Annotated in this window: 23 protein-coding genes (1 of these 23 only partly in view); 11 read left to right on the forward strand and 12 right to left on the reverse strand. The window is 44.7% G+C overall.

What is annotated here, in order from left to right:
- From OCT63_RS06815 to hutC, 6 genes are all read right to left on the reverse strand, one after another.
- Positions 1-698, reverse strand: partial view of a DUF3581 domain-containing protein gene (locus OCT63_RS06815; RefSeq protein WP_269983420.1) — the 5' portion only. The gene continues 28 nt to the left of window position 1, outside the view; only the first 698 of its 726 coding nucleotides appear in the window; it begins with the start codon at positions 696-698; its stop codon lies off the left edge, out of view.
- Positions 699-914: 216 nt separating this feature from the next.
- A complete protein-coding gene (hutH, locus tag OCT63_RS06820; RefSeq protein ID WP_161672140.1) occupies positions 915-2,447 on the reverse strand; it encodes a histidine ammonia-lyase in 1,533 nt (510 codons plus the stop codon).
- A gap of 14 nt (positions 2,448-2,461) precedes the next feature.
- Complete coding sequence (gene hutU / locus OCT63_RS06825; RefSeq protein ID WP_269983421.1) at positions 2,462-4,153, reverse strand: urocanate hydratase; 1,692 nt, start codon at positions 4,151-4,153, stop codon at positions 2,462-2,464.
- 48 nt (positions 4,154-4,201) lie between these two features.
- Positions 4,202-5,266 carry a formimidoylglutamase gene (gene hutG / locus OCT63_RS06830; RefSeq protein WP_269983422.1) on the reverse strand — a complete coding sequence of 355 codons (1,065 nt, stop codon included), beginning with the start codon at positions 5,264-5,266 and terminating at the stop codon, positions 4,202-4,204.
- On the reverse strand, positions 5,253-6,503 hold the full coding sequence (gene hutI, locus OCT63_RS06835; RefSeq protein WP_269983423.1) for an imidazolonepropionase: 1,251 nt from the start codon (positions 6,501-6,503) through the stop codon (positions 5,253-5,255). The genes hutG and hutI overlap by 14 nt, the downstream gene beginning before the upstream one ends.
- A 114-nt stretch (positions 6,504-6,617) precedes the next feature.
- Complete coding sequence (gene hutC, locus OCT63_RS06840) at positions 6,618-7,331, reverse strand: histidine utilization repressor (protein ID WP_060467535.1); 714 nt, start codon at positions 7,329-7,331, stop codon at positions 6,618-6,620.
- Positions 7,332-7,512: 181 nt separating this feature from the next.
- Between hutC and OCT63_RS06845 the strand changes: the two genes are divergently transcribed.
- The gene (locus tag OCT63_RS06845; protein ID WP_269983424.1) at positions 7,513-8,256 is read left to right on the forward strand and encodes a sporulation protein; all 744 of its coding nucleotides are present in this window, start codon (positions 7,513-7,515) and stop codon (positions 8,254-8,256) included.
- Between the two features lie 79 nt (positions 8,257-8,335).
- Here OCT63_RS06845 and OCT63_RS06850 read toward each other — a convergent pair whose 3' ends face one another.
- Positions 8,336-9,322 carry a DUF3187 family protein gene (locus tag OCT63_RS06850; RefSeq protein WP_161672135.1) on the reverse strand — a complete coding sequence of 329 codons (987 nt, stop codon included), beginning with the start codon at positions 9,320-9,322 and terminating at the stop codon, positions 8,336-8,338.
- Positions 9,323-9,682: 360 nt separating this feature from the next.
- Between OCT63_RS06850 and thrS the strand changes: the two genes are divergently transcribed.
- The 5 genes from thrS (at position 9,683) to yqfB (ending at position 13,374) form a co-directional block, all read left to right on the forward strand.
- Positions 9,683-11,611 (forward strand): threonine--tRNA ligase, encoded by a 1,929-nt coding sequence (gene thrS / locus OCT63_RS06855; RefSeq protein WP_161672134.1) that lies wholly within the window; start codon positions 9,683-9,685, stop codon positions 11,609-11,611.
- Between the two features lie 2 nt (positions 11,612-11,613).
- Complete coding sequence (infC, locus tag OCT63_RS06860) at positions 11,614-12,165, forward strand: translation initiation factor IF-3 (RefSeq protein ID WP_077680304.1); 552 nt, start codon at positions 11,614-11,616, stop codon at positions 12,163-12,165.
- A 104-nt stretch (positions 12,166-12,269) separates the two neighbouring features.
- Positions 12,270-12,464: a 50S ribosomal protein L35 gene (gene rpmI / locus OCT63_RS06865; protein WP_060467537.1), complete on the forward strand. Its 195-nt coding sequence runs from the start codon at positions 12,270-12,272 to the stop codon at positions 12,462-12,464.
- 42 nt (positions 12,465-12,506) lie between these two features.
- Positions 12,507-12,860, forward strand: a complete 354-nt coding sequence (gene rplT, locus OCT63_RS06870; RefSeq protein WP_004733517.1) for a 50S ribosomal protein L20 — start codon at positions 12,507-12,509, stop codon at positions 12,858-12,860.
- Between the two features lie 196 nt (positions 12,861-13,056).
- The gene (gene yqfB / locus OCT63_RS06875) at positions 13,057-13,374 is read left to right on the forward strand and encodes a N(4)-acetylcytidine aminohydrolase (RefSeq protein ID WP_239846937.1); all 318 of its coding nucleotides are present in this window, start codon (positions 13,057-13,059) and stop codon (positions 13,372-13,374) included.
- A gap of 102 nt (positions 13,375-13,476) precedes the next feature.
- Here the strand turns inward: yqfB and OCT63_RS06880 are convergent, their stop codons facing one another.
- The 4 genes from OCT63_RS06880 to OCT63_RS06895 all read right to left on the reverse strand — a co-directional run bounded on the left by OCT63_RS06880 (position 13,477) and on the right by OCT63_RS06895 (position 18,932).
- Complete coding sequence (locus OCT63_RS06880) at positions 13,477-14,715, reverse strand: leucine-rich repeat-containing protein kinase family protein (protein ID WP_269983425.1); 1,239 nt, start codon at positions 14,713-14,715, stop codon at positions 13,477-13,479.
- A gap of 114 nt (positions 14,716-14,829) precedes the next feature.
- Entirely contained in the window at positions 14,830-16,404 is a 1,575-nt protein-coding gene (locus OCT63_RS06885; protein WP_269983426.1) for an ABC-F family ATP-binding cassette domain-containing protein, read from the reverse strand.
- A 516-nt stretch (positions 16,405-16,920) separates the two neighbouring features.
- Entirely contained in the window at positions 16,921-17,499 is a 579-nt protein-coding gene (locus OCT63_RS06890; RefSeq protein WP_269983427.1) for a TetR/AcrR family transcriptional regulator, read from the reverse strand.
- Positions 17,496-18,932, reverse strand: coding sequence for a coniferyl aldehyde dehydrogenase (locus tag OCT63_RS06895; protein WP_269983428.1), 1,437 nt, complete (start codon positions 18,930-18,932; stop codon positions 17,496-17,498). Before OCT63_RS06895 ends, OCT63_RS06890 begins: the two co-directional genes overlap by 4 nt.
- A 595-nt stretch (positions 18,933-19,527) precedes the next feature.
- On the opposite strand from OCT63_RS06895, the gene speA reads away from it, so the two are divergent.
- The 3 genes from speA to OCT63_RS06910 all read left to right on the forward strand — a co-directional run bounded on the left by speA (position 19,528) and on the right by OCT63_RS06910 (position 40,945).
- Entirely contained in the window at positions 19,528-21,435 is a 1,908-nt protein-coding gene (speA, locus tag OCT63_RS06900; RefSeq protein WP_269983429.1) for an arginine decarboxylase, read from the forward strand.
- A complete protein-coding gene (speB, locus tag OCT63_RS06905) occupies positions 21,435-22,364 on the forward strand; it encodes an agmatinase (RefSeq protein ID WP_269983430.1) in 930 nt (309 codons plus the stop codon). Before speA ends, speB begins: the two co-directional genes overlap by 1 nt.
- Positions 22,365-23,026: 662 nt before the next feature.
- On the forward strand, positions 23,027-40,945 hold the full coding sequence (locus OCT63_RS06910) for a retention module-containing protein (protein WP_269983431.1): 17,919 nt from the start codon (positions 23,027-23,029) through the stop codon (positions 40,943-40,945).
- 266 nt (positions 40,946-41,211) lie between these two features.
- On the opposite strand, the gene OCT63_RS06915 is transcribed toward OCT63_RS06910, so the two are convergent.
- Positions 41,212-41,721 carry a peptide-methionine (S)-S-oxide reductase gene (locus OCT63_RS06915; protein WP_269983432.1) on the reverse strand — a complete coding sequence of 170 codons (510 nt, stop codon included), beginning with the start codon at positions 41,719-41,721 and terminating at the stop codon, positions 41,212-41,214.
- 325 nt (positions 41,722-42,046) lie between these two features.
- On the opposite strand from OCT63_RS06915, the gene OCT63_RS06920 reads away from it, so the two are divergent.
- Together OCT63_RS06920 and OCT63_RS06925 are read left to right on the forward strand one after the other, a co-directional pair.
- Positions 42,047-43,159, forward strand: a complete 1,113-nt coding sequence (locus tag OCT63_RS06920) for a YcjF family protein (protein ID WP_269983433.1) — start codon at positions 42,047-42,049, stop codon at positions 43,157-43,159.
- Positions 43,146-44,831, forward strand: coding sequence for a GTPase family protein (locus OCT63_RS06925; protein WP_269983434.1), 1,686 nt, complete (start codon positions 43,146-43,148; stop codon positions 44,829-44,831). Before OCT63_RS06920 ends, OCT63_RS06925 begins: the two co-directional genes overlap by 14 nt.
- The last annotated feature ends 152 nt before the right edge of the window (positions 44,832-44,983 follow it).

Below are 44,983 nucleotides of genomic sequence, written 5' to 3' on the forward strand. Positions count from 1 at the left end.
AACATCTCTTTACGCTCGTTGAAGCGGTTTACTAGGTCGTCTACAGAAGCTTGGTCGTATGGCTTAAGGCCACTTGCTACCATGCGTTTTACGCCTTTACCTACCACTTCACCGTCTTCTTTAAAATCAAAGTTCAGCGTCACGATACCTCGTTTGCCTTCAACATTAAAAGTTGCACCAGAAAATTCAACTTCTGGGTTGGTTAGGTCTAGGCGAGTAAATTCAACTTCCATGCTCTCGTAAATCACAAGAGGGCGCTGGCAGTTGATCATCATTTGCTGTTCTTCCATTAGAGGCACCATGATGTGCGGGAAGTTCATGCCTGAAAACTTAACGTAGTTTGTTACCACGTGCTCGATGAATGCTTGATCGTGACTCTTTTTACCTTCACATGACATGTGGAGGTATTCTTTGCCTTTTTCGTCAACTAATGAGCTTTCTCTATCACATTTTTTGTCAACGCTTAGCGCAATACCATTACCAACCATGCCTGAAAAATCAAAACGCATTTTTTGGCTAATGCCTTCTTTTTGCAGAAGTACTGCAAACAAAAGATCACCAGGTACGCAAAAGCGTTTATTGTCTTCATCGTGAATTGGGTTGAAGTCAGCAGCTACTTTTTTTGCAAAGTGGCTAGCTTGTTCACGAGTGAATTGAAATTCATTGTCTTCAGTAGAAAAGTAAGGTGTCAGAAACATAGTATCGCTATTAGTCATCAAATCTGGTGTGGATTATAGCTAACTAACTTCTCTCTAATGGTCTATCCAGTTAACTTTGTATAAATATCAATGGATTAGATGAATATGTTGGATGGTATGTGACGATTTTGGGGGAGGGTTTATCTTGGCTCAATGCAACAAGGGCTAATTAATAGCCCTTGTATATGTGACGTGTTATTGAGTTTTCAATAGCATCTAGAAGCTACACAGAATACCTTCAGGCATTAGGTGGTTGTGTGCTGACAACTTTAATAATAGGTTTGCTTGTTCAATATCTGGTGAGAAATAGCGGTCTTTGTCATAGAAGCTGACTTTTTCACGAAGGATTTGTTTCGCTTCTTCTACACGCGGTGATGATAAGTTCGGCGCTCTGAAGTCTAGACCTTGTGCTGCGGCCAAATATTCGACAGCCAATATGCCACGTGTGTTTTCAGCCATGTATCGAAGACGACGTCCCGCAAATGTTGCCATTGATACGTGGTCTTCTTGGTTTGCCGAAGTCGGTAAGCTGTCGATTGAAGCTGGGTGTGCAAGTGTTTTGTTTTCACTTGCCAGCGCAGCAGAGGTCACTTGAGCAATCATGAAACCTGAGTTCACACCACCATTATCAACTAAGAAAGGTGGCAGTTTACTTAATGCGCTATCGATAAGCAGTGCCATTCTTCGCTCTGAAAGGCTACCTATCTCTGCAATCGCAAGAGCAAGATTATCTGCAGCCATTGCGACTGGTTCTGCATGGAAGTTGCCGCCTGAAATAATGTCGCCATCTTCAGCAAAAACCAGTGGGTTATCGGATACAGAGTTCGCTTCAACATTTAGGGTTTCCGCAGAATTACGGATTTGTTGTAAACATGCCCCCATAACTTGGGGCTGACAGCGTAGTGAGTACGGGTCTTGAACTTTTTCACAGCTAGTATGTGACTCGCCAATCTCGCTATTTTGATCAAGCATATGACGGTAAGCCAGAGCTGCATCCATTTGGCCACGGTGGCCACGAACACGATGGACTCTAGGGTCAAACGGACGACGGCTACCCAGTGCGGCTTCAACAGACATAGCGCCACATACCGTTGCAGACGCGAACAAATCTTCCGCGGCGAATAGGCCTTCTAATGCGAATGCTGTGGACGCTTGAGTACCATTTAACAGAGCTAAACCTTCTTTAGGTGCTAGTGTTATTGGTTCTAGACCTGCGATTTTCATTGCTTCTAAGCCGGTGACTATCTTGCCGTTGTGTCGTGCTTGGCCTTCACCCAATAGCACTGTACTCATGTGCGCTAGGGGAGCAAGGTCACCAGAGGCACCTACTGAGCCTTTTTGTGGGACACAAGGATAAACTTGTGCATTCACTAGATCGATTAGAGCATTAATTACCTTCAGTCGAATACCTGAATAACCACGAGACAAGCTGTTAATTTTTAGTACCATCATTAAACGCACGGTTTCATCAGACATGAATTTGCCTATGCCAGCCGCATGAGAAAGTACGATGCTTTTTTGTAGAACTTCCAGATCTTCAGGCGCAATTTTGGTGTTTGCCAACAAGCCAAAGCCTGTATTGATGCCATATACAGTGCGATCTTCCGCAATCACTTGCTCTACAACGCGTGTACTTGCTTCAATGTCAGGAATTGCTGCGGGATCGAGTGACAAGCTCACAGGGCTGCGACTCACTTTGCGAAGTTCAGGTAGGCCGAGCTGTCCTGGTTTAATTAATAAATTCAACATGTTTTCTCCAGACATTAAAGATGACGCAGTTCGTCGTTAAGCATAGGTAAATCAAGCTTTTGTTCTTTAGCACATTGCTTGGCTATATCGTAGCCTGCATCTGCATGACGCATAACACCGGTTGCCGGATCATTGTGAAGTACACGAGCAATACGTTGCGATGCATCTTCACTGCCGTCACAACAAATCACCATACCAGAATGTTGTGAGAAGCCCATTCCAACGCCACCACCATGGTGTAGAGAAACCCAAGTTGCGCCGCCTGCAGTATTTAGCAGAGCGTTCAATAGAGGCCAATCTGATACAGCGTCTGATCCATCCATCATGCCTTCTGTTTCACGGTTAGGACTGGCGACTGAACCTGAGTCTAGGTGGTCACGACCGATAACAACCGGTGCTTTCAGTTCGCCATTTTTAACCATTTCATTGAATGCTTGGCCTAAACGTTCACGATCTTTCAAACCGACCCAACAGATACGAGCTGGTAGGCCTTGGAACTGAATGCGTTCACGCGCCATATCTAGCCAGTTGTGCAGATGTGGGTTGTCTGGAATCAGTTCTTTTACTTTTTGGTCTGTTTTATAGATGTCTTCAGGGTCGCCAGAAAGGGCAGCCCAACGGAATGGGCCGATGCCTTCACAGAACAGAGGACGAATATACGCAGGAACGAAGCCTGGGAAATCAAATGCATTCTCGACACCTTCTTCCAGTGCCATTTGGCGAATGTTGTTACCGTAATCTACGGTCGCAGAACCGCGATACTGAAGGTCTAGCATTGCTTGTACTTGAACAGCCATGGATTGTTTAGCTGCCTTCACGACTTTTGCTTCATCAATCAAACGTTCTTGTGCGGCTTTCTCCATCGTCCAACCTTGAGGCAAGTAGCCGTTCAGTGGATCGTGGGCAGAGGTTTGGTCGGTCACTACATCAGGTGTGATGTTACGTTCTACTAACTCCGGGAATACGTCAGCAGCGTTACCTAATAGACCAACAGAAATAGGCGTGTCTGATTCTTTAATCATAGCCATTGCTTCATCTAAGCTGGTGGCTTTCTTGTCAACATAGCCAGTGCGTAGACGGTAATCGATTCGAGATTCATCACACTCAACCGCAATCATTGAGAAACCAGCCATTGTCGCAGCAAGAGGTTGAGCACCACCCATTCCGCCAAGACCGCCCGTTAGAACCCACTTACCATTTGCTTCGCCTTGGAAGTGCTTTTTCGCGATAGCAACAAACGTTTCATAAGTACCTTGAACAATGCCTTGTGAGCCAATGTAGATCCAGCTACCAGCTGTCATTTGTCCATACATCATCAAGCCTTCTTTATCGAGCTCGTTGAAGTGTTCCCAGTTTGCCCAATGTGGAACAAGGTTGGAGTTGGCAATCAGTACGCGAGGTGCATTTTTATGAGTCGGGAATACACCTACAGGTTTTCCTGACTGAACAAGTAGAGTTTGGTCATCTTCTAGACGTTCTAATACTTCGACAATCTTGTCATAACATTTCCAATCACGAGCTGCACGGCCAATACCACCGTACACAACCAGAGCATGTGGGTGTTCTGCCACATCTGGATCTAGGTTGTTCATCAACATACGTAGTGGTGCTTCTGTTAACCAAGATTTAGCACGTAAAGCCGTACCATGCGGTGCGCGAATTTCGCGAGTCGTGTCTAGACGAGGGTCATTGTTGTGTTCCGTCATTCTGGAATTCCTTATGTTTCACGTTATATAGCTGTCGGTATAGCTTAATTAGTTGTTGGCCATTGCATTGGCGATATCCCAACACAAACGAGCCGCCAATCGAGCCGTGTGGCCGTCGACGTCGTAGTTTGGGTTGTATTCCGCAATGTCCGCGATAATGAGTTTCTCAGGGTGTTTGAAAATCTGTTCTAGGAAAGGCGCGAGCGCTTCATAGCTCACGCCTCTGGCTGCGGGTGCGCTCACGCCCGGTGCTGTTGCAGCTGGAAATACATCAAGATCGATAGTGAGATAAAGATAATCACACTCAGCGATGAATTTTTGTAACTTAACCAGTTGAGCGGTTTGATTCACTTGGGTCATGTTGCGGTCGTGTTCATACCAAACGCCAAGTTGGTCAGCTTTGTTGAACAGCGCTTTGGTATTACTGGCTGCACTAACGCCAAGACAAGCGTAATGAAATGGCCATTGATGTGTGTGGCAGTAATCATTGATCTGGTTAAAAGGCGTACCTGAGCTGGGCTTAATGTCAGCGATGTCGCTTTCGAATTCACGAAGATCAAAGTGAGCATCAAAGTTAACGATGCCTATCTTAGGTTTTTGTACCGACTGATCTTTGTGAAGGCGTTCCGCTTTATGTCGTTGTTCCGTTTGATGTAAATGCTCAGCGAGGCCTTGGAAAGACGCCCAAGCCACTTCGTGACCGCCGCCAAGGGTAATCACTTTGTTTGTTGATAACGCATTGGCAATCACAGAAGCGCATTGTTTTTGGCTGACTTCAAGTTGGCCATCATTGCACTCGATATCACCAAGATCCGCGATGTACACGTCACTGTGCCAAGCCATATTAGCCAGAGCTTGGCGAATCAGGTTAGGTGCTTGTTTCGCGCCTACTCGACCTTTGTTTCTTGCAACGCCCGCATCGCTGGCAAAGCCAACTAAGGCGATAGTATTCTTAGTCGGTTCGTTACTTAAATCACTATTTTGGATTTGGCTAGTGATGTGGTGAACACGCGTACCCATTGCACCATCTTCGAGATCATTACGTCCCGCCCACTCAAAGTTATGTACGGTTGTTGCGTTATCTTGGGTGTTGTTAGACTTAGATTGAGTCATGACATACCTCGCCATTAACAATGCGTTTATGCAGGTGAGGAACACCGACTTGATAACTAAGGTCGGCAGGGTGCTCGATATTCCAGATAGCCAAATCAGCAGCGTAACCCACTTCAATTTTGCCTCTGTTTTTTGACTTGCCAATGGCAGCGGCAGCATTGCAAGTCACACCGCGCAGTGCCTCTTCAGGCGTTGTACCAAATAATGTACAGCTCATATTCATCATTAGTGTTAGGTCGGCAAAAGGGGAAGTGCCGGGGTTTAAGTCGGTAGCAATCGCCATAGGGATATTATGTTTACGTAGTAATGCAATTGGCGGCTGTTGGGTTTCTTTCAAGAAATAAAAAGCACCAGGTAGTAACGTCGCAGCAGTGCCTGATTCCGCTAGCGCTTTTACTCCGGCTTCATCAAGGTACTCAACATGGTCAACAGAGAGTGCGCCGTATTTTGCTGCAAGCGCACTGCCTCCCATATTCGAAAGTTGTTCAGTGTGGCCTTTAATCGCTAGCCCATGTTGTTTGGCTGCTGCAAAGACACGTTCGGTTTGTTCTAGATTGAAGCCGATAGATTCGCAGAACACATCAACCGCATCGGCTAACCCTTGTTCTGCGGCTTTAGGAATGATCTCTTCGCAAACCAGATCGATATAACTATCCGGTTTTTCTTTATATTCGGGCGGCACAGCATGTGCTGCAAGGAGAGTGGTGGTGATCTTAATACGGCGATGATTTTCTAACGCTTTAGCTGCGCGTAACATTTTGAGTTCATCATCAAGCGTTAAACCATAGCCCGATTTTACTTCGATGCTGGTTACGCCACTTCTTAGGAGGCCATCGAGTCTAGGTAGCGCCATTTCAACCAGTTCAGACTCTTGTGCTGCGCGTGTTGCAGTGACTGTCGCTAGAATACCGCCGCCTTGCTTAGCGATGTCGGTGTAAGATACACCATTCAAACGTTGTTCAAACTCGTTGGCACGATTGCCCGCAAATACCAGGTGAGTGTGGCAATCAATTAGCCCTGGGGTGACTAACTTATTTTTGCAGTCATAGGTGGCGTAATCCAAAGAACTATCAACACTGACTTGTTGTAACTCAGAAGTAAGTACGCCTTGGTTTGAACAAGAGATGGACACTATCTTGCCGCTTTCGATAACGATATCTTGAGGGAAAGAGGGTTGATAACCATCGGTTCCCGAGCTCATGGAGACCACTCGTGCGTTTTTGAGGATTAAATTCATAATCACCTAGATCTTTGCTAAACATTAAATGTATATACAAATAAATAATCTAAACGTTTACTTGAATCAAGTTTATGTTGCAAAAATGTGATCAGAGTTCAGGGCGATGTTCTTTTAATCTAGAATTATCTTGGAGCTTAATTTGTACTTAGAACCAGGATGGTAGAGCAATGCAAAGCTGATTAGACGCTCTTTGCTCCATGTTCTTCGATTCAAAAGAAGGCAAGGTTCTGATTCTAGAAGTTTGAGAGAAGCTCTAATTTTTGAGTCTGGAATAATGGCTTCAACAGTATGCTCAATAGCACTCAATGGGCAACTTTTTGAAAGGTATTCATTAGGTGTTGATGCCGAAAAATCTTGTTCAAGGTATTTCGGTGCGGCTAGAGAGTTAACCCATCGAGCCTCTAGCTGAATTGGTGTTCCATCTGCAAAATGTATGATTTCACTATAAAAAACTTCTTCGTGAATCATTACACCTAACCGTGTGGCGGTGCTTTCATCGGCCTTGCTGCTTTCGTGTTTGATGACTTTGCTTGTATACGTTTGGCCTCGGTCTTTGATCTCTTGCGCGATGTTATTGATATCAAGCAAGGGAGATTGGGCTTTTTCATTCGGCTCACAAACAAAAGTTCCCAGCCTTGGTTTTCTGACTAATTTCCCTTCAGAAACGAGGTCTCGAATGGCTTTATTAACTGTCATTCTACTCACATTAAACTGTTCTGTGAGTTCAAGTTCGGTGGTGATCTGATAACCAACTGGCCAATAACCACTAGTGATTTTCTCGTCTATGAATTGTTTTATTTGCAGGTAGAGCGGTGCTTTTGACATAATGAAACCTTATTTGACTATACAAATAGAGTAGCGAATTTCTTAGTGATTTCAACATTTCCTTGGACTATGTGATGCTACTCGACATAGATAGTGCAAATTACTTGATTCTATGAGGTAAGTGTCGCAAATTGTCGCGCAATAATTATTAGAAAATCAAATGATTAAAAAAGGAAATAATATGTTTAAGAAATTAAAGGCCTCGTTGGGCATCGGTGCAGCAAAGGTTGATACCGTCTTAGATAATATTGACGTTTTCCAAGGTGGCGAGTTGTCTGGCAATGTTCACATCATTGGTGGCGACGTTGAGCAACAAATCGACCGGATCAACTTGGTTCTTAACACAGAAGTAAAAGTCGAAACGGAAGATAGCACCAGTTACGAAACCTTTACTCTGAGTCGTATTCAAGCTGTAGAGCCTTTCGTTATTCAACCGGGTGAAACCAAACTGGTCCCATTCCGCCTCAAGTTAAATGATGAAACGCCACTCACCGTGTTGAATGCACAAATGAACCAATGCCATGTGTGGGTTGAAACCAACCTAGATATAGGCTTCGCGATTGACCCTAAAGACCGTGATTTTATCTCCGTTCATCCACTGCCAACAGTCGCTAAAATCATCCAAGGCGTGGAAGCATCGGGTATGGCCATGGTGAAAGCAGACGTAGAGAAGGGCTTCTTACAAGGCAACAGCTTTGCTTCTCGTTCGGGCTGTTACCAAGAGATTGAATTTCGCAGCGGCGGTTTCATGAACAACAAAGAGATCGAGCTGTCATTCATCGTTGAAGGTTCAATGGTTCACTGCCTAGCAGAAGTCGACCGATCAATGAGCTTCCGTGGCGACCAATACATCTCATTCAGTTTGCCAGCTAACGCCGCTGATTCAGACATTCGCAATGCGGTTTCAAGAATCATGAGTGCGTAGTTGCCAACAGCGCCAACAATATTAAGCCGAACGAACTCGTTCGGCTTTTTTGATGCTGCTGTCTCGACCTGAAATGTGTTTACCACTGGTGACGATAAGCTAATTGAAAAGCAACATCGGTGGAATTATCCATGTTGAAGATGTTTTCGATAATGGATATCTCGATAGCTGAACGTTGCATGAGATAGCGATATCCAAGCATCATTTCATTCGCGGCTTCTGAAAATTCAGTTTCACCGTCTTCTGCGCCTTCATACCATCGGTATTCAAGGTGTAACTCATGCTTTTCAAATAGTGTGAGCTGATAGCCGCCCATCCATGACCATGTTCTCTTTTTATGTGAAAAACTATTTTCGACCTCTCGACTGGACTGATTGGTAAACCCTAAGCTTGTATAAAAGGTATTGATGTCGAGTTGGTATGAATAGTTGAATTGTGCACTTTGCTCGGTGCTGCTTCCTTCGAAGGCGCCGTGGCTGACATTGTTGTGATATAGGGATACACCAAAGGATAAGCCGTGGTTTTCAAGGTCTATGATTTGGTATTGAGTGTAGAGAGTGAAAGCGTTGGTTAGCGTGTCGCCGGAGAAGTCACGAATATTGATGTCGTGGGCTGGTGCATAGATGTCGAATTGGTGTCGCTCTTTTTGGTCGCGCCCTGCTTGGTCGATGTTAAATAGGTCATGAAAATTGATGGTGATTTTGTCGAGGTGATTATTGGCTGCATAAAGCCAACGGTAATTTAATTCTACTTGCCACCTTGTGGTTAATTGCCACCGCAGTCCTGTCTGAAGTTGGTTTTGATAATAGTCGAAGTGATAGTCGGGGGAGTGGGCCCAGATGCTCGCGGCAGTTAAGGCAGTAAACACTTCAAGCTTATTCTCTTCGAGTGGGAAGCCAGAACGAAGTGTTGGAGTGAGGCGCACGGACTGCAATGGTGCTTGGGTATAACTGATTAAGGGGCCGTAATCCTTGTTGGCCCATACCGTTGCTGGTGCAGTAACTGCTATGGCTATTGTTAACAGTAAACGAGGTGTGAGTGATATAAAAGTAGCTAGCTTCTCCATATGCGCCTCATCTGTATCTAGTTGCTTTATAGAGCTTAGTTCTAAATGACTAATTTGTAAGAGTTGAGTCGAAATAGGTAAGTTAAAACAGTTCGATTCGAAAGGTGGTTCAAGGAATGGGAAGTCACTTTTTGGCATAACGACGTCAATAGGAGAGTCGGGAGTTTCCCTCCATCATTGTCATTTCATATTATTTCGTTAAAATGCTCGGATACGTACAAATGGGGCATCTGTATTTGCTTCTATGTGGGTATCTTTATTATGCATATATCTACGATCAACATACTCGTTGATTGAAAAACATATATTAAACATTTTCATGTGTTGCTTGGTGTGCAACACCACTGTAAAGGACAAATAATGCCAATTATTACTCTTCCTGACGGTAGTCAGCGTCAATTTGACAACCCTGTATCAACTCTAGATGTTGCCCTATCAATCGGTCCTGGTCTTGCGAAAGCAACCATTGCTGGTCGTGTAGACGGCGAGCGTGTCGATGCTTGTGATCTTATCGAAAATGATGCAAGCCTAGAAATCATCACAGCTAAAGATGAAGTCGATGGCCTTGAAATCGTTCGTCACTCTTGTGCTCACCTTTTAGGTCACGCGGTTAAGCAGCTTTTTCCAGAAGCGAAAATGGCGATCGGTCCTACTATCGATAACGGTTTCTACTACGATATCGACCTTGAGCACTCTCTAACGCAAGAAGATCTAGAAAAGATTGAAAAGCGTATGAAAGAGCTAGCGAAGACCAAGTATCAGGTTGTTAAGAAGAAAGTTAGCTGGCAGGAAGCGCGTGACGCATTCGAAGCTCGCGGCGAGACTTACAAAATTGAAATCTTGGACGAGAACGTTTCTAAAGACGACCGTCCTGGCCTGTACCATCACGAAGAATACATCGATATGTGTCGTGGCCCACACGTACCTAACATGAGCTTCTGCCAGCATTTCACGCTACTTAATGTAGCAGGTGCATACTGGCGTGGTAACAGTGATAACAAGATGCTTCAGCGTATCTACGGCACTGCATTCCAAGACAAGAAGGCACTTAAAGCTCACCTTGTGCGCCTAGAAGAAGCGGCTAAACGTGACCACCGTAAAATCGGTAAAGCGCTTGACCTATTCCACATGCAGCAAGAAGCACCAGGCATGGTGTTTTGGCATCACAACGGTTGGACTATCTTCCGTGAGCTAGAAGTATTTATTCGTCAGAAACTGACTGAGTATGATTACCAAGAAGTAAAAGGCCCATTAATGATGGACCGTGTTCTTTGGGAACGCTCTGGTCACTGGGATAAGTACGCCGACGCGATGTTCACAACTTCTTCAGAGAACCGTGAATACGCTATTAAGCCAATGAACTGTCCTGGTCACGTTCAAATCTTCAACCAAGGTTTGAAATCTTACCGTGATTTACCACTACGTATGGCTGAGTTCGGCTCATGTCACCGTAACGAGCCGTCTGGCGCACTTCACGGCATCATGCGTGTTCGTGGCTTCACTCAAGATGATGCTCACGTATTCTGTACTGAAGACCAAGTTCAACAAGAAGTTAAAGCTTGTATTGAAATGGTTTACGATACTTATACAACTTTCGGTTTCGAAAACATTGTTGTTAAGCTATCTACTCGTCCAGAACAGCGTGTCGGTTCAGACGAAATGTGGGACCGTGCAGAGGCTGATCTTAAGCAAGCGCTAGAGTCAATGGAGATTGCATACGAGATTCAAGAAGGCGAGGGTGCGTTCTACGGACCTAAGATTGAATTTACTTTGCATGATTGTTTGGACCGTGCATGGCAATGTGGTACAGTGCAGCTCGATTTTGCATTACCAGAACGTTTAGGTGCTACTTACGTAGGTGAAGATAACGAGCGTCACACGCCTGTTATGATCCACCGCGCGATTTTAGGTTCACTAGAACGCTTCATTGGTATTCTTATTGAAGAATACGCTGGCTTCTTCCCTACGTGGTTGGCGCCAGAACAAGCAGTTGTAATGGGTATTACAGACAAACAGTCTGAATATGTACAAGAAATTACGAAAAAACTGCAAAAAAGTGGATTTAGAGTCAAAGCAGACTTGAGAAATGAGAAGATTGGCTTTAAAATCCGCGAACATACTTTGAAACGTGTACCGTTCATGCTTGTGTGTGGTGACCAAGAAATGGAAGCCGGCGAAATTGCAGTACGTACACGTAAAGGTAAGGACCTTGGCAAGTTTAAAGTGGATGACTTTATTTCATACATCCAAGCCGAAGTTTCAAGCCGTAAGCTCAATCTGGAGGAATAGCTATTAAAGGCGGAAGACGTGGCCAACAACCGGCCAAACAAAACCAGCACCGTTTAAACGGTGACATTCGTGGCGTTCGTGAAGTGCGTCTAACTGGCGCAGACGGCGAAGCTGTTGGTGTAGTAACAATCGCAGAAGCGATGGAAGCTGCAAATGAAGCTGGTATGGATCTTGTGGAGATTAGCCCTAACGCCGAGCCGCCAGTTTGTCGTGTGATGGACTACGGTAAGTTCCTCTTCGAGAAGAGCAAAGCTGCGAAAGAGCAGAAGAAAAAGCAAAAGCAGGTTCAGATCAAGGAAATTAAATTCCGACCTGGAACTGATATTGGAGACTATCAGGTAAAACTACGCAACCTGACTGGTTTCCTAGAAGACGGCAACAAAGTGAAGGTAACAATTCGCTTCCGTGGCCGCGAAATGGCTCACCAAGAAATCGGTGTTGACGTTCTTAATCGTTTGAAAGTAGATACTGAAGAATTTGCAGTTGTCGAATCTTTTCCAACGAGAATTGAAGGTCGCCAGATGATCATGGTGTTGGCCCCTAAAAAGAAGTAATTAACGGCTTTGCAAGTAATTAAACCCTGCAGCCTCAGGTTGCGGGGTTTTATTCGCCCTAATTACTATGTTATTAACAACTCAACAATGCGGAGTTATTCATCATGCCTAAGATGAAAACCAACAAAGGTGCTGCTAAGCGTTTCCAGAAAACTGCTGGTGGTATTAAGTTTAAGCACGCTGGTAAACGTCACATCCTGACTAAGCGTACTACTAAGAACAAGCGTCAGCTACGTCCGAACTCGGTTCTTCCTAAATGTGAAGTTGCTCAAGTTCTACGTATGATGCCATACGCTTAATTCTTTTTAGTTTATAAATTCGTTTAGTTTAGGAGAAGCATAATGCCTCGCGTAAAACGTGGTGTACAAGCTCGTGCACGTCATAAGAAAGTTCTAAAACAAGCTAAAGGTTACTACGGAGCACGTTCACGTGTTTACCGCGTAGCTTTCCAAGCAGTTACCAAAGCTGGTCAATACGCTTACCGTGACCGTCGCAACAAGAAACGTCAATTCCGTCAACTTTGGATTGCACGTATCAACGCGGCATCTCGTCAAAATGGTCTATCTTACAGCCGTTTCATCAACGGTCTTAAGAAAGCATCTATCGAGATCGATCGTAAGATTCTTGCCGACATCGCAGTATTCGACAAAGCAGCATTTGCTGTTCTAGTTGAAAAAGCGAAAGCATCTCTATAATTTAGAGTTAGCTTAAAGGTTTAAGAAAAGGAGAACTTCGGTTCTCCTTTTTTATTGCCTGCTATTTAGCTCTGCCATATTCTCTCGCATCTCGCATCTCGCATCTCGCATCTCGCATCTAATTTTTGTTCGCTTGAACAAGCATTCTGGTATATAAACATCTACCTAACCTTTAAATGTTAAGCGACCGAGATAAATGACCGCACCTACCACTATGACGTTCTTCGAACGTTTTGAAACCGATATCCTTTCAGGCAAAAAGACGATTACTATTCGTGATGAATCTGAGCGTGACTACCAGCCGGGTAGCGTTGTGGAAGTATCAACGCTAGAGCAAGGACGTGTGTTCTGTAATCTTAAAATCATCAGCGTTGAGCCAATTTTGTTTGATGAACTGGGCGAGTTCCATGCTCAGCAAGAGAACATGACGTTAGACGTTCTGAAGGGTGTGATTCAAGACATCTACCCTGGGATCTCTGAGCTTTATGTTGTTTCTTATGAGTTAGTAGATTAAAGCCTTATTGGGTTCATCAATATGTTAAAAAAAAAGCTAACGACAAACGTTAGCTTTTTCATTTCTATCGAAACTTGATTGAGCGCTTAAGCTTAGTAGCACTTATGCGTGATAGTTTTTGAGTTTCTTATACAGCTCTGAATTGATATCGTTTGCTGCACAAACCGTCAGTAGGTCTTCAATAAAGTAATTTAGAGCGCGAGCTTCGATGCACCTAATGCCTTGTTGCTGCTCTTCAGTCAGGTAGCCGTAGATAGTTGCTGCTCCAAAATCACCAAAGATCATTTGGCCTTGTTCATTGACTAAGGTGTTGTGCGCATACAAGTCACCGTGGCAAACCTTGTTATCATGCAGGTGATTAAATACATCAACCATCTGGGTTACGATGTTGTCGATTTGCGCGATCGGGAGTTCGAAACCTTCGTTGAACGTATCGCGAGTACAACTTTCAAGAGTAGGGGGCAAGCCTAGGTTGTAATAGCTGCTTGGGATAAGCTCCATCACCAACGCTAGGTAGTCTGACTCGTCGACTTGAGCGATAGACTTCACTAGGTTGCTATGGTGACCTGCTTGTAGACACGCTTCCAGTTCATCATGTGGGTAGCCGTCACTTGTCACTTCGCCTTTAAAAACTTTAACCGCCACTTCCTGAGGGAAATCAAAATCACTGTTTAACCAGTTTGCGTGAGAAATCACGCCTGAAGCGCCTTGGCCCAGCACTTGATTCAATGAGTAACATTGAGAACTCACAGCTGGCACGCTATCTAAGCTGCTAGGGTGTTTACAAAATGGGTTGCCCGCAAAGGCTAACCAAGCCAGCTTTGGTAGCTTAATAAGGAACTCTGGGAATTCAGTCAGTTGGTTTGCAGACAGGCGAACCAATTCGAGGTTGGATAGCTTTTCCATACTCTCAGGTAAAGCGCGAAGTTGGTTGCCTGCGAGTGCCAGCTTTTGCAGTCGTGGTCTTTCACCTAGTGAGTTAGGCAGAACTTCGATTGCATTATCCGTCAGAATTAACCAGCGTAATTGAGCGGGTAGAGACTCTTCACTCACGGTTTTGATTTGGTTGGTCTTAAAGCCAACCATTTCAAGCTTAGGAAGGGAACCAAGAACATCAGGAAGGTGCGTAAATAGGTTATTCGACGCAAAGATAATACGCAAGTTGGTCAGCTGTGTTAACTCTTGTGGGAGATCCGATAACTGATTCCCTGAAAGATCCAGAATCTCTAGCGAATCGGCAAGTTCCAAGATCTCTAGTGGGAACTCGATGAGATCTTCTGACAGTTTTAAGCGCTTAGTTCCTTTTAGTTGCCCTGATTTTAATTGTTCTAGAGTATGCAAACCTTAGCCTTATGAGTAGATGTTCGAGGCGCGTAGTGTACTTGTCTCAAGTGAGAAAGGCGAGCACCGGAACGATGCTCGCCTAACTAAGCTCAGTGAACGAATTGACGAAGCTTAAAGCTGTATGTGATTCTGACTTACGCCGACCTCCTCAACAAAATCAGCATCATGACTGACTAGGATAAACGCGCCTTGGTATTCACGTAAAGCCGACGCCAGTATTTGCTTTGAGTCGATGTCCAAGTGATTGTCTGGCTCATCGAGCAGCAGTAATGGCGAATCTTGCTTATGGCTGACAATCAACATCGCCAGTTTCATTTTCTCTCCACCACTTAGGTGAGCTACTTTGCGGTAGACGGAGTCTCGCCTAAATCCAATGCCAGCTAACAAGGTTCGTGCCTCACTCTCTGTCATGCCACAGCTATGTGTCATCAGGCTATCGAACATGGTGTCGTTGGTGTCCAACAGTCCAAAGTGTTGATCCAAGTATACTGTGGTTCCTAAGCGTTTAATGGAGCCTGTATAGTTCGAGTGTTGCCCATGAATGGCCTTTAACAGCGTCGACTTCCCACAGCCGTTTGCGCCGGTTAGATAACACCGTTCACCTTGTGACATAGAGAACGTGATAGGAGCACTAGAACCAAAACTCAGGTGGCAACCTTCAACGGTTAATAGCGAGTTCTTTTTACTGTTATTGCCCTGTTGCAGATATAAGGCCTGCGGTTTCAGTTGCTCCTTTTGTTCTTTTAGAGATTGAAGCTTATGTTGGTTTTGATCCTTTAAGTTCTTTTGGCTAGTGGTTGACGCCCCTTGAGTTCGTCCTGCTTTATCTTTCATCGCATCCAATAATATCTTGGGTTGGCTGCCTGATTTTCTGAGTCGATTACCTTGGGACTCACGTTGCTGCGCTTTTTCCTTAGTGGCCTGAGCTTGGCGTTCCAGTCGTTTATTTTCAGATTGGTGATGCGCAATCTGCTTGTCCAATGCTTCACTTTGGCTCGACATTTGTTTGAAGTAATCATCGTAGTTTCCTTTGTAGAAACGTAATCCCAAACTGTTGAGATGGTAGATTCCTTCCATGTGTCTCAATAAGCTTCGGTCGTGACTGACTACAAGTACTTTTCCTTCAAATTGTTGGCACTGCTTTAGTAACCAATTTCGCCCGTCGCCATCTAAATGGTTGGAAGGTTCATCGAGAATTAATATGTCGTGATTCGATGTAAATAAGAGATGAAGTTGCAAGAGGGCAAGTTGGCCACCACTTAATGTGTTGCACGGTGTGGTTAACTCACAGGTTATTTTCAATGTAGCTAAAAGTTGTTGAGTGCTTTCTTGTAAACCCCAATCGTCACCAACGATATTGAAGTGCTCAAGTTCGCAACTACCTTGCTCGATGGCTTGCAAGGCATTGAGCTTTTCAGTGATATCTAAGAAGTCAGCAATGTTGATTTCGCTATCTAAAAGCTCTGAAGGTAATTGCGAGTAAAAGCCGATCGAGCCTTGCCTAGAAACACTGCCTGATGTCGGTTGTGTTTGCCCGGTGAGTAACGAAAGTAACAGTGACTTTCCAACCCCATTTCTTCCAACTAGGCCTGTCAGGCGCGTGTTCAAATTAAAGGTGATGTCTTTGAATAACCACTCACCAGTATCGAGCTGAAATGAGAGATTATTGACTAATATAGTAGGCATAAGAATACGTCCCTTTACGTGTAAACGAGTAAAAGGGGTGAGGCGCTTTTTCTATATATAACACTACACAGAATTCTATATATAGATCGCCAAAGACGTTACTTAGGTAGCGTACCAATCAAAGATAGGAAATAAGGTGTTGATGTAATTTCTGTCTTTGAAGTGCTGATCTTAAAGATGGTTGTTTGTCATAAGACGGATCTTTAAGAGCTTGATTTGTCGCGAAAATAGATGACGAAGTAACGCCCACTAACCCCGAGTGTCCAAATGATTTTTATAAAAATAAATCGGATGTCAGGATGTTAGTACTTCATTATGGCGTTATTCTCTTTTGAAATGATGGTGGGATGGTACTGAAAGAACGTACTCTGAGTCAATATGATGAAGTGATTAAATTATGTTCAAATCATTAAAGCGCCTATGTGGCGCTTTAGTGATCATTATTGGAAATAAGTTGAGTCAAGAACTTAAGAACTTAAGAACTTTGGGCTTAGAGCCTTAGGCTTAAAGCTAAAGTTACTTGGTTTGCCCACCAACGGCTCGCCAACACATATCAAAGCTATCATTGATGTACTTCGATGTTTGCTCTGGTGGAGATTCGTTTTGCTCAATAAGCCAGTTTGCACAAATCAGAAAGTGGCTATGGATAAAGTGCCTTACAAGGTTAATGTCTAACGCCATCAATTCACTATCTTCTTGCCCTTTCAAAATGATCTCGTCTAGCGATGCGAACATCTGTGAAACAATCACTTCTCTAGTTTGAGTTGTTGGGTCGAAATGAACATTGGTGAAGAACTTCATCGCAACCGGGTTCTCTAATGCCCACTCAATCCCTGTGAACCACATGAACTTAAAGGCTTGGTAGCGATCTTCTACTGCCACATCAGTGTGCGGTTGAAGGGTCGAGAATAGCTCTAGCTTCAGCTCGCGAAAAAGCTCATCAATCAATAGAGATTTGTTCTCGAAGTGGTGAAACAACGTCGCTTTTGCCACGTCGGCTGTTTTCGCTATTTGTCCGGTAGATGTGCCCTCTAGCCCTTGTTGAGAGAAAAGCAGGAGCGCAGCATCTAGGATTTTTTGTCTTTTCGTGATCATCTATTGAGTACTTTGAACAGAATCTTTTTAATTGGGTTGTTGTAAGGAGGATGCATTAACTTGGTGAAGTTGATTTTTCCTCTGCTTAGAACGGTTTTGGCGTGGCTAAAGGTCTTGAAGCCTTCAATGCCGTGGTAGTGTCCCATGCCTGAAGGGCCGATGCCACCGAACGGCGCGTCTTCTGCTGCCACATGCACCAGCGAGTCGTTAATACATACACCGCCTGAGTGAGTGTCCGATAGGAATCGGTCTTGAGTCTGTTTGTCGTGACTCATTAGGTACAGCGCAAGTGGACGTTCTCTCTCTGTGATGTAGCTGATTGCCTCCTCGATAGAATCATAAGGCACGATAGGCAGAACAGGACCAAACAGCTCTTCTTGCATCGCGAGCATGTCGTCGTTTACTTCGGTGAGAAGGTGCGGCGTCATTCTGTGGTTTACATCGTCTTGCGCTTGTTCGGTGACGGTGTGAACAACTGCGCCTTTGGCTTGTGCGTCTTCAATCACACCTTTCAACCGATTGTATTGGCGCATGTTGATCACTGAGGTTAAGTCTTTGCTCTCAATGCCAGCTTTGTACAGTTTTTTGAAGTAGCGCTTGTAAGCCATGATAAATGCATCGACTTTTTCTCGTGGCAGCAAGATGTAGTCAGGTGCGACACAGATTTGACCTGCGTTTAAGCTCTTGGCAAACAGGATGCGTTCAACAGCGTCTGTGACATCGAAATCTGGGGTAATAATGGTTGGAGATTTCCCGCCTAGCTCTAGCGTAACCGGGGTTAAGTTATCAGCGGCTGCTCTCATTACGTGCTTACCCACAGAGGTCGACCCTGTGAATAGGATATGGTCAAACGGTAGCTGGCTGAATTTAGCGGAAGCATCGGCTTCACCTTCGATGATCGCCACTTGATCCTCACTGAACCCTTCGGCCAACATCGCTTTTAAAACACGGTTGGTCGCAGGAGTAAACTCAGACATCTTGAGCATCGCAGTGTTACCTGCGGCCAGCGCTGTGATGAGAGGACCCAAAGCGAGCATCACTGGGAAGTTCCAAGGAACAATAATGCCGACAACACCTACTGGCTGATAGTGAACGGTGATTTTAGCCGGGGTTAACATCAAACCTGCTTTACGGCGTGAAGGCTTCAACCACTTCTTAAGGTTCTTGTCATTGTAATTGATTTGGTGCAGAGAAGGGGCGATGTCAGCAATTAAGCTGTCGTGCTTTGCTCGGTGGCCATAATCTTCAGATACCGCTTCAATCAATTGCCCTTGGTAGCGCATTAACAAGGTTTTCAATACTGAGAGATCATTTCTTCTCTGCTCAAGCGTTGGATTAACGTTGTTGCGGTAGTGATCTTGTTGTCGGTTGAATATTTGATCCATGTCGTTGGTGCCCGACGTGTTTGGTTCAAGGTCTAGATTATCACTCATAGTATCCCCTTAAATTCGAAGACTGACCGATTGGTTGGTCAGTTGAAATTACAAGAAGATCGAATCGAATACAAGATATGCACAGGGAAAGTTTATTTCTTGTTCAGTTGCACGCTGTATGGTCGAAGGAAAAATAAAGAGAATGAACCTTAGAAGTTGGAGGGTAGCAGTAATCCATATGTTTGGAATAATAAGATACTCGCTATGTTGGTGATAGTGATAGTGATAGTGATAGTTCTGATTGAGGAGTGCTCCTATTTGTCACAATCTTGACTTAACCTAACTCATTTGGCGGAAACTATGATGTGCCATTGGCATTTTTGTATCTGAATTTCTGTGGGAGAGCGCTTTATATTTAATGTGCTTCCGCCTATATTTTATCCTAATACCTTGTGATTCCTTACGTGCTACTTTAAGTCGGATTATCGATAAAAATATGTAACCGTAACCATAAATATCAATGGTTGGACTCACTCTTGATAATATTGGTTAATGCAGCCAACAAATCGTTTTCGAACGGTTTTTGTTGGGTTATACCTCGCTATTCCAAAGAGGTATCTTCTGTCGATGGCCCTATAATGTGAGGTCTCTAGAATTGGAAAATTCGGTTAATTTGGAACGCATCCGTGCTGAGTATAATGTAAAGCATTGGAGCCAAGGTTTTTATGGAATCGATGATAATGGCGAGGTGTATGTTTCACCGAGCGAAACGAATCATCAAGTTCCGCTAAGTAAGATCGTAAAGCAGTTAGAGCAAAGAAATATTGGTTTACCTGCTCTTGTGCGTTTTCCTCAAATCGTGCATCAACGTGTGCACAATATCTGTAACGCATTTAACCAAGCGATCGACGAATATCAGTACGACAACCGTTACCTACTTGTTTATCCGATTAAAGTTAACCAGCAAAAAGAAGTGGTTGACGAGATCTTAGCGAGCCAAGCTCAATTAGAGCAAAAGCAGCTAGGCCTAGAGGCGGGCAGCAAACCTGAGCTATTAGCAGTATTGGCGCTGGCTCAAAAAGCGAGCTCGGTGATCGTGTGTAACGGTTACAAAGACCGAGAATACATCCGTCTTGCACTGATTGGCGAAAAGCTAGGACACAAGGTGTTCATCGTTTTAGAGAAGTTATCAGAGCTTGATCTTGTTCTTGCTGAAGCGAAAGCGCTTGGCGTAAAACCTCGTTTGGGTTTACGTATCCGTCTTGCTTCTCAAGGCGCGGGTAAATGGCAAGCAAGTGGTGGTGAGAAGTCGAAGTTCGGTTTGTCTGCATCACAAGTGCTTACTGTTATTGAACGCTTGAAAGTCGAAGACCAGCTAGATGTTCTAGAGCTCGTGCATTTCCACCTTGGTTCGCAAATGGCGAACATTCGTGATGTGCGAAATGGCGTGAGTGAAGCCGCGCGTTTTTACTGTGAACTACGCGATATCGGTGCTCAACTGAAGTACCTAGATGTTGGTGGCGGTTTGGCGGTCGATTACGATGGCACACGCAGCCAATCTTCAAACTCGATGAACTATAGCTTGCTTGAGTACGCTCGCAACATCGTGATGACAGTAGGGGATATCTGTAAGGTTTACAATCAGCCACAACCTGTAATTATTTCGGAATCTGGTCGTTCACTGACTGCGCACCATGCAGTACTAGTGACTAACGTGATTGGTACCGAAAGCTACTCGCCAGAAGATATGGCGGCACCAGAAGCTGACGCTCCAATGTTGCTTAACAACATGTGGAAGAACTTCTTAGAGCTAGATGCGGGCAATGATGACCGAGCGTTGATTGAGATCTACAACGATACTCAGAGTGATATCGCAGAAGCGCACAACCAATTTGCAACAGGTATGCTGAATCTGCAGCACCGTGCTTGGGCAGAGCAGATGTCTTTGCGTATTAACTACGAACTTAGCTCTCGTATGAGCACTAAGAACCGTTACCACCGTCCTATTTTGGACGAGTTGAGTGAGCGTTTAGCCGACAAGTTCTTCGTGAACTTCTCGTTGTTCCAATCGTTGCCAGATGCGTGGGGTATCGATCAGGTGTTCCCCGTGTTGCCACTGAGCGGTTTGGATAATGCGGACGAGCGACGCGCTGTAGTACTGGATATCACATGTGATTCTGACGGTACGATTGACCAGTATGTTGATGGCCAAGGTATTGAAACAACATTGCCAGTACCTGCGTGGAACCCAGATGAACCATATCTAATGGGCTTCTTCCTGGTAGGGGCGTACCAAGAAATCTTGGGTGATATGCATAACCTATTTGGTGATACCCACAGTGTTGTGGTGAATGTTGATGAAAGTGGTCAAGCGAATATCGACTACATCAACGAAGGCGATACGGTTGAAGACATGATGCGTTATGTTCACATTGATACAGATCTGATTCGCCAGAACTACAAAGATTTGGTCACGGCGAAAGTACCAGCGCAAGAGCAACAAAGTGTACTTGAAGAGTTAGAGCAAGGCTTGATGGGTTACACCTATCTTGAGGATTTTTAATGAACGATCTATTTACGAAACCAGATTACTCGCTGTATTCCAACGCCATGACGTTTATGCGTCGTCCATTGGTACAGAACCCAATTGATAACGATGCCGATGTGGTTGTGTTGGGTGCGCCGTTAGATATGGCGACGTCTGGTCGTCCGGGTGCACGTATGGGGCCTGATGCGATTCGTCGTGCTTCTGTGAACTTGGCATGGGAAGGCAAAAAATTTCCTTGGGACTTCAATGTATTTGAACATACCTCGGTGATTGATGCTGGTGATCTTGTGTTTGATTGTGGTGATGCAGAAGACCTAACTCAACGTTTAGAAGCAGCCGCTGATGCGATTCTAAACAGCGGTAAAACACTGTTAGGTTTAGGTGGTGATCACTTCATTACATTGCCTTTGCTAAGAGCATACGGCAAGAAGTACGGTGAAATGGCTCTGATTCACTTCGATGCACATACTGACACGTACAGTCAGGGCAGTCGTTACGATCACGGTACCATGTTCTACCATGCACCAAACGAAGGCCTTATCTCGCCAGAACACTCGGTGCAGATAGGCATTCGTACCGAGTATAAACAGGAAGGTCACGGCTTTAATGTCATTAATGCGATGCAAGCGAATGACATGAGCGTGGATGAGATCATTGCTCAAGTGAAAGGTATTGTTGGTGATAAGCCAGTGTACTTAACATTTGATATCGACTGTCTGGATCCTGCTTTTGCGCCGGGTACTGGTACGCCAGTGTGTGGTGGTTTGAATTCAGATAAAGTGCTGAAAATCATCCGTGGCTTACAGGGTATCAACATGATTGGTATGGATGTGGTAGAAGTTTCTCCAGCCTATGACCAAAGCGAAATTACGGCATTGGCTGGCGCGACGATTGCGCTTGAATTACTTTATGTTTGGACGGCGAATCGCCTCGCTAAATTATAATCTTTTACAGCTAACAGTATAACGCTGCATACTGATTCAAAAGTCCACCAGGTTTAACTTGGTGGGCTTTTTAGTTTGTATATGGAGGCAAAGTAGCGAACCTTTGAAAATGAATCCGTTTTTTACAATGCAATTCAATATTCCAAGAAGTGCTTAATATGCAGCTTGTTTTAGTGATTTTAGTTGTAATTGCATTGTCTTTATTCTGGGTGCTGTCTCAAGTATGGGACTTACCTTCGCTTTGTTGTAAACGCATAGCTCACCCGAATTTATACCCCATATTTGCTAATGATTTAACAACCTTATTGCTGTATATATTTATCAAACGAAGAGGTGAGATTTCAGTGTGAATTTGTTTGCACATAAATCAGCACCCTACTAACTTTTAACTATTGCTTTCTAGAGTCAGAGGAAATACCTAGATTTGTGAAAAGACGTTTCGTCGCACAGACATGGTATTTTTTATGGGGAAGGCTAGGCTTAATAGTAAGTAAACTATAAAAAAAAACAGGTGAAACGAATTTTTCTTTTCGAGTCAATTGAACATCACGATTGATTACTATTGATGAAAAGTTAGGTCTAAGTTCTATTTAATCTTGAAATCGCTATTACTATAATTTTCACAGCTCTAGAGAATAGTGCTTTGTGGCAACGGGGGATATGTGGATATCGAAGTTTCACGTCAGGTTGCGGTAGTTGAAGCAACCAGTGGAGATGTCGTCGTAGTTAAGCCTGACGGCAGTGCAAGAAAGGTTTCAGTTGGCGATATTATCCGTGAAAACGAGATTGTCATTACTGCAAACAAGTCAGAGCTTGTATTAGGCGTTCAGAATGATTCGATTCCGGTTGGAGAGAATTGTGTCGGTTGTGTTGATGAGACTGCCGCATGGGTAGATGCCCCAATAGCTGGTGAGGTTAATTTTGACTTACAGCAAGCAGACGCAGAAACCTTCACTGAAGACGACCTTGCTGCAATTCAAGAAGCCATTTTAGGTGGTGCCGATCCGACTCAAATCTTAGAAGCAACGGCGGCTGGTGGCGGATTAGGTTCTGCGAATGCTGGTTTTGTGACGATTGATTATAATTACATAGAAACTCACCCATCGACATTCTTTGAGACCGCTGCTCTAGAAGAAAAAACCGTTGATGAAGACAGAGAAGAATTGAGATCGGTCACTCGCTCATCAGGTGGCCAATCAATCAGTGAAGCTCTTACTGAAGGATCGATATCTGAGAGTACCTATCCTCAATCTATCACGACGACAGAAACGATTATTGCTGGTAGTTTAGCGCTTGCTCCTGACTCTTTCGTTCCAGATACTCTATCCCTCGCTTCACTACTTAGTGAATTAAACAACGACATTACTTCAAGTGGTCAGCCCGTTACTTTTACATACAACGCGGCGACCAATTCTATCGTTGGTGTTCAAGGCTCCGATGAAGTATTACGTATCGACATTGATGCCATCAGTGTTGGAAATAACATTGAGCTTTCTTTAATTACGACGATTTCTCAGCCGATAGACCATGTTCCGTCCATCGGTGGTGGCCAAGTTTCCTATACCGGTGATCAAATAGATATTACCTTTGATATTCAAGGTGAAGACACCGCTGGAAACCCATTAATAACACCTATCAACACACAAGTTACCGTGTTTGACGGGATCGATCCGTCTGCTGAAAGTGTGAATATCAATACCGTTGAGACTAACAGTGCAGCGATAGAAGGAACCTTCTCTAATATCGGGAGTGATAATCTTCAATCTGCGGTCTTTGATGCAAGCGCATTAGAGCAGTTTGATGGGGTACTCAGTGATAACCAGAACACGCTGGCAAGGCTTTCTGGTGATGGAACGACGATCACTTTGGCTATTGAAGGTTCTGGTGAGGTTGTTCTCACTATCTCACTGGATACCAATGGCACCTATAAGTTTGAGCAGTTTAATCCGATTGAACAGAACGGCACTGACTCACTCTCTTTCTCTCTGCCGATCACGATTACCGATTTTGACCAAGATATTGTAACCAATGCCATTAACATTGCTATCACTGATGGTGATAGCCCTGTTATCACTAATGTTGACAGTATTGATGTTGATGAAGTGGGCATTGTTGGCGGCTCGCAAGAGGGCATGTCGCCAGTGTCTGGCAGCGGCAGTGTCACCGCGGACATTTTTGAAAGCGACATCATTGATCATTATGAACTCGAACCGGCAGAATTTAATACTGGTGGTACCTTAGTTTCAAATGGTGAGGCCGTACTACTTGAGCTTATTGATGAAACCAACGGTGTAAGAACTTACGAAGGCTATGTAGAGGTCAATGGATCGAGAATTACGGTCTTTGATGTTAAAATTGACAGCCCTTCATTGGGTAACTACGAATTTAATCTGTATGAAGACCTTTCGCACCAAGGCGCTGAAGATGCGTTATTAACTTTTGCACTGCCAATTTATGCCGTTGATGCAGATGGTGACCGTTCGGCACTGTCTGGAGGTTCGAACACACCAGAAGCTGCTGAGATTCTCGTCAATGTTAAGGACGATGTCGTTGAGTTAGTCGATAAGGTTGAATCAGTCACTGAACCAACCTTAGCGGGCGATACCGTTGTTTCGTATAACCTATTCAACTTCGAAGGCGCTGATGGTTCGACAATTCAATCGTTCAACTACGACGGTGTTGACTATTCGTTAGATCAAAGCCTGCTCCCCGATGCTACCCAGACTTTCAGTTTTACTGAGGGTGTCGTCACTATCTCATTAAACGGTGATTTCAGTTTTGAAGTCGCTCGTGATATCGACCACTCAAGCAGTGAAACTATAGTAAAACAGTTCTCATTTTTAGCTGAAGATGGTGATGGAGACACTGACTCTTCAATGCTTGAGCTAAGTATCACTGATGGCCAAAATCCGATCATTGATTTGATCCCGCCTGTTACTCTCTCAGAAACCAACCTTGCTGATGGATCTTCTCCAAGCGGAAGTGCGGTGAGTCAAACAGATACGATTGCCTTTACCGCTGGTAGTGACAATGTGGCGAGTTTCCGTATTGAGCCAACCGAGTTCAATGTGGGCGGTGCATTAAAATCGAATGGATTTGCGGTTGAGATAAAAGAAGATTCTGCCAATCCGGGTACTTACGTCGGTTTTATTATTAATGGCTCGGGCATTGAAATTCCAGTGTTCACGATCGCCTTTTCTACGAGTGCGTTGGGCGAATACACTTTTACTTTACTTGAAGCGTTAGACCATGTGGACGGTTTAGACAACAACGACCTGAGCTTCGATCTACCTGTTTATGCCGTTGATACAGACGGCGACGATTCATTGGTGTCTCAACTTAATGTGACCATCGGTGATGATGTTCAAATCATGCAAGATGGTACGTTAGATATCGTTGAGCCAAATCTTGCAGACGGCACAATCACGACCAATACCATTGATGTGATGCCAGAACAGAGCGCTGATGGCGCGACGATCACTCAGTTCACTTATGACGGTATCGTAAACACACTCGATCAAAGCATTTCAGGAGAGCAGCAATTTAGCTTCACGGAAGGCGAACTGTTTATCACCCTTGAAGGCCAAGTGCGCTTTGAACCTAATCGCGACCTTGACCACTCAATTAGCGAAGACATAGTGAAGTCGATTGTGGTGACTTCAATTGACTTCGATAATGATGCGCTGACTTCAACCGTAACACTGACGATAACCGATGGTGATATTCCGACCATTGATGCAGTACCAAGCGTTACGCTTTCAGAAACGAATTTGACGGATGGTTCTACTCCAAGCGCCGCTGCGGTGAGTTCAACGCAAACTATAACTTTCACCAACCAAAGTGATGACGTAGTTCGCTTTCGAATTGAACCAACAGAATTCAATACCAACGATGCGCTTAAATCGAATGGATTAGCCGTAGAGTTACGTGAAGATCCGGCAGGGTCAGGTGACTATATTGGTTTCACGACCAGTGCCACTAACGTGGAAACTCAAGTATTCACATTGAGCTTTAACGCTGGGTCATTAGGCGAATACACGTTCACGCTCATCGAAGCGCTGGACCACCAAGATGCTCGAGGCAACAACGAGCTCAGCTTTGATCTACCCGTTTATGCGGTAGACAGTGATGGTGATGATTCCCTGATGTCGCCGTTAAGTGTGACCATCGGCGATGATGTTCAAATCATGCAAGACGGTGCGCTTAGTATTACTGAGCCGACGGTTGCTGATTTAGCAGCAGGCACACCGACGACTGCTATTTTCGATGTGATGCCAAATCAAAGTGCCGATGGCGCGACGATCACTCAATTTACCTATGATGGTCAGCTTCGAACGCTGGACCAAACTGATAATGGCGAGCAACAGTTTAGCTTCACGGAAGGTGAATTGTTCATCACGCTTCAAGGTGATGTGCGTTTTGAACCCAATCGCAATCTAGATCACACACTGAACGAAGACATTGTGAAATCGATCGTGGTCACTTCCAGTGATTCTGATAACGATGTGTTGACCTCGACAGTCACGCTGACCATTACCGATGGCGATATTCCAACCATTGATAATGTGCCAGCTGTGACCTTGTCGGAGACCAATCTAAGTGATGGTTCAGCGCCTAGTGGCAGTTCAGTTAGTTCAACTCAAACTATTACCTTTACCAATCAAAGTGATGATGTGACAAGCTTCCGTATTGAACCTACTGAGTTCAATATTGGCGGTGCTCTGAGATCAAATGGATTGGTAGTTGAATTGAAAGCTGACCCAACCACACCGGGCGGCTTTATCGGTTTTGTTACCGGTGGTTCGAACGTTGAAACCAACGTATTCACGATTAGTTTTTCAGATACTAACTTAGGCCAGTACACCTTCACTTTACTTGAAGCGTTAGACCATGTTGATGGCCAAACTAAGAATGATCTGACCTTTGATCTTCCTGTTTACGCCGTTGATAGTGATGGCGATGATTCACTGATGTCTCAACTTAATGTGGTCATCGGTGATGATGTTCAAATCATGCAGGACCAAACGCTCAGTATTATTGAGCCAACGGTTGCGGATTTGACTGTGGGTACTCCGACGACAGCCACTGTTGATGTGATGCCTGAGCAAAGTGCTGATGGTGCGACAATTACTCAGTTTACTTATGACGGGCAAGTTCGCACTCTGGATCAAACCGACAATGGTGAGCAGCAATTTAGCTTCACTGAAGGTGAGTTGTTCATCACCTTACAAGGTGAGGTGCGCTTCGAACCCCATCGCAATCTAGACCATACGGCTAGCGAAGACATCGTGAAGTCGATAGTGGTGACCTCAAGCGATTCAGATAATGACGTACTGACTTCCACAGTGACGCTGACGATTACTGATGGTGCTATCCCAACCATTGATGCCATGCCAAGTGTTACTTTGTCTGAAACTAATCTTGCTGATGGCTCAACTCCAAGCGGCAGTGCTGTCAGTCAAACTGAGACGATTACCTTCACCAATCAAAGTGATGATGTAACTAACTTCCGTATTGAACCAACCCAGTTCAATGTCGGCGGTGCACTGAAATCAAACGGTTTTGCGGTCGAGATAAAAGAAGACTCTGCTAACCCAGGCACTTACATAGGCTTTATTACCAACGGTTCGAGCACTGAAGTTCCAGTGTTCACCATTAGTTTCTCGGCAACCACGCTAGGTGAATACACCTTTACCTTACTTGAAGCGCTAGACCATGTAGATGGCTTAGATAAGAACGATCTAAGTTTTGATCTACCCGTTTATGCGGTAGACAGCGATGGCGATGACTCTCTGGTGTCTCAGCTTAATGTGACCATTGGTGATGATGTCCAGATCATGCAAGACGGTGCGTTAGATATTGTTGAACTAAATCTTGCAGACGGCACAATCACGACCAATACCATTGATGTAATGCCAGAACAGAGCGCTGATGGCGCGACGATCACTCAGTTCACTTATGACGGCCAGCTACGAACACTTGATCAGAATGACACAGGAGAGCAGCAATTCAGCTTCACAGAAGGCGAGCTGTTTATCACTCTTGAAGGTGAAGTGCGCTTTGAGCCTAATCGCGACCTTGACCACTCAATTAGCGAAGACATCGTGAAGTCGATAGTCGTGACTTCAAGTGACCTCGATAACGATCCGGTGACTTCAACTATTACGCTGACCATTACGGATGGAGATATTCCGACAATCGATGCGGTGCCGAGCGTCGTACTTAAAGAAGCTGACCTAACGGACGGCTCATCGCCAAGTGGTAGCGCAGTCAGTCAAACGGAAACCATCACTTTCACTAATCAAAGTGACGATGTTGAGAAATTCCGTTTAGAGCCCAGTGAATTTAATACTAACAACGCGCTCAAGTCCGATGGCTTGATCATTGAGATTCGAGAGGAACCAACAGGTTCTGGCAATTATATTGGTTTCACGACCGATATTTCGAATGTCGAAACTACAGTCTTCACTCTCGATTTCAGCAGCACTACTTTGGGTGAATATACATTTACGCTTCTGGAAGCCATTGACCATACGCCTATTCAAGGTAATAACGACCTAACATTCAACTTGCCAGTGTATGCCGTTGATAGCGATGGTGATGACTCTGTGATGTCACCACTGGCCGTGACGATTACTGATGATATTCAAGTGATGGTTAATGACTCTCTCACTATTGAAGAGCCAACGGTTGCAGATTTGGCAGCAGGTACACCGACTACGTCTATCGTTAATGTCCTTGATGAAGAAGGTGCTGATGGCACGACCATTACTCAGTTCACTTACGATGGTGGGGCGGTATTAACGCTTGACCAAAACGATACGGGTGAGCAGAAGTTTGTGGTTGCTGACGGGTCTTTGTATATCACTCTACAAGGCGATATTCGTTTCGAACCCAATCGTAACCTTGACCATACTGGCGGCGATATCGTTAAGTCGATAGTCGTAACCTCAAGTGATTCTGATAGTGATCTTGTTTCCTCAACGGTAACGCTAACCATCACGGATGGCGATATCCCAACGATTGACACTGTGCCAAGCGTTACACTGTCAGAAACGAATTTGAGTGACGGCTCTGATCCAAACGCAAGTGCGGTGAGTTCAACTCAAACCATCACCTTTACCAATCAAAGTGATGATGTGACGAGTTTCCGTATTGAACCGACAGAGTTTAATGTTGGCGGTGCTTTGACATCCAACGGTTTGGCCGTCGAGCTGAAAGCTGACCCAACCACGCCGGGTGGTTATATCGGTTTTGTGACGACAGCTCCGAATGTTGAAACTAACGTGTTTACGATTAGCTTCTCGGATACCAATTTAGGTCAATATACTTTTACCCTGCTTGAAGCGTTGGATCATGTAGATGGTTTAGCGAATAATGATCTGTCTTTTGATCTTCCTGTTTACGCCGTTGATAGTGATGGCGATGATTCACTGATGTCTCAACTTAATGTGGTCATCGGTGATGATGTTCAAATCATGCAGGACGAAACGCTCAGTATTATTGAGTCAACGGTTGCGGATTTGACTGTGGGTACTCCGACGACAGCCACTGTTGATGTAATGCCTGAGCAAAGTGCTGATGGTGCGACAATTACTCAGTTTACTTATGACGGGCAAGTTCGCACTCTGGATCAAACCGACAATGGTGAGCAGCAATTTAGCTTCACTGAAGGTGAGTTGTTCATCACCTTGCAAGGTGAGGTGCGCTTCGAACCCTATCGCAATCTAGACCATACGGCTAGCGAAGACATCGTGAAGTCGATAATGGTGACCTCAAGCGATTCAGATAATGACCTACTGAATTCCACAGTGACGCTGACGATTACTGATGGTGCTATCCCGACCATTGATGCGGTGCCAAGTGTTACTTTGTCTGAAACGAATCTTGCTGATGGCTCAACTCCAAGCGGCAGTGCAGTAAGTCAAACTGAGACGATTACCTTCACCAATCAAAGTGATGATGTGACCCGTTTCCGTATTGAACCTACTGAATTCAATATGAGTAGCGCACTGAAATCGAATGGCTTTGCGGTCGAGATAAAAGAAGACTCTGCTAATCCAGGCACTTACATAGGCTTTATTACCAACGGTTCGAGCACTGAAGTTCCAGTGTTCACCATTAGTTTCTCGGTAACCACGCTAGGTGAATACACCTTTACCTTACTTGAAGCGCTAGACCATGTAGATGGCCTCGATAAGAACGATCTAAGTTTTGATCTACCCGTTTACGCGGTAGACAGCGATGGCGATGACTCTCTGGTATCTCAGCTAAACGTAACTATTGGCGATGATGTCCAAATCATGCAAGACGGTACGTTAGATATCACCGAGCCAACCGTCGCAGAGTTGGCTTCTGGCACGGTAACGACTAACACAATCGATGTGATACCAACTCAGAGCGCTGATGGTGCGACGATCACTGAGTTTTCTTTTGGCGGGATTGTCAAAACACTCGATCAAAGCATCGTAGGCGAGCAGCAGTTTAGCTTCACGGAAGGTGAGTTATTCATCACTCTTCAAGGCCAAGTGCGCTTTGAACCTAATCGTGACCTTGACCACTCTGCCAGCGAAGACATCGTGAAGTCGATTGTCGTTACTTCAAGTGACTTCGATAACGATCCGAAGACTTCAACTATCACGCTTACCATTACCGATGGTGCCATCCCAACCATTGATGCGGTGCCGGGTGTTACTTTGTCGGAAACGAATTTGACGGATGGTTCTGCGCCAAGTGGTAGTGCGGTGAGTCAAACAGAGACGATTACTTTCACCAATCAAAGTGACGATGTGGTTCGTTTCCGTCTTGAACCAACTGAGTTCAATACTAACGATGCACTTAAATCGAATGGCTTAGCGGTCGAATTACGCGAAGAGCCTCAAGGTTCCGGTCAGTACATCGGCTTTACGACCAGTTCGTCTAACGTAGAGACAACGGTGTTTACGTTGGATTTCATCGCCGGAACATTAGGTGAATACACATTCACTTTAATCGAAGCTCTGGATCATCAAGATGCGCGTGGCAACAACGATTTAAGCTTCAATCTGCCAGTTTACGCAGTTGATAGTGATGGCGATGATTCGTTAGTTTCTCAACTTGGCGTGACCGTTGGTGACGATGTGCAATTGATGCAGGGCGGTACCATCACCAGTCGAGAATCTGCAGCAAGAGTAGAAACGTCAAATACCCTTGATGTGATGCCAAGTCAAAGTGCCGACGGAGCGAAAGTCACTTCATTTGTCTTTGATGGTAAAACCGCAGAAAGCCTTGATTTAAATGTGAATGGAGAACAAGAGTTCGTGTTCACTGAAGGTTCTGTATTTATCACCACAGAAGGCGAGATACGATTCGAGCCTGTGCGAAATCAAAACCATGCTGGTGGGGATATTACCAAGTCGATTGTGGTGACTTCTGTTGATCTTGATGGCGATATTGTCACATCGACTGTGACGTTGAAGATCACCGATGGCGACCTTCCGACGATAGATTTAGTTCCTGAGGTCAGCCTTTCTGAAGTCAACTTAAGTGATGGTTCTTCGCCAAGCTTGCCAGTCAGCCAGACTGAAACCATTACCTTTACCCAAGGTAGTGATGATGTAAGCCACTTCCGTATTGATACGGCTCAATTCAACACATCTGGCGATCTGAAAGCGGATGGTTTGGTAGTTCAGCTAAAAGAAGATCCTGCCAACAGTGGAAGTTATATTGGTTTCGTGGAAAGTGGGGGTGTTCAAACGGACATTTTCACCATCACCTTTAGCAGCCTGGTTCTAGGAGAGTACACATTCACCTTACTGGAAGAGTTGGACCACCTGCCAGTACAGGGTAATAACGATCAAATCTTCACCTTGCCAGTTATCGCTGTCGACAAAGACAACACAGACTCAGCGATCAAACCGCTAACGGTGACCATTGCTGATGATGTTCCAACCATTACTGACACATCTGTCGCAAGTACGTTTGTGGTTGATGAAGATGATTTGGGTACTCTGGCACAAGCGACGGGTTCGTTTGTAACCACTGAAGGTGCAGACCAAGTTGAGGTTTACGAACTGCGCAATATCTCAACGCTGGAAGCAACACTATCGTCTGGTAATGAAGGTATTAAGATCACCGAGATCACAGGTGCTGCTAACACGACCACCTACCAAGGCGCAACCGATCCGGGTGGAACGCCAATTTTCACATTAGTGCTGACTGATGACGGTGCTTACACGTTTACCCTGCTTGGCCCTCTCAATCATGTCACTACACCGAGCAACCTCGATACATTAACAATACCGTTTGATGTTGTTGCTGTTGATGGCGACGGTGATGATTCCAACCAATATCGATTACCAATTGAAGTCATTGATGATGTTCCGGTAATGACGCCGCCGACGGGCGAAACGGTTGTCGATGAAGACGATCTTACTGGCATTGGTTCTGATCAAACGGAAGACACCATCATCAATGGATTGTTCACCGTCGATGAAGGCGGCGATGGTGTTGTGAAGTATGAACTGGTTGATGAAGATTTGGTTCTGACGGGCTTAACGTCCGGTGGAGAAAGCTTAGAGTGGCTAGCGGTTTCACAAACCGGCACAACCTTTACCTATGTTGCTCAAACCGTGACGAGCAACGAAGCTGTGTTCGAGATTGTTTTCGATACTTCAGACAATAGCTATCACTTTGAATTGTTTAAACCACTCCAGCACCCTGATGGCTTAAGTGAAAATACGATTGACCTTAACTTTTCGGTAGTAGCAGAAGATTTCGACCAAGACCAGTCAAACGCGATCGATCTCACTATCACAGTAACGGATGATGTTCCGCTGGTAACAACACAGTCGATTACTCGTGTTGAAGGCCAGAATTACGGTGGCTCTAAAGTCGACATGTTTGCTGATGCGACGGATGTTGGGGCTGATGGTGCGGTACTGAGCCGAATTGAGGGGATCTCAAGCAATGGTGCAGATATTGTGTTCCGTACAGGAAACAACGGACCATACAGTAGCGGTTTCGACTTAAATAGTGGTAGCCAAGAGATTAGAGTTTATGAGCAGACGAATGGCGGTGCTGATACTCGTGAGCTCGGCCGATTACGTATTAACTCAAATGGTGAAGTGGAATTTAGAGCCAACGGTTATCTCGATCATGACGGTGACACCATCGACTTTTCTATTAATGTGATTGCGACGGATGGAGATCTAGACACCTCTGAAACACCGTTAGATATCACGATTACGGATAGGGAGTCGTCAAGAATCGCTTTAAAAGTGACTACCTTCGAAGATGCGGGTAGAGACTCAACGATACCTTACGCAACGGGGGATGCGCCGACTCTTGAGAATACCCAAGATAACCAAAGTGGCCTACCTGATGCTCCAGCACAAGTTTCGCTGCAAGTTAATTTGTATGATCAAGATAATAGTGAGTCTATCGGTCAACTGACGATTCAAAACAGCAATCACAGAGGCACTTTCTATTACTTTGATGGCGCTGAATATCATAAGTTAACGGCTGAACCAAACGGTGACATCCTATTTGGGCCTCCGGAGATGCAACAAAGCTTTGATCCAAATCCGAATGACGCGAGGCAGACGATCGCGACCATCAATAACTTGTTCTTTGTTCCAGACCAAAACTTTGGTTCAAATAACAATGGCGTGCGTATCAACTATGAGCTCGAAATTGATAATAACGGTTCACCAGACCACACAGTAAACTCAAATTTCAGAATCGAGATTGAAGCTGTGGCTGATATTGCGACTTGGGATGATTCCAACAGCACGTATCAGTATCAAGTGAATGAAGACGAGGATAACGTCACGCTGCAGTTGAATGCAGAGTCACAAGATAATAGCAGAACTGAAACCATTACTTACGAGCTAGAAGCGGTGCAGGGCAGCGGTAAGTTTGAGTTACTAGATCAAAGTGGCAACGTGCTTACTCCGACTGGTGGCGTTTATATTATCGCAGCTGGCGATATCAATAGCACAGTGGTTAATCCTATCGATAACTTCTCTGGACAAATTGAGTTCAAAGCGACGGTCATTACCGAAGAAACGCGTAATCCATATGATGATTCTGCTAACGGTGGGGCAAATGATAAAACGACTGCTCGCTCGGTAGAGCAAAATATTATCATTGATGTTACTGCTGATGCGGATCCAGGTACATTCAGTGTCAATCGTATTCAGATTAACGAAGACAATATTGACGACCCTAATTATGTCGGACCTCTGGACAATAAAGATGTGTTCACGTTAGACGAAGTCATCACCATGGCAGGGTCGGTAGATTCGGACAGTTCTGAAGAGCTATTTGTTCGTATCAGTAACGTAACAGAAGGCGCGGTGCTTTATTTCTTAGGCACCACTACCGTTGTGCCGACCATCACCATTAATGGGGTGGATTATCAGGAAGTCGCGTATTCCGATTTAGCGAACGTTGAGGTGGTTCCAACTAAAAACAGTAATGAAGATTTCACCTTCGATGTGACCGGAGTGGTTAAAGATACCGCGAACTTGTCTAGCGGTGTTCAAGTCGATGAGGAAATATTGGGAACCAAAACGGTCAATGTCGCTGTTAAAGGTGTTGCTGATATTCCATATGGCGGTACGCATGGTACGGCTTGGACTGATATTACGGACGGTACTGCAAGTGGTGTTCAAACCACCATTCAAGAGAGTCAAAACGGCGATAGCTTTGCGGTTCTCGATTTTTCGGTGCTTTCTGGTGAGAGAAGGCCTAACGACCCTGCTGATTTACCTTTACCGGGTGATGGTTCAGAATCGATAACGGTCATCCTGTCTGGCATCCCTGATGGCGTTATTCTGGAAGATAGCGATGGTACGGTTATCGATCTTAACTTTGTGGGTTATGAGGACGACATCAATGGTAATCCAGATCTCAGTAAGCCTATCTACGAAGCCAACATAACGCAATTCGCGACCACATCAGGAATCCGAATCAGGCCTGTTGATTCATCCACTGAGAATATTCACATTCAAGGGAAAGTGATCGTCACTGAGAATGACGGCCATGCACTTACTTTTGATCAAGAAGTGCGAGTGTTAGTTGAGCCTATCATCGATACGGCATCTACCTACAGCAATGTTACAAACGGAAATGAAGATACCGCGATTAATATTGATTGGCACCCTAAGGACGTAGATTACATTGATGACGACGAGCACTTCACTTCTATTGTCATCAGTGATATCCCGAGTGATGTAGAAAGTGTTGTGGTTAATGGTGATGTGATATGGGTTTATGATGCCGCAGCAGGTACTTTGACCATCACGCCGAAGAGTGGCCAAACGGCAGAAGATTTTACTCAGATTACGCTGAACAATAACTTCATTCAAATAACGCCGGCTCAAGATTCAAGTACCGATTTTACGCTCGATACGGTTGTGATGATTGAAGAGCGAGATCATGAATACATTGATGCCTCAAACCCTGGACAAGGAATAGTCACGGCGACGATTACAGGTACGATTGATGTACGTGTAAGACCTGTCGTTGAGCCTGGAGATGTTGATAACAAGATTGTGGTTTCAAATGAAGATGGCTCTGGAGATCTCACTACGATTACGGCTGATGCTAATGGCGTAATTAAATTTACAACCAACAGTGACAACACATCACTTACAGATGAGTATGTCGTCCGATACCAGGAAACGGATTTAAGTACAGTTGAAGAACAAGTCGACGAAGTGATTGTCGAATTAACTAACACTGATGGGAGTGCGCTATCTGACGATATTTTGGTGCAACTTCTAGTCACTGGCGCCTCTTATGAAGGTGGTGGTCGTTGGGTTGTGACGAATGAAGATGCCTTTAGTATCAGGGCGCCTCGAGGGTTAGATTTCACGCCAGGCGATGATAGTGACGATGTCGCTACTAATTTCAATAACATCAAGATGACAATGTCTACCTTGGTGTCAGACCCTGGTGATGCGAATAACAAGACATCAGCTCAAGAATTGCGAACTGGTGAAGTAACTCTGTCTTACCCGGAAGTGCTCATTGCTCCAGATAAAGTGGCGGCAGCGATCTCGATTGTGCCAGACAGTGTTATCGATGCTGTAGAAGATACTCAGCTTGACCTCGGCGCGGCGTTAAATGGCATCTTGAGCTTGACTGGTCGCGATGATTCTACTGACCAAGTGACTGTGATCATCGATGGCACTTTGGTTATCGATTCTAATACATCATTCCCAATTAGCCTCTCGGGAACAAGTGATGTTGATTTTGTGAACGGAAAATATGTTTACGAAACCACGGTCGAGCAGGGCGTAACCGTTGATTCATCCGGCTTGTTATTGAACCTACCCCCCAATTACTCAGGTGACTTTAGATTGCCAATGACCGTAGTGACTAAAGAGCTTCAATCTGGGGATGAGAAGACACTAGTTACTGAAGTTGTCATCAAAGTTGCACCAGATGCAGAGACGGATCCAACGATTGATGTCAATGTCGTGGGCTCTCTTGATGATGCCTTTAACCCTGTCGATAACGATGGGCAGAGTGGACAAGATACGGTCGGTTATGAAGACACCTATATCCAGCTCGACTTCAATTCAACCATTTCAGATCAGGTTTCAGGTGTTGAAGGCGGTCAAGAAGAGTTTACGTCCATTACCTTAACGCTAGACAACCCTTCTATAGGTGCGTTTTATGACAATACAGGTACCTCATTAGGTACATCTGTCACGTTTAATCAAGCTGAAATCACGGCTGGTGCATTAGACAATGTGCTCTTTAGGGCAGTAACAAACTACCCTACAGGGAATGATGTAAATCAGGTACAGGTCAATGTCAGCGGTACAGTGACCGATACAGCGACCTATAATGATCCTGCCTCACCGGTGGGCACGGCAGCAGACACTGATTCATTTAATACCAGCGTGAGCTTTGATGTTGTCCCCGTTGTCGATGATGTGCTGGTCACGGGGCCTGGTAGTAACCCAGATATCATTGAAATAACAGGTAATGAAGATCAGTCAATTTCATTAGCAGGGACCGGACCTGTATCGATAGCTTTGACCGACCTCGATGGTTCTGAGCAGTTCGTTTCGATTAAGTTTACGGGTGTACCAGATGGTTTTTTGATGAACGCAGATGCAGGATCTGGATATACAGTCAAGAATAACGGCAACGGGGAGTGGAGTGTTAAGCTTCCTCAAGCTTTGGGGCTTTCGTTCGACCTTAGTGAGTTATCGATATTGCCGCCTAAAAACTTCAGTGGTACTGCCAAGTTTGGTGTGGAAGTCTTTACTCAAGAATCTTTGCTTGGTGTACCGACTGCGGCGGCGAACTTACCGAGTTTCAAACTGCATGTGGTGCCTGTTGGTGATGATGTAGATACCAATCCAACAGATTCCGTTGTAGGCAATGAAGGACAAAACATTGATATTGAGATCAATGCAACCATTTTGGACAAAGAACTTTCGGCAACCGGAAGTGGGATCTTTTCAGAGAACGCACCAGAAACGCTTCGAGTTGAAGTGGCAGGGGTGCCTCAAGGAGCTTCCATATACTATCCAGACGGCACCACGTTGGGCAGCTATGATCCAGTGGCACAGATTTGGACATTAGATGTCCCTACTCAGTCGTTAGATAAGCTCGTATTCAACTTTGGTGAATACAATAGTGATGCCGGTAATGTGTTGGGCATTAATGGTCCATTGCAAATTACGGTTCGCTCTGTGGATACAGACGCTGACAACACCGAATACTTAGGTACGTCAACCAGCTTCGATGTTGATTTAGTGATTGATCCTGTCAACGATCAACCAATTTTTGTGAACGTAACCAATCTTGAAACTGAAGAAGATTCAACGGGTGTAGCAATCGACAACTTTAGTATTTACGATGTTGACGCTATTTTTGACAACCCGGATGCGCCGTATGTTCTGACGTTGCAAGTCGATCAAACGTTACCGGGTGCCCAAGGTGTGTTTGAGTTCACAAGCTCGACTGGCGTAACGTTTGTATTGGAGGCTGATGGTTCGCTTGTGATGACGGGTAAAGAAGCCGACATTAATACTGCGTTGGCGAATGGAAGCGTTATTTTCAAACCCGATCCAGACCAGAATTACCTCAATCAAAATGGGTTAGTTACGATCAACGCTACGTTGGATGACGGCGGTAACAACGGTTTGATTGACCCTGCAGACCCGAATACAGCCCAAACTAACCAAACTACATTTACTATCAAAGTTACAGAGATCAATGATGCTCCGGTAGCCAACGACGTTGATTTAGGCTCGATTGCTGAACAAGGTCAACTTGTGATCGTTGAAGAAGATTTGATTGCAGCCAGTTCTGATCTAGAAAACCATAACCTTACGGTAACGGGCGTGACTCTTACTCAAGGACAAGGTCAGCTAACGCGCTTTGAAAATGCTGGTGGTGCTGATGACCCTGCGATTACAGGACCGTTCTGGATATTCACTGCAGCCAATGATTTTAATGGCGATGTGAAATTTGGTTATTCGATTATTGATGATGGCACCACCAACGGTGTGGATGACTTCCTAACTGATAACGCTGAAATTAGTCTTGTGGTGACTGAAGTTAACGACCAACCAACGGCATCGGATATTGATTTGGGCACCATGCTTGAAGAAGGTCAATTGATCATCAAAGAGGAAGATCTGATTTCAGCAACAACAGATCCGGAAAATGACACGATTACTGTGAACAGTTTGGTACTCGCTCAAGGCCAAGGTCAATTACAACGCTTTGAGAACGTGGGTGGTGCTGATGATACTACGATTACTGGCCCTTACTGGGTATTTACCGCTGCCAACGAATACAACGGTGATGTTAAGTTCACTTACACCGTTGAGGACGATGGTACAACCAACGGTGCTGATGATTTCTTAACAGATACCGGCGAAATCAGCGTTATGGTAACGGAAGTGAATGATCAGCCTGTCGCGACCGATATCGATTTAGGAAACATCCTTGAAGAAGGTCAGCTAATCATCAAAGAGGGCGACTTAATTGCCGCGACGAACGATCCGGAAAACGATTCTATTACCGTGACTAATCTGGTGCTCGATGAAGGCCAAGGCCAGTTACAGCGCTTTGAGAACGTAGGTGGTGCTGATGACGCTACGATTACAGGCCCTTACTGGATATTTACGGCTGCTGATGAATACAACGGTAACGTTAAGTTCACTTATACTGTTGAAGACGATGGTACAACGAACGGCACTAATGACTTCCTAACGGATACGGCTGAGATTACAGCGATTGTCGATGGAGTGAACGATACACCTGTGATTAATGGTGACAGTGTCACTTCTATGATTGATGAGGATGCAGGTCAGTTATTGAGTGGCATCAATGTCAGTGATCCTGATTATGTTGATTCATATGCCAATGACCTAATGACAGTCACGCTGACGGTCGATTACGGCACATTAAATGTATCACTTCCGGCAATGACGACGGTGATAGTCAGCGGTAATAACACCGGTTCAGTCATCTTAGTTGGTACTCTGAGCGATCTGAATGCGCTGATTGATACACCAACCAGTCCAAGTGGGGTTTACCTTGATGCGAGCCTGTCTCCAGCCAATAGCATTGGTTTAGAAGTTGTCGCTAAAGACAGTGGAAACCCTTCAGGTATCGCGATAGAGACGGCACCTGTGGTTTACAACATCGCGGTTACGCCAGTTGCGAACGCACCAACCTTGTCTATCGATACTGCAACTAACTACGTGAGAAATATTACGGCGAGTCAGTCTGTCAGTGCGAGTGGTATTCCTTTGGTTGGGATTATCGCGGCCTTAACGGACATTACAGAAGAGCTCACATTGCATATCAGTGATGTACCTGCTGGCGCTCAAATTACCAGTTCTGCTGGTTCTGTAACGGATCTTGGCGGCGGTGTTTGGGTGGCAACGGCGGACGCAATTGAAAGCTTACAAGCGGTCGGGCTTACTCAAACTCTAGGTAACTACACGCTTAAAGTTGAAGCGGTTTCTGAAGAGACTGACAACAATGATACGGCGACATCGGCTTCAATAGACCTTAACCTGAACATTGTGTCTGACGCGGCCGATATTAACCTAGCTTCTGAAACCGATGATGTTCAGTTGTTAGCGGGCACAAATGCGACTGACCTAATTGCGGGCTCTGGAGATGACCGACTGGAAGGTGGATCGGGTGATGACACTCTTATTGGTGGTGACGGTAACGACACACTTATTGGGGGAGGTGGTTCCGATATCCTCACGGGTGGCAATGGAATGGATTCGTTCGTATGGCTTAATATCGAAGATGGCGTTGAAGATACCATCACCGATTTCAGCCTATCTGAAGGAGACCAGATTGACTTGCGTGAAGTATTACCAGAGTTGAAGAACACATCTCCAGACATGACGGCGTTACTGCAACAGATCGACGCGAAAGTCGAAGGGGATGATATTGAACTTACGATTAAGTCTGATGATTTAGGCACCACGGAACAAGTGATTGTGGTTGAAGATCTTGCTCCTCAGCTAACCTTAGGTGGCACCATGCCTTCGGATATTTTGGATGCGTTAGTGCAGCAGAACGTTATTACTCATGGGTAGCTTATCAAAACGGGTGAGGTGCTTACTGAGTAAATATGAACTGAATGGTTTCATTGTAACGATGTTACCTAGCTTGTTTGGATATCTTGTTTTTATGTAACTGCACTAGCTAGTATAAGTGTTAATAGTGCGGATCATGATTCGATGAATTAGCTGGAAAAACGAAAACCTCAACAAAATATAATTGTTGAGGTTTTTTGATGAGTACTTTTTAAGCCAGAAGGCAAATGAGAAAGTAACGATTTAAACTAAAATCAACCCCGAAGTTAAGACTTGTATTTATGCAGCAGATCCCAAGGGATATGACATAAGTGATGATCTTCAGGAAAGTGACTCAGGTGATGCTGGTGGATATCATCACTGGCGACGTATTTGGTCAACGGCAAAACCTCTAGAGCGATTCGATCTGCATCTTCACGTGATGCAATGTAGCGCTTGGCTTCCGCTAAGTGTTGAGCGTCGGTGCTGTAAACACCGGTGCGATACTTTTCGCCCACATCGACACCTTGTTTATTGACGCTGTAAGGGTCAATGATCTCGAACAGATGCTCCATCAGAATTGTGACTGACGTGATGCTCGGGTCAAATTCAATTTGCACACACTCTGCGTAGCCATCATAAGCGTTTTGGGCGTTATCGCTTTTTGATGTTTTGTTCTCTGTTGGCTGGGAGCTGCCATTTGCACGACCTGCTTCTGTGCTGATCACGCCGGGTACATACTTGATAAACTCCTGTACGCCCCATAAGCAACCGCCAGCTAAATAAATCTGTTCCATACTTCTCTTTGAACTCTTAGTGTTTGTTCGTGGTCGCTAGCGACTATTTATAACTGTTAGTTGACCACTGCTCATGGCTAATTGATGGTCTAGGCTACTAAGCTTCAATTATATCAATAGATTAGAGTATGCTTTAATGCGTGATAGAACCGTGTATCCAAAAACGACCGCCTGTATAGAATGGATTCTTATATCTGATTAGCGCCTAAACATTGTAAATTAGCATGAATGTATCAACGTAAGTGTAATGCGATAGAGTGATTATATAAGTCCTAGTGCTTTATCACCAACCCGAATCTCAAAACAAGTGAGAATTAGCCTAACTATGTTTGATCAAATAAAAGACTTCATCAATCCGAGCAAAAATCCCGATTTGACTCCGGCCCATGAATATCAGCGTAAGCATCTGCCGACATTATGGCTGTTGGGAAAAACGGGTGCTGGCAAATCATCGTTTATTCAAGCGGTCACGGGTGATTCTTCGGTTGAAGTGGGCAATGGCTTTGCACCATGTACCATGACGGCGATGTCTTATGATTTTCCTCAGGACAAACCTGTGATGCGGTTTCTTGATACTAGAGGGCTGGGTGAGGCCGATTACGATCCGAAAGAAGATCTGGAAGAGATAGGTCTGGCTGGTAACGCGCTGGTGGTTGTGATGAAAGTCGATGAGCCAGAACAGTCTGCTGTGTTTGCTGCTTTGAAACAGATTAAGAAGCAAAAGAAAATTAAGCACTTGTTACTTGTTCATACTGCAGTAATGTGTTCCAGTGAAACAGACCGCGCAAGACAAGTTCAATTTAATTCCAATCAAGTGGAAAGGGTTTGGGGGAAGGGCTTTGAATCGATATCGGTCGATTTCGAGACTGATGACTCGAGCAACAACAGTGGCTTAATCTACAATTATGATGCCTTGATTGAACAGTTAACGAATATCCTGCCTGTTATCGGAATGATGGTGGTCGACAAAGAGCATTCCACGCAAGAAGAGGCCAACTTCGACCACGTAGAAAATGAGGTACTTTGGTACGCGGGAAGTGCTGCGACCAGTGATTTGATTCCGGGGGTTGGCTTAGTGTCTGTGCCTGCAATTCAAGCGAAGATGCTCCACAGTTTGGCAAACCAATATGGGGTTGAGTGGAACAAGAGAGTATTCAGTGAGTTAATAGGTACGTTGGGAAGTAGCTTTGCTTTGCAATACGGAATGAAACTGGGCTCTCGACAATTGATAAAGCTGATTCCAGTTTATGGTCAGACGGTTGGAGCCGTTGCTGCTGCAGCTATGAGTTTTGGCACCAGTTATGGTTTAGGTCGAGCGGCTTGTTTTTACTTCTATCATAAAAACAAAGGCGAAGAAGTCTCTGAACAAGAGATGCAAAAGATCTACAAAGAATCCCTGAAGAAAGGTAAGGCAGCGTCGGGTTATGAAGAAAATTAGAAACCTATTTCGATTACTGGCCGTTTTATCGAGTGGACGCTGGGGTATTGCTCTGATTTCGGCCGTATTCCCAAGTATTATTATGATGGGCTTTGGTATTTTCTTGGCGATTAAATACGGTTACTTACTGGAAATGTCGATTGTCATTGCTGTGAGTACTTTGTTTTTTACTATTCCTTTATATGTTTCTAGTCGTTCTTCACGTCAAGCATTGCATAGACAGTCTGTCATCCACAAGTCTCCCTCAAATACTGAGCAAAATAGCACGGGGGGTTCTGAATCAGAGATAAAGCATGACAATATTGATATTAACGATGCGTTGGTTAAGGCTTCTCTTGATTGGTCTCAAAAGGAGTTGTCGATCTGGAACGAATCAAAACACTATGTACGCCAACAATTAATGATCGATGTCGAGTGGGGGAATCTCGACCAAACTGGTTTAGAGATACTTGAATTCGTCGCTGAAAAGTTTGATAAAAAATCACTCGATTTTTCAATTCCCGAAGGGCTAAAGCTTTTTGAAGAAGTCAGCCGGAGATACAAATTGGTGGTGCGGGAGCATATACCGGGTATCGAGTACCTGAAGGTCTCCTATATTAAAGCAGGATACGAAGCCTATGATCGATATGGCGAGCTAGGGCTGAAGATCGTCAAAGCGGCTATCTGGGGAAATCACCTTAAAAATCTGTACCTGAACCCTTTGAAAGTCGTTTCTGATTTAGGCCGAGAGCAAGCGACATCGTCAATGACCAAAGGTGTGGTCGATGATATGCAGTATGCTGCAAAACAAGCCTTGTTAGATGAGGTTGCAGCCGTGGCAATTGATCTTTATAGCGGACGCTTCAGCATTGAAGATGAAGCACTAAGAACATCGGAGGTTTCTGAACTGGACGAACAGCGTTTTTCTCCAGAATTAGAACCCGTAAGAATTGTGCTGGTGGGGCAAACAAGCTCGGGGAAATCCTCACTGATTAATGCACTCAAACAAGAGTTGGTCGCTGAAGTTGATGTTCTACCATCAACTGATGCTTCAACCGTCTACAACGCGTTTGTGGACGACAATGATGTTAGAGTTGTTGATCTTCAGGGGTTGGATGGTAACGCCAAAACCGAAGTCTTAATGCTTAAGGAGATGACTCAAGCAGATGTTGTGTTATGGGTGCTTAAGGCCAACCAGTCTGCACGTGAATTGGATAAGCAATTGAAAGATAAATTTGATGCCTTCTATGATGATCCTAAAAATGTTTCTCGTAAAAAACCTATTGTAATATCGGTCGTGAATCAAGTGGATAGATTAAAGCCGGTTAATGACTGGCAGCCTCCTTATGATTTAGGCAACCCTACATCGACAAAAGCTAAAACCATCGCTCAAGCACTCGAATATAACCATATGTTGTTGCAAACCGATATCGTATTGCCACTCGCTATCGCGCCAGAAAAGGCGGAGTTTGGATTAGAGGCTCTGAAGCGAACGCTAATCGAAGGCATAGCCGATGCGAACAATGTTCAGAGAAATCGCCAGCGTTTAGAAGCAATCAAAAGAGGGAGATCGGTCAAAGGTCAACTGAATAAAGCGGTAAATGCCAGTAAGAAGGTGGCACCAAGCGCATTGAAAGCAGCGACACCAAAATTGGCTGAAATGGCAATCAAGCAAGCGGTTAAGAAAAAGTAACTAAGGACTGCATTTATAATGACGTTCTAGTGAGATGCTTGCGCTTTATTAATACGCGTTCTTGTTAGAGTTCACTAGCATCCGGAGTCTACTATAGGTTATTGAATGTATAAGGGAGTATATATTATTATTTAGCTCTCCGAACTAGTTTA

The sequence above is a fragment of the Vibrio sp. RW genome (genome assembly GCF_027587105.1).
In the GTDB taxonomy this organism is placed as follows: domain Bacteria; phylum Pseudomonadota; class Gammaproteobacteria; order Enterobacterales; family Vibrionaceae; genus Vibrio; species Vibrio toranzoniae.

Coding starts and splice junctions, on each gene's coding strand:
- hutI (WP_269983423.1), bottom strand. CDS start 6,503: ATGAATTTAATCCTCAAAAACGCACGAGTGGTCTCCATGAGCTCGGGA.
- OCT63_RS06845 (WP_269983424.1), top strand. CDS start 7,513: ATGTTTAAGAAATTAAAGGCCTCGTTGGGCATCGGTGCAGCAAAGGTT.
- yqfB (WP_239846937.1), top strand. CDS start 13,057: ATGACCGCACCTACCACTATGACGTTCTTCGAACGTTTTGAAACCGAT.
- speB (WP_269983430.1), top strand. CDS start 21,435: ATGAACGATCTATTTACGAAACCAGATTACTCGCTGTATTCCAACGCC.
- rplT (WP_004733517.1), top strand. CDS start 12,507: ATGCCTCGCGTAAAACGTGGTGTACAAGCTCGTGCACGTCATAAGAAA.
- OCT63_RS06915 (WP_269983432.1), bottom strand. CDS start 41,721: ATGGAACAGATTTATTTAGCTGGCGGTTGCTTATGGGGCGTACAGGAG.
- OCT63_RS06850 (WP_161672135.1), bottom strand. CDS start 9,322: ATGGAGAAGCTAGCTACTTTTATATCACTCACACCTCGTTTACTGTTA.
- hutU (WP_269983421.1), bottom strand. CDS start 4,153: ATGACGGAACACAACAATGACCCTCGTCTAGACACGACTCGCGAAATT.
- hutH (WP_161672140.1), bottom strand. CDS start 2,447: ATGTTGAATTTATTAATTAAACCAGGACAGCTCGGCCTACCTGAACTT.
- hutG (WP_269983422.1), bottom strand. CDS start 5,266: ATGACTCAATCTAAGTCTAACAACACCCAAGATAACGCAACAACCGTA.
- rpmI (WP_060467537.1), top strand. CDS start 12,270: ATGCCTAAGATGAAAACCAACAAAGGTGCTGCTAAGCGTTTCCAGAAA.
- hutC (WP_060467535.1), bottom strand. CDS start 7,331: ATGTCAAAAGCACCGCTCTACCTGCAAATAAAACAATTCATAGACGAG.
- OCT63_RS06890 (WP_269983427.1), bottom strand. CDS start 17,499: ATGATCACGAAAAGACAAAAAATCCTAGATGCTGCGCTCCTGCTTTTC.
- OCT63_RS06925 (WP_269983434.1), top strand. CDS start 43,146: ATGAAGAAAATTAGAAACCTATTTCGATTACTGGCCGTTTTATCGAGT.
- OCT63_RS06920 (WP_269983433.1), top strand. CDS start 42,047: ATGTTTGATCAAATAAAAGACTTCATCAATCCGAGCAAAAATCCCGAT.
- OCT63_RS06885 (WP_269983426.1), bottom strand. CDS start 16,404: ATGCCTACTATATTAGTCAATAATCTCTCATTTCAGCTCGATACTGGT.
- thrS (WP_161672134.1), top strand. CDS start 9,683: ATGCCAATTATTACTCTTCCTGACGGTAGTCAGCGTCAATTTGACAAC.
- OCT63_RS06895 (WP_269983428.1), bottom strand. CDS start 18,932: ATGAGTGATAATCTAGACCTTGAACCAAACACGTCGGGCACCAACGAC.